The organism is Pseudomonas sp. G1002 (genome assembly GCF_013385455.1).
Lineage (GTDB): Bacteria > Pseudomonadota > Gammaproteobacteria > Pseudomonadales > Pseudomonadaceae > Aquipseudomonas.
Genome location: NZ_JACAPY010000019.1, coordinates 1 through 55,328, shown reverse-complemented (window position 1 = coordinate 55,328; position 55,328 = coordinate 1). Strand labels below are relative to the sequence as shown.

Annotated in this window: 58 protein-coding genes, 2 tRNA genes and 1 pseudogene (1 of these 61 running past the window's edge); 24 read left to right on the top strand and 37 right to left on the bottom strand. The window is 59.6% G+C overall.

All coding sequences use genetic code 11. From position 1 onward, the window contains the following. The 11 genes from HX801_RS09450 to HX801_RS09400 form a co-directional block, all read right to left on the bottom strand. On the bottom strand, positions 1–1,365 hold the 5' portion of the coding sequence (locus HX801_RS09450) for a malto-oligosyltrehalose synthase (RefSeq protein ID WP_177021956.1). It extends 1,392 nt beyond the left edge of the window; only the first 1,365 of its 2,757 coding nucleotides appear in the window; it begins with the start codon at positions 1,363–1,365; its stop codon lies beyond the left edge, outside the window. After that, positions 1,362–3,446 (bottom strand): 4-alpha-glucanotransferase, encoded by a 2,085-nt coding sequence (gene malQ / locus HX801_RS09445; RefSeq protein WP_177021955.1) that lies wholly within the window; start codon positions 3,444–3,446, stop codon positions 1,362–1,364. Before malQ ends, HX801_RS09450 begins: the two co-directional genes overlap by 4 nt. Further along, positions 3,443–5,194 (bottom strand): malto-oligosyltrehalose trehalohydrolase, encoded by a 1,752-nt coding sequence (gene treZ, locus HX801_RS09440; protein ID WP_177021954.1) that lies wholly within the window; start codon positions 5,192–5,194, stop codon positions 3,443–3,445. The genes malQ and treZ overlap by 4 nt, the downstream gene beginning before the upstream one ends. A 16-nt stretch (positions 5,195–5,210) precedes the next feature. Next, positions 5,211–6,770, bottom strand: coding sequence for a glycogen synthase GlgA (gene glgA / locus HX801_RS09435; RefSeq protein WP_177020003.1), 1,560 nt, complete (start codon positions 6,768–6,770; stop codon positions 5,211–5,213). Positions 6,771–7,209: 439 nt separating this feature from the next. Further along, on the bottom strand, positions 7,210–8,163 hold the full coding sequence (locus HX801_RS09430; protein ID WP_177021953.1) for a D-2-hydroxyacid dehydrogenase family protein: 954 nt from the start codon (positions 8,161–8,163) through the stop codon (positions 7,210–7,212). A 26-nt stretch (positions 8,164–8,189) separates the two neighbouring features. After that, positions 8,190–9,203: an alpha/beta hydrolase gene (locus tag HX801_RS09425; RefSeq protein ID WP_177008556.1), complete on the bottom strand. Its 1,014-nt coding sequence runs from the start codon at positions 9,201–9,203 to the stop codon at positions 8,190–8,192. Positions 9,204–9,258: 55 nt separating this feature from the next. Beyond that, complete coding sequence (locus tag HX801_RS09420) at positions 9,259–9,690, bottom strand: YqaA family protein (RefSeq protein ID WP_177021952.1); 432 nt, start codon at positions 9,688–9,690, stop codon at positions 9,259–9,261. A gap of 3 nt (positions 9,691–9,693) precedes the next feature. Further along, positions 9,694–10,140 (bottom strand): DUF411 domain-containing protein, encoded by a 447-nt coding sequence (locus HX801_RS09415; protein WP_003207550.1) that lies wholly within the window; start codon positions 10,138–10,140, stop codon positions 9,694–9,696. 154 nt (positions 10,141–10,294) lie between these two features. Next, on the bottom strand, positions 10,295–10,750 hold the full coding sequence (locus HX801_RS09410; RefSeq protein ID WP_003207553.1) for an SRPBCC family protein: 456 nt from the start codon (positions 10,748–10,750) through the stop codon (positions 10,295–10,297). Positions 10,751–10,831: 81 nt separating this feature from the next. Next, the gene (locus tag HX801_RS09405) at positions 10,832–12,826 is read right to left on the bottom strand and encodes a methyl-accepting chemotaxis protein (RefSeq protein ID WP_177021951.1); all 1,995 of its coding nucleotides are present in this window, start codon (positions 12,824–12,826) and stop codon (positions 10,832–10,834) included. Between the two features lie 165 nt (positions 12,827–12,991). Continuing rightward, positions 12,992–13,987, bottom strand: a complete 996-nt coding sequence (locus HX801_RS09400) for an aldo/keto reductase (RefSeq protein WP_177021950.1) — start codon at positions 13,985–13,987, stop codon at positions 12,992–12,994. Positions 13,988–14,105: 118 nt separating this feature from the next. Here HX801_RS09400 and HX801_RS09395 point away from each other — a divergent pair, with 118 nt between their 5' ends. Then, positions 14,106–15,023: a LysR family transcriptional regulator gene (locus tag HX801_RS09395; protein ID WP_003207560.1), complete on the top strand. Its 918-nt coding sequence runs from the start codon at positions 14,106–14,108 to the stop codon at positions 15,021–15,023. Here HX801_RS09395 and HX801_RS09390 read toward each other — a convergent pair. Continuing rightward, complete coding sequence (locus HX801_RS09390) at positions 15,014–15,919, bottom strand: AraC family transcriptional regulator (RefSeq protein WP_087692364.1); 906 nt, start codon at positions 15,917–15,919, stop codon at positions 15,014–15,016. The two genes, HX801_RS09395 and HX801_RS09390, sit on opposite strands and share 10 nt — an antisense overlap. A 102-nt stretch (positions 15,920–16,021) precedes the next feature. Between HX801_RS09390 and HX801_RS09385 the strand changes: the two genes are divergently transcribed. From HX801_RS09385 to HX801_RS09365, 5 genes are read left to right on the top strand one after another with little or no spacing between them, the layout of a single operon-like run. After that, positions 16,022–16,582: a carboxymuconolactone decarboxylase family protein gene (locus tag HX801_RS09385; RefSeq protein ID WP_003207562.1), complete on the top strand. Its 561-nt coding sequence runs from the start codon at positions 16,022–16,024 to the stop codon at positions 16,580–16,582. 52 nt (positions 16,583–16,634) lie between these two features. Next, positions 16,635–17,696, top strand: a complete 1,062-nt coding sequence (locus tag HX801_RS09380; protein WP_003207563.1) for an acyl-CoA dehydrogenase family protein — start codon at positions 16,635–16,637, stop codon at positions 17,694–17,696. Then, on the top strand, positions 17,693–18,496 hold the full coding sequence (locus HX801_RS09375) for an ABC transporter ATP-binding protein (protein WP_177021949.1): 804 nt from the start codon (positions 17,693–17,695) through the stop codon (positions 18,494–18,496). The genes HX801_RS09380 and HX801_RS09375 overlap by 4 nt, the downstream gene beginning before the upstream one ends. Further along, a complete protein-coding gene (locus tag HX801_RS09370) occupies positions 18,483–19,682 on the top strand; it encodes an ABC transporter substrate-binding protein (RefSeq protein ID WP_010171568.1) in 1,200 nt (399 codons plus the stop codon). The genes HX801_RS09375 and HX801_RS09370 overlap by 14 nt, the downstream gene beginning before the upstream one ends. Before the next feature lie 14 nt (positions 19,683–19,696). Continuing rightward, entirely contained in the window at positions 19,697–20,449 is a 753-nt protein-coding gene (locus HX801_RS09365) for an ABC transporter permease (RefSeq protein WP_172834573.1), read from the top strand. 47 nt (positions 20,450–20,496) lie between these two features. On the opposite strand, the gene HX801_RS09360 is transcribed toward HX801_RS09365, so the two are convergent. Further along, a complete protein-coding gene (locus tag HX801_RS09360; RefSeq protein WP_256344236.1) occupies positions 20,497–23,859 on the bottom strand; it encodes a membrane-targeted effector domain-containing toxin in 3,363 nt (1,120 codons plus the stop codon). A gap of 313 nt (positions 23,860–24,172) precedes the next feature. Beyond that, on the bottom strand, positions 24,173–24,310 hold the full coding sequence (locus HX801_RS09355) for a hypothetical protein (protein WP_003207572.1): 138 nt from the start codon (positions 24,308–24,310) through the stop codon (positions 24,173–24,175). A gap of 173 nt (positions 24,311–24,483) precedes the next feature. On the opposite strand from HX801_RS09355, the gene HX801_RS09350 reads away from it, so the two are divergent. After that, entirely contained in the window at positions 24,484–24,678 is a 195-nt protein-coding gene (locus HX801_RS09350; RefSeq protein ID WP_003207574.1) for a hypothetical protein, read from the top strand. Position 24,679: 1 nt separating this feature from the next. Here HX801_RS09350 and HX801_RS09345 read toward each other — a convergent pair whose 3' ends face one another. After that, positions 24,680–25,057: a hypothetical protein gene (locus HX801_RS09345; RefSeq protein WP_032899365.1), complete on the bottom strand. Its 378-nt coding sequence runs from the start codon at positions 25,055–25,057 to the stop codon at positions 24,680–24,682. Between the two features lie 243 nt (positions 25,058–25,300). On the opposite strand from HX801_RS09345, the gene HX801_RS09340 reads away from it, so the two are divergent. The 5 genes from HX801_RS09340 (at position 25,301) to HX801_RS09320 (ending at position 32,032) form a co-directional block, all read left to right on the top strand. After that, complete coding sequence (locus HX801_RS09340) at positions 25,301–27,598, top strand: acylase (RefSeq protein ID WP_177021947.1); 2,298 nt, start codon at positions 25,301–25,303, stop codon at positions 27,596–27,598. 214 nt (positions 27,599–27,812) lie between these two features. Next, positions 27,813–27,886: transfer RNA gene (locus HX801_RS09335), tRNA-Cys, on the top strand. Positions 27,887–28,529: 643 nt separating this feature from the next. Continuing rightward, positions 28,530–30,632 carry a TonB-dependent siderophore receptor gene (locus tag HX801_RS09330; protein ID WP_003207678.1) on the top strand — a complete coding sequence of 701 codons (2,103 nt, stop codon included), beginning with the start codon at positions 28,530–28,532 and terminating at the stop codon, positions 30,630–30,632. A 69-nt stretch (positions 30,633–30,701) separates the two neighbouring features. Then, positions 30,702–31,853, top strand: coding sequence for a PepSY domain-containing protein (locus HX801_RS09325; RefSeq protein WP_177021946.1), 1,152 nt, complete (start codon positions 30,702–30,704; stop codon positions 31,851–31,853). Further along, a complete protein-coding gene (locus tag HX801_RS09320; protein WP_023658797.1) occupies positions 31,850–32,032 on the top strand; it encodes a hypothetical protein in 183 nt (60 codons plus the stop codon). The genes HX801_RS09325 and HX801_RS09320 overlap by 4 nt, the downstream gene beginning before the upstream one ends. Before the next feature lie 67 nt (positions 32,033–32,099). Here the strand turns inward: HX801_RS09320 and HX801_RS09315 are convergent. The 3 genes and pseudogenes from HX801_RS09315 to HX801_RS09305 all read right to left on the bottom strand — a co-directional run. Next, positions 32,100–32,198: pseudogene (locus tag HX801_RS09315) on the bottom strand (DUF159 family protein); the annotation flags it as partial. A gap of 28 nt (positions 32,199–32,226) precedes the next feature. Then, positions 32,227–32,565: a hypothetical protein gene (locus tag HX801_RS09310; protein WP_008435088.1), complete on the bottom strand. Its 339-nt coding sequence runs from the start codon at positions 32,563–32,565 to the stop codon at positions 32,227–32,229. A gap of 121 nt (positions 32,566–32,686) precedes the next feature. Beyond that, on the bottom strand, positions 32,687–33,619 hold the full coding sequence (locus HX801_RS09305; RefSeq protein ID WP_256344235.1) for an alpha/beta fold hydrolase: 933 nt from the start codon (positions 33,617–33,619) through the stop codon (positions 32,687–32,689). Between the two features lie 173 nt (positions 33,620–33,792). On the opposite strand from HX801_RS09305, the gene HX801_RS09300 reads away from it, so the two are divergent. From HX801_RS09300 to HX801_RS09290, 3 genes are all read left to right on the top strand, one after another. Next, positions 33,793–34,749: a GlxA family transcriptional regulator gene (locus tag HX801_RS09300; protein ID WP_177021945.1), complete on the top strand. Its 957-nt coding sequence runs from the start codon at positions 33,793–33,795 to the stop codon at positions 34,747–34,749. 263 nt (positions 34,750–35,012) lie between these two features. After that, positions 35,013–35,549, top strand: a complete 537-nt coding sequence (locus HX801_RS09295) for a spore coat protein U domain-containing protein (RefSeq protein ID WP_177008548.1) — start codon at positions 35,013–35,015, stop codon at positions 35,547–35,549. 421 nt (positions 35,550–35,970) lie between these two features. Continuing rightward, positions 35,971–36,465, top strand: a complete 495-nt coding sequence (locus HX801_RS09290; protein WP_087693941.1) for a hypothetical protein — start codon at positions 35,971–35,973, stop codon at positions 36,463–36,465. 167 nt (positions 36,466–36,632) lie between these two features. Here the strand turns inward: HX801_RS09290 and HX801_RS09285 are convergent, their stop codons facing one another. From HX801_RS09285 to HX801_RS09275, 3 genes are all read right to left on the bottom strand, one after another. Then, the gene (locus HX801_RS09285; RefSeq protein WP_177021944.1) at positions 36,633–37,013 is read right to left on the bottom strand and encodes a DUF1090 family protein; all 381 of its coding nucleotides are present in this window, start codon (positions 37,011–37,013) and stop codon (positions 36,633–36,635) included. A gap of 239 nt (positions 37,014–37,252) precedes the next feature. Continuing rightward, positions 37,253–37,573, bottom strand: a complete 321-nt coding sequence (locus HX801_RS09280; protein WP_177021943.1) for a hypothetical protein — start codon at positions 37,571–37,573, stop codon at positions 37,253–37,255. Between the two features lie 6 nt (positions 37,574–37,579). Next, a complete protein-coding gene (locus HX801_RS09275; protein WP_177021942.1) occupies positions 37,580–38,536 on the bottom strand; it encodes a glycoside hydrolase family 6 protein in 957 nt (318 codons plus the stop codon). A 145-nt stretch (positions 38,537–38,681) separates the two neighbouring features. Between HX801_RS09275 and HX801_RS09270 the strand changes: the two genes are divergently transcribed. Together HX801_RS09270 and HX801_RS09265 are read left to right on the top strand one after the other, a co-directional pair. Continuing rightward, on the top strand, positions 38,682–39,200 hold the full coding sequence (locus HX801_RS09270; RefSeq protein ID WP_177021941.1) for a DUF1993 family protein: 519 nt from the start codon (positions 38,682–38,684) through the stop codon (positions 39,198–39,200). An 80-nt stretch (positions 39,201–39,280) separates the two neighbouring features. Next, positions 39,281–39,604: a helix-turn-helix domain-containing protein gene (locus HX801_RS09265; RefSeq protein ID WP_003207700.1), complete on the top strand. Its 324-nt coding sequence runs from the start codon at positions 39,281–39,283 to the stop codon at positions 39,602–39,604. Positions 39,605–39,638: 34 nt separating this feature from the next. Here HX801_RS09265 and HX801_RS09260 read toward each other — a convergent pair whose 3' ends face one another. Genes HX801_RS09260 through HX801_RS09250 form a run of 3 tightly spaced genes read right to left on the bottom strand, consistent with a single transcriptional unit; the run spans position 39,639 to position 43,343 of the window. Continuing rightward, positions 39,639–41,012 carry a hypothetical protein gene (locus HX801_RS09260; protein ID WP_177021940.1) on the bottom strand — a complete coding sequence of 458 codons (1,374 nt, stop codon included), beginning with the start codon at positions 41,010–41,012 and terminating at the stop codon, positions 39,639–39,641. 4 nt (positions 41,013–41,016) lie between these two features. After that, complete coding sequence (locus HX801_RS09255; protein WP_008435073.1) at positions 41,017–42,204, bottom strand: DUF6384 family protein; 1,188 nt, start codon at positions 42,202–42,204, stop codon at positions 41,017–41,019. Then, entirely contained in the window at positions 42,204–43,343 is a 1,140-nt protein-coding gene (locus tag HX801_RS09250) for a merozoite surface protein 3b (protein WP_177021939.1), read from the bottom strand. The genes HX801_RS09255 and HX801_RS09250 overlap by 1 nt, the downstream gene beginning before the upstream one ends. A gap of 216 nt (positions 43,344–43,559) precedes the next feature. Between HX801_RS09250 and HX801_RS09245 the strand changes: the two genes are divergently transcribed. After that, positions 43,560–44,168 carry a LysE family translocator gene (locus HX801_RS09245; RefSeq protein WP_177021938.1) on the top strand — a complete coding sequence of 203 codons (609 nt, stop codon included), beginning with the start codon at positions 43,560–43,562 and terminating at the stop codon, positions 44,166–44,168. An 822-nt stretch (positions 44,169–44,990) separates the two neighbouring features. Continuing rightward, a tRNA-Leu gene (locus HX801_RS09240) sits at positions 44,991–45,077 on the top strand. An 80-nt stretch (positions 45,078–45,157) separates the two neighbouring features. Here the strand turns inward: HX801_RS09240 and xerC are convergent. From xerC to HX801_RS09210, 6 genes are all read right to left on the bottom strand, one after another. After that, positions 45,158–46,189: a tyrosine recombinase XerC gene (gene xerC / locus HX801_RS09235; RefSeq protein WP_102368912.1), complete on the bottom strand. Its 1,032-nt coding sequence runs from the start codon at positions 46,187–46,189 to the stop codon at positions 45,158–45,160. Then, positions 46,190–46,399 carry a DUF4224 domain-containing protein gene (locus HX801_RS09230; RefSeq protein WP_177021937.1) on the bottom strand — a complete coding sequence of 70 codons (210 nt, stop codon included), beginning with the start codon at positions 46,397–46,399 and terminating at the stop codon, positions 46,190–46,192. It abuts the gene before it with no gap. 2 nt (positions 46,400–46,401) lie between these two features. Then, positions 46,402–46,623: a hypothetical protein gene (locus HX801_RS09225; protein WP_177021936.1), complete on the bottom strand. Its 222-nt coding sequence runs from the start codon at positions 46,621–46,623 to the stop codon at positions 46,402–46,404. 36 nt (positions 46,624–46,659) lie between these two features. Continuing rightward, the gene (locus HX801_RS09220; RefSeq protein ID WP_256344234.1) at positions 46,660–47,202 is read right to left on the bottom strand and encodes a hypothetical protein; all 543 of its coding nucleotides are present in this window, start codon (positions 47,200–47,202) and stop codon (positions 46,660–46,662) included. Between the two features lie 415 nt (positions 47,203–47,617). Continuing rightward, a complete protein-coding gene (locus HX801_RS09215; RefSeq protein ID WP_177020023.1) occupies positions 47,618–48,751 on the bottom strand; it encodes a site-specific DNA-methyltransferase in 1,134 nt (377 codons plus the stop codon). 49 nt (positions 48,752–48,800) lie between these two features. Beyond that, complete coding sequence (locus tag HX801_RS09210) at positions 48,801–49,178, bottom strand: ASCH domain-containing protein (protein WP_177021935.1); 378 nt, start codon at positions 49,176–49,178, stop codon at positions 48,801–48,803. 443 nt (positions 49,179–49,621) lie between these two features. Here HX801_RS09210 and HX801_RS09205 point away from each other — a divergent pair, with 443 nt between their 5' ends. Continuing rightward, positions 49,622–50,479, top strand: a complete 858-nt coding sequence (locus tag HX801_RS09205) for a DNA/RNA non-specific endonuclease (RefSeq protein WP_102368918.1) — start codon at positions 49,622–49,624, stop codon at positions 50,477–50,479. 73 nt (positions 50,480–50,552) lie between these two features. On the opposite strand, the gene HX801_RS09200 is transcribed toward HX801_RS09205, so the two are convergent. Genes HX801_RS09200 through HX801_RS09195 form a run of 3 tightly spaced genes read right to left on the bottom strand, consistent with a single transcriptional unit; the run spans position 50,553 to position 51,956 of the window. Continuing rightward, positions 50,553–50,948 (bottom strand): hypothetical protein, encoded by a 396-nt coding sequence (locus HX801_RS09200; RefSeq protein ID WP_371316182.1) that lies wholly within the window; start codon positions 50,946–50,948, stop codon positions 50,553–50,555. Between the two features lie 30 nt (positions 50,949–50,978). Then, positions 50,979–51,131 (bottom strand): hypothetical protein, encoded by a 153-nt coding sequence (locus HX801_RS32260; RefSeq protein WP_371316183.1) that lies wholly within the window; start codon positions 51,129–51,131, stop codon positions 50,979–50,981. Between the two features lie 45 nt (positions 51,132–51,176). Beyond that, the gene (locus HX801_RS09195; protein WP_177021934.1) at positions 51,177–51,956 is read right to left on the bottom strand and encodes a DUF2786 domain-containing protein; all 780 of its coding nucleotides are present in this window, start codon (positions 51,954–51,956) and stop codon (positions 51,177–51,179) included. Between the two features lie 52 nt (positions 51,957–52,008). Between HX801_RS09195 and HX801_RS09190 the strand changes: the two genes are divergently transcribed. Then, the gene (locus HX801_RS09190) at positions 52,009–52,635 is read left to right on the top strand and encodes a hypothetical protein (protein WP_177021933.1); all 627 of its coding nucleotides are present in this window, start codon (positions 52,009–52,011) and stop codon (positions 52,633–52,635) included. 5 nt (positions 52,636–52,640) lie between these two features. Here the strand turns inward: HX801_RS09190 and HX801_RS31990 are convergent, their stop codons facing one another. After that, a complete protein-coding gene (locus HX801_RS31990; protein WP_256344233.1) occupies positions 52,641–52,766 on the bottom strand; it encodes a hypothetical protein in 126 nt (41 codons plus the stop codon). Positions 52,767–52,777: 11 nt separating this feature from the next. Then, the gene (locus HX801_RS09185; RefSeq protein WP_177021932.1) at positions 52,778–53,029 is read right to left on the bottom strand and encodes a hypothetical protein; all 252 of its coding nucleotides are present in this window, start codon (positions 53,027–53,029) and stop codon (positions 52,778–52,780) included. 108 nt (positions 53,030–53,137) lie between these two features. On the opposite strand from HX801_RS09185, the gene HX801_RS09180 reads away from it, so the two are divergent. The 3 genes from HX801_RS09180 (at position 53,138) to HX801_RS09170 (ending at position 54,413) form a co-directional block, all read left to right on the top strand. Then, on the top strand, positions 53,138–53,674 hold the full coding sequence (locus HX801_RS09180) for a hypothetical protein (protein WP_177021931.1): 537 nt from the start codon (positions 53,138–53,140) through the stop codon (positions 53,672–53,674). A 123-nt stretch (positions 53,675–53,797) separates the two neighbouring features. Beyond that, on the top strand, positions 53,798–54,040 hold the full coding sequence (locus HX801_RS09175) for a hypothetical protein (RefSeq protein WP_177021930.1): 243 nt from the start codon (positions 53,798–53,800) through the stop codon (positions 54,038–54,040). A gap of 103 nt (positions 54,041–54,143) precedes the next feature. Next, positions 54,144–54,413: a hypothetical protein gene (locus tag HX801_RS09170; RefSeq protein WP_177021929.1), complete on the top strand. Its 270-nt coding sequence runs from the start codon at positions 54,144–54,146 to the stop codon at positions 54,411–54,413. A gap of 43 nt (positions 54,414–54,456) precedes the next feature. Here the strand turns inward: HX801_RS09170 and HX801_RS09165 are convergent, their stop codons facing one another. Beyond that, positions 54,457–54,768 carry a hypothetical protein gene (locus HX801_RS09165; RefSeq protein ID WP_177021928.1) on the bottom strand — a complete coding sequence of 104 codons (312 nt, stop codon included), beginning with the start codon at positions 54,766–54,768 and terminating at the stop codon, positions 54,457–54,459. A 69-nt stretch (positions 54,769–54,837) separates the two neighbouring features. After that, a partial coding sequence (locus HX801_RS09160) for a hypothetical protein (protein ID WP_177021927.1) occupies positions 54,838–55,328 on the bottom strand: 491 nt, incomplete at its 5' end.

Below are 55,328 nucleotides of genomic sequence, written 5' to 3'. Positions count from 1 at the left end.
CACCGGGAAATGCACGATCAGTTCCTGCAACGCGCGGCGAATTGCACCCAGGGTCAGGTCGCGGCTCATCACATCGTCCCGAGCCACTTGCAGCAGGGCCTGGGCCACACTTTCAAAATCCCCGGCCAGGGAACCGTTGAGGATCTGCTGCCGGGCCAGCCAGGCTTCTTCGATAAATGAAGACGGGCGCTCGGTGTGGCGGGTCCATAACTCGGCCAGGGGTTCGAAGCCCTTCGGGTCATGTTGCAGCAATGACAGCTGGTTCATGAATTCGTAGCCGGTGGTGCCGTCCACGCGCCAGTCTTCACGCAAGGTTTCGCCTTCGCCGAGGATCTTCTCGACGAAGATCGGCAAGTGCCGCCCACTCGCCAGCGAGTCCACCCGGCGGCGCAGCTTGCGGCAGTAACCGCGCGGGTCGGCGAGGCCGTCGATGTGGTCGATGCGCAGGCCGTCGATCAGGCCTTCGTTGATCAGCTGGAAGATCTTGCCGTGGGTCGCTTCGAACACTGCGCTGCGTTCAACCCGCAGGCCGCCCAGCTCGTTGACGTCGAAGAACCGCCGCCAGTTGATATCGTCCGCTGCCGTACGCCAGCTGGCCAGGCGATAGCTTTGTTGTTCCAGCAGGTGGTGCAGGCGGGCGAAACCTTCGGGCTGGCGGGTGTCGTAGAGGTCGAGGTTCGCTTCGATGGCCTTCAGGGTTTCGGGGTCGCGGGCGGCCTCGATCAGTTCCTGTTTCAGCGCGGCGGCCTGGGGATAGGCGTCCGGCTGGTAGGCCAGGCTGCTGAAGCGATCGGCCAGTGACTTGACGGGCACCAGCTCGCCGTATTCCCGCGGGCAGATCGGGAAGCGATGTTCGTAATGCTCGACGTAGAAGCTGCCGTGCTGCGGGTCGAAGCGCAGCGGCAGGGCACCCGACTGCAGGGCTTCGCCGTAGTCGCTGCCCAGGAACGGCATCAGCAGTTGGCCCTTGAGCAGCGGGTCTGGCGAGTGCCATTGAATGTCGAAGAATTCGCTGTAGGGACTCAGGCGACCCCATTCCAGCAAGTCCAGCCACCACAGATTATCGGCACCGCCGACGGCCATGTGGTTGGACACGATATCGAGGATCAGCCCCATGTCATGTTCGCGCAATGCCGCAACCAATCGCCGCAGCGCCGGTTCGCCGCCCAGCTCGGGATTGACGGTGGTGGGATCGACCACGTCATAGCCGTGCATCGAACCGGCGCGGGCGCTCAGCAATGGCGAGGCGTAGAGGTGGCTGATGCCCAGCTCGGCGAAGTACGGCACCAGCGGCACGGCGTCGTCGAGGGTGAAGCCCTTATGAAATTGCAGGCGCTGGGTAGCCCGAAGCGTCAATGCTTTCATCGGTCACGCTCTTGGGCCTGGATGCGCGCCACGGCCAGCAACTCAAGGCGGCGGGCGGCGTTTTCATCATCGAGCAGGGTGGCGGCATCGCCCGGCAGGCGGCGGCGCCAGTTCGGGTGGGTGTCGGTGGTGCCGGGCAGGTTGGATTGTTCCTCGACCCCCAGGGCGTCCTCCAGCGGCAGCAATACCAAGGGTGCGCGGGTGTGGCCCAGGTAGCGCACGCTGGCGTCGATGACGTGGTCGGTTTCGTTGCGCACTTCGTCGATGAAGTTCTGCGGGTCCTGGCTCAAGGCCTGGCGCAGTGCCTGGCGTTCCCGCAGGCGGTGTTCGCTCCATTGCTCGACGGTGGGTGCATCGATCAGGCCCAGCTGGATATTCCAGTCGATATCGCGGCTGTGCCACCAACCGTTGAGGGTCGGCAGGTCGTGGGTGCTGGTGGTGGCCAGCGCGTTGTCCGGCCAATCGAGGATCGGCTTGAACTGGCCGCCGTGGTCTTGTTCGAACAGCAGCACGCGCATCCCAAGGATTGAGCGCGCGATGAGTTTTTCCCGCAGGCCGTCGGGTACGGTGCCGAGGTCTTCACCGAGGACGATCGCCTGGTGGCGGCTCGACTCCAGGGCCAACAGCCGCAGCAGGTCATCCACCGGGTAATACAGGTAGGCGCCGTCTCGTGGCGAGGCGTCCATCGGGATCACCCACAGGCGTTGCAGGCCCATCACATGGTCGATGCGCAAGCCGCCGGCGTGGGCGAAGTTGGCCCGCAGCATTTCGATAAACGCGCGAAAGCCGTTGCGCTTGAGGCCTTCGGGGGAAAACGCGGAAATACCCCAGCCCTGGCCGGCACGGTTGAGGATGTCAGGTGGCGCACCCACGGTCAGTTCCGCCAACAGTTCATCCTGGCGGCTCCAGGCCTGGCTGCCGCCGCCGTCGGCGCCCACTGCGAGGTCGGCGATCAGGCCGACACCCATGCCGCTGCCGCGCGCCGCTTGTTGCGCGCGTTCCAGGCACCGAGCAATCAGCCATTGGCTGAAGGCGTAGAAGCCGATTTCGTCCCGATTGGCTTCGGCAAACTGCACCAGGGCCGGGCTTTGCGGGCTGTGCCAGTCCTCTGGCCAGTGGCGCCAGTCGAGGCTCTCGCCGTTGGCCGCGCGTTCGGCTTGTACGGCTTCGAAGCGGCAGTGGTTTTCCAGGGCTTCACCGCCAGCCTGGCGGAAGCTCAGGAAGTCGGCATGTTGCGGGTGGTCGCCCTGGCGGAAGTCGTCATACAGGGTGCGCAACAGGCGCTGCTTGGCTTTGGCCGCGGCCGGCCAGTCGATCAGGCTTTGTTGCTCAAGGTCATTCAATTCGTCGGCCAGCCCGCTGGCCTCGATGGCAGTTTGCACCGCACGTTCGCCGAGGATGCAGCCGGGGGACGCGTACAAACTGTTGAGGAACAGGCGGCTGGACGGGGAATAGGGGCTGAAGCGCTCGGTGTCGGCGCTGAACATCGCGTGCATCGGGCTGATGGCCAGGGCGTCGGCGCCGCGTTCGGCGGCGGCGCGGGCCAGTTGTTCCAGGGCCTGGGTATCGCCAAAGCCGCCGTCGCCGCTGCGGCGCAGGGAATACAGCTGGGCGCTCAGGCCCCAGGCGCGGGCGGTCTGGGTGTCGACCGCTTCTGCAACGGTGTAGCAATGCGTCGGTGCCACGGCCAGGGTGAAATGCTGGTCGGCAATATGCACTTGTTGGTAGCCGACCGGAATCGAGCCGGGCAACACCGCGTTCTCGTCCAGGCTCAGGTCCAGCACGCTGGAATCTTCGAGGTGAATCTGGCACGGCGTACCGGGGGCGAAGTAGCGCGCCAGGTCCAGGCCGGCGCCGCTGTCGACGGTCATCAGGGGCGGCAGGTGCTTGTCTTGTTGCACGCGTTCGAGGTCCAGCAGGCTGGCTTCGATCTCGGCGTCGCTGTCGGCCGGGTGGCCCAGGCCTTTGAGCACGGCGCGCAGGGCGTCGGGCTTTACATGTTGCGGGCGGCCATTCGCGTCGATCCAATCGACGGCCAGGCCCGCTCGGCTGGCGAGTATTTCCAATTGCGCGTCGCTCAAGGGTGCTCTCCAACAGGGGAATGGGTGAGGCTGACGCGGGCGCTGAGGGGGGCCAATTGTTCGGCCCCGCTGGCCTGCGTCACAAATAGGAGGTGCTCGGCAGCCGGGTAGTTCAGAGAATCGGCGCTCAGGTTGAGGTCGATCTGCAACAGGCTGCCATTGCCCAGGCGCCAGCGCGCCGTGACCGCGCCCTCCGCCAGCACGTGCGCACCCAGGGCCATGCTGCCGGGCAGGTGCGGCACGATATGTTGGTGGCGCAGGCTCAACAGGTGCCGGTAGAGCTGCGAGTCGCCGCAGTCGGCGAGGGCGGGTGCCGAGCGGCGGAAGGTCTGCAGGGAGTTGGGGTCGGGAATGCGTTCGCGGCGTTCGGGGTCGCTGAACGCGGCGAAGTCGGCAAACTCATTGCGCCGGCCTTCACGTACCGCCTCGGCCAGTTCGCCGTGATGGTCGGTGAAGAACAGGAACGGCTCCTCGGCGTTGACTTCATCGCCCATGAACATCAGCGGGATCATCGGCGACATCAGCAGCAAGGTCGTCGCGGCGCTCAGGGCCTGGGGCGAACACAGTTGATGCAGGCGTTCGCCCAGGGCGCGGTTGCCGATCTGGTCGTGGTTCTGCAGGAACAGCACAAAGGCGCTGGGCGGCAGGTGCCCGCTGGGCTCGCCGCGCGTGTGGCCGTGGCGCGTGGTGTGGCCCTGGTAGATAAATCCTTCGCTCAGGCAGCGCGCCAGTTTTCCCGTGGGGTCCTGGGCGAAATCGCTGTAGTAGGCGTCGGTTTCGCCGGTGAGCAGCACGTGCAGGGCGTTGTGGCCGTCATCGTTCCACTGGGCGTCGAAACCGCTTTCCAGCAGGCTGGCCTGGTTGAATTCGTTTTCCAGCACCAGCCACACATGCCGCCCCGTGTCGACTTGCTGGCGTACTTTTTGCGCCAGCTCCTGCAGAAATTCGGGATCGTTGATGGCGTGCACGGCGTCCAGGCGCAGGCCGTCGAAGCGGTATTCCAGCAGCCACATCAGGGCGTTGTCGATGAAGAAATCCCGGACCTCCCGGCGATCAAAGTCGATGCCCGCGCCCCAGGGCGTGTGCACGTCTTCGCGAAAGAAACCCTTGGCGTAGGTGCCGAGGTAGTTGCCGTCGGGGCCGAAGTGGTTGTAGACCACATCGAGGATTACCGCGAGGCCATAGTGGTGCGCACTGTCGATCAGCTGTTTGAGCTGCTCGGGCGAACCGTAGGAGGATTGGGGAGCGTAGGGCAGGACACCGTCGTAACCCCAGTTACGTTCGCCGGGGAATTGCGCGATGGGCATCAGCTCAATGGCGGTGACCCCCAGTTCGGCGAGGCGCGGCAGTTGTTTCTCGACCTCGGCGTAGCCCCCCAGTACGCCCACGTGCATCTCGTAGATCACCGCTTCGTGCCACGGCCGGCCTTGCCAGTGGCTTTGGCGCCACTGATAGGCCAGGGGGTCGACCACCACGCTGAAGCCGTGAACGTCCGTGGCCTGTGCCCGGGAAGCCGGGTCGGGAACGTCCTGTTCGCCGTCGATGTTGTAGCGGTAGCGGGTGCCCGGCGGGCATTGCAGCTGCACCACAAACCAGCCATCGGCCTGGGGCAGCATCGCTACCGATTTTCCTTCCTCAAATTCAACGCTGACATAAAACGCGTCTGGCGCCCATAACGCGAAGCGGGTGTGTTCCGCATCCAGCATGATCGCGCCGTGGGGCCAGGTTTCCAGAGTCCGTGACGGCATCTATGAAGACCTCTTTTTACTGTTTCCCCGATCTTCCCAGCGCTTTCGCTACCAGTTGCTCATAAAGTTCGGCATAGGGTTCCACTGCCTGGCACCAGTTGAACGGTGCGGCCATAGCCCGGCAACGCATGGCGTTGAGCAAGCCTGGGAAGGCGAAGACCTTGAACGCGCGGCTCAGGGCCGCTTCGTAGCTTTCGACAGTGGATTCGTTGAACAGGAAGCCGGTGACGCCATCCTCGATGGTGTCGGCCAGGCCGCCGGTGTTGCGTGCAACCGGCAACGAGCCGAAGCGCTGGGCATACATCTGGCTCAGGCCGCAGGGTTCGTAACGGGATGGCATCAACAGGAAGTCGCTGCCGGCGAACATGCGGCGCGCGTCGGTCTCGTTGAAGCCGATGCGCACGCCGATCTGGCCGGGAAAGCGCAGGGCCAGGGCACGCATGGCTTGTTCTTCTTCCGGCTCGCCGCGACCGATGATCGCGATCTGGCCGCCATTTTCGACGATGAAACTGGCGACCGCCTCGGTCAGGTCCAGGCCTTTCTGGTAGACCAGGCGCGATACCACGGCGAACAGCGGGCCGGTGGAGTCGTGCAAGCCAAACAGGTTGCGCACATGGGCGGCGTTCAGGGCCTTGCCTTCCCAGTCACCAATGTTGAAAGGGTGGGTCAGGTGCGGGTCGGTGGACGACTCCCAGCTTTCATCAATGCCGTTGGGAATGCCGCTGAGCAAGCCTTGCTGGGTCTTGCTGGCGAGGAAGCCATCCAGACCGCAGCCAAATTCGGGGGTGGTGATTTCCTGGGCGTAGGTGGCGCTGACCGTGGTGATATGGCTGGAATACGCCATGCCGGCCTTGAGGAATGACAGCTTGCCGTAGAACTCCATGCCTTCTTGCTGCAAGGCGTGTTCGGGAATGCCCAGCTCCGGGCACGAGGCCAGGCTGACCACGCCCTGGTAGGCGAGGTTATGAATGGTGAACAGCGTTGGAGTGCGTGACCCACGCCAGTGCATATAGGCTGGCGCCAGGCCTGCTGGCCAGTCATGGGCGTGCACCAGGTCCGGGCACCAGTGGATCTGCGCCAGGTTGGCGGCAATATCGGCGGCGGCCAGGCCCAGGCGGGCGAAGCGGATATGGTTGTCGGGCCAGTCGCGGCCGTTGTTGGCGCCGTAGGGCGTACCTTCGCGCTCGTAAAGCTCGGGGCAGATCAGCACGTAGATAACCAGGCCGTCCTTGAGGTCCATGCGCCCGATCTTGCACGGTGGCAGCGCGGCGTGGCCCCCCAGCTCACCGATGATATGAATAGGGTTGTCGCTGTCCAGCACCTGCGGGTAGCCGGGGATCAGCACGCGCACATCGTGCAGGTGCGCCATGGCGCGGGGCAGTGCGGCGGAAACGTCGCCCAGGCCGCCGGTTTTCACCAGGTCGGCCAGTTCGGAAGTGACAAACAGCACTTTTTTGCGATTGGGATTCACACGTGGGACCGGCCGCACCGTGTTGGGAAGGTCGGCCAATGAGGTCGGCCCGCCAACCGGCTGACTAAAACGCTCTCCCTGAGTATCTACAGCGGCACTGATCATAGTTCTCTCCCGAGTTCTGGTCGGCTGATGGCATATGGCAATCAGCGAAGGTTGACCGCGTCCTGCGGCCAGGCGCACAAGCGCTACACAGACTGGCAAGCCTTATGCCAGTTGTGCTGGAGTCTTAAATAGAGTGGATGGACGGGCGTTCGGTATGAACCGTCAGCACTCGCCTTACCTTAAACCTGACCTGTGGCAGAGTTGGAAAGTTTCGATTTTTTGCGGGGTTTTTGTTTTGGATCGGACCCATCGGTCATGAGTCTAGGACAGATCCCAGAGCCTGTGGGGTCTGTGGGGTATTTTTGTAGGACAAATTTTTTTCATGAGCCCGGTAGCAGCTGTCGAGCGCGCTCCGGTTCAGGATCGGCAGTGCGCCCGACGCAGCCTCGCTGAGGCTCGACAGCTGCTACGGGGGGGAGTGGGAGGTGAAATGTGTGCACTAGCTTAGTGCGCGAACGGGCACTCCTTTGGCCCACGCTTGGATGTCTTCGATCATTTGCTGGTAGAACTGGCGGTAGTTCTGCTCGCTGACGTACCCCACATGAGGGGTGGCCAATACGTTGGGCAACTGGCGGAATGGATGCCCGGCTGGCAGCGGCTCCTGGGCGTACACGTCCAGTGCCGCGCCCGCCAGCCGGCCATTGGCCAGGGCGTCAATCAAGGCGGCCTCATCGACAATCGGCCCGCGTGCCGTGTTCACCAGATGCGCTGTAGGTTTCATCCAGCCCAACGCTTCGGCGTCCACCAGCCCGCGGCTGCGGTCGCTGAGCACCAGGTGAATCGACAACACGTCTGCCTGTTCAAACAACTCGCGCTTGCTGACCCAGGTCACGCCGCTTTCGGCAGCGCGCTCTGGGGTAAGGTTTTCGCTCCAGGCAATTACGTGCATGCCGAAGGCCTGGCCAAATTTGGCGACCTTCTGGCCAATGCTGCCCAGCCCGAGAATCCCCAGGGTCTTGCCGTACAAATCGCCGCCCAGGCCCACTTGCCAACCCCCGGCGCGCAGGGAATTGGCTTCGGCCAGCAGGTTGCGGGTGGACGCCATGATCAGTGCCCAGGTCAGTTCCGGGGCGGCGTGCTTGTAACTGTCAGTGCCGCCTACCTGGATACCCAGGGCCTTGGCCGCAGGAATGTCGATGGCGGCGTTGCGCATGCCGCCGGTCACCAGCAACTTGAGCCTGGGCAAGCCTTGCAACAGAGCCTGGTCGAAGGTGGTGCGTTCGCGCATCACGCAGATCACCTCGAACCCCTGCAAACGCTCGATCAACGTGGCGGTGTCCGCCGGGTAATCGTGGAGGAAGTGCACCTGGCCGACCGACGCCAGGACTGACCAGTCCACCACGCCACTGGCCACATTCTGCCAATCATCAATCACTGCGATCTGTACCGACATTCACGCATGCCTCGAAAAAGGTTGGATTAAAGGGCGTTCAGCCCTTGCAACAGTGCCTTGTGAAACTGTGCCGGCTCTTCCATTTGCGGTGCATGGCCCAGGCCCGGGAACTCCACCAGGGTAGCGTGGGGAATCAACTTGGCCACTTGCTTGCCCAGCACCGCGTAGTTGCCGAGCTTCGCCTTGACCGCCGGTGGCGCCAGGTCTTTGCCAATGGCGGTGTTGTCGGAAGTGCCGATCAGCAGCAGGGTGGGCATCTGCAGGTCCTTGAACTCGTAGTACACCGGCTGGGTGAAGATCATGTCGTAAATCAGCGCCGAGTTCCACGCCACCTGGGTGTGGCCGGGGCCTTTGTTCATGCCGGCGAGCATATCGACCCAGCGGTCGTATTCAGGCTTCCAGCGGCCGACGTAGTAGGTGTCGAGCTCGTATTGGCGGATGCCTTCGGCGGTCAGTTTCAACTCGCGCTCGTACCATTGGTCAACGCTGCGGTAGGGCACGCCGATGGCCTTCCAGTCTTCCAGGCCAATAGGGTTTACCAGTGCAAGTTGTTCGGTTTGCTGCGGATAGAGCAGGGCGTAGCGTGTGGCAAGCATGCCGCCGGTGGAATGGCCGAGCAGGGTAGCCTTCTGAATACCAAGTTTTTCCAGGAGTTGATGGGTGTTGATCGCCAGTTGCTGGAAGCTGTACTGGTAATTGTCCGGCTTGCTGGAGGTGCAGAAACCGATCTGGTCGGGAGCGATCACCCGGTAGCCGGCGTCGCTCAGGGCCTTGATCGATTCATCCCAGGTGGCGCCGCAGAAGTTCTTGCCGTGCATCAGCACGATGCTGCGCCCGTTGGCCTTGCCCTTGGCCGGCACGTCCATGTAGCCCATCTGCAGGGATTTGCCCTGGGACTGGAAGGTGAAGTGCTCTACCGGGTACGGGTATTGGAAGCCTTGCAGCTCGGGGCCGTAGGTCGGACCTTCTTCGGCGGCGAAGGCGGGCAGGGCGCTGCCGAGCAACAGGCTGGCGACGCACAGAGAGCGGATCTTGGACATGGTTAGAGCTCCGGGAACAGTGCCCGGATGCTGTGGCGAGGGGATTAACGGGAGATTAAATCCAGTGCAGGGTGAGCATGGCCAGTCCCCCGTAGCGCGCCCCTTTGGCCAGGGTCACCAGCACCAGGAACCGCCAGAACGGTTCGCGCATGACCCCGGCCACCAGGGTCAGCGGGTCACCAATGATCGGCACCCAACTGAGCAGCAACGACCAATGGCCCCAGCGCTGGTAATGAGTACGGGCCTTTTCCAGGTGCCTGGGGCTGACCGGAAACCAGCGTCGATCCTTGAAGCGCTCGACCGAGCGGCCCAGCAGCCAGTTCACCACCGAGCCCAATACGTTGCCGGCCGTTGCAACCCCGAGCAGCAGCCACACGCTGTAATGCCCGCTGATCATCAGCCCTACCAGCACCGCCTCCGATTGCATCGGCAACAGCGTGGCGGCGCCGAAGGCGGCGAAAAACAGTCCCAGGTAACCGGCAAGCATCAATCAGCGTGCCGGATAGTCAGCCACTACCACGTCTTTGCCATCGCGAGTCAGGCCGATGACCTGATAGGCATCGCTGCTGCCGTCCATCTCCATGCCAGGCGAGCCCATGGGCATGCCTGGCGCCGCAATGCCCAGCAAGTCGTCGCGCTTGCGCAGGGCCAAGACCTGGTCGGCTGGCACATGGCCTTCGACGAACTTGCCGTCGATCACGCCGGTATGGCAAGACGCCAGGCGCGGCGCCACGCCCAGGCGTTGCTTGACCTCGCTCATGTTGCTTTCCACATGGTCGTTGACCTTGAACCCGTTGCTCTCCAGGTGGGCAATCCACTTTTTGCAGCAACCGCAGTTGGCATCACGGTGCACGTCAATCGGGATCAGCTCGGCAGCCTGGGCCAGGGTGCTCATGAGCAGGGCCGACAGTGCGGCCAGTCGCAGGGTGGTTTTCATCGTCATCTCATCGGATAAAGGGCAACAGCGGGGCATTCTCCCTGCTTTTTGGAAAAGGGTTTCCCGGGATTGTTACGAGGTTTTACGAAAAACCGACAGCACCAGAATAACCGCCTGGTGCTGTCGGAAAACTGAGAGGGATATGACGGTTTTGTCAGGCTGGCGGGGATTCCAGGCGCTGCTTGAGCTGATCAAGGGCCTGGTTGGACAGTGCGATCATGCGCTCATGCAGGGTGGTCAGTTGCAGTTCGGTTTCATAGGTCAGGATGCGCTTGAACAGCGTGCCGTTGCCCTGTACTTGCAGCAGATAATGAATACAGCCATCGACCGCCAATGAGGTGAACGCGGTCTTGAACTCCCGCGGTCGCTGCGCAATCTGCACGCGATAGCTCATGGGAACCCGCACACCCAGCAGGTCGATGGTTTCAGTGAAACGATGACCGGCAGGCAATGAGCCGGCGATACCGGTGTCGGCGCCCAGGGATGTCGGATGCCATTCATGCCAGCGATCCGGTTGGGTAACGTAGTCGTAAACATCGTCGATAGAGGCTTGTATATAGCGTTCCTGACTGATCCGCTCCAGACGGATCGGGTGCTCAACTGCGTGCATGACACACCTCCTGTGTGGCGGAGCGAACTGTCAGAATAGTCCGGCTCCCGCGCATTGCACGGGAGCTTTCAGGCTATTTTTTCAACGCACCTTGAAGCGACCCATCAATGCAATAACCCGGCCATTGGCATCCAGCAGGCTCTGGGTGTTGTGCTCGGTGGCGTGGCCGCTTTGCACCAGCTCTTCGACCATGTGGCGGATGTGCACCATGCTGCGGTTGATTTCCTCGGTCACTGCGCTTTGCTGTTCGGCGGCGGTGGCGATCTGGGTGCTGAGGTTGTTGATATGGCTGACGGAGCCGGCCATCTCGTCCAATCCCGTGTTCACCCGGGTCGTGGCGTCAGCCGCAGACTGGCAGCTGGCCTGGGTGGCTTCCATGGCCGTCACCGAGGAACTCACGCCCGTGGTCAGGCGCGCCAGCATCTCATTGATCTGCGAGGTGCTGGCCTGGGTGCGGGCGGCGAGGGCGCGGACTTCGTCGGCCACTACCGCAAAACCCCGGCCTTGTTCGCCGGCCCGGGCGGCTTCGATGGCCGCGTTGAGTGCCAGCAGGTTGGTCTGGCCCGCGATGGCGCCGATCACGCCGAGGGTTTCGGTGATGCGGGCGGCATCCTGGCGCATGTTTTCCACGGTGTGGGTGGCGCTGGAGACCTCGCCGATCAACGCGCTGACGCTGCGGGAAGCTTCGCCGACCACCACCCGCGAACGGTCGGCGTGCTCATTGGCGCGCTGGGTGAACGCAGCCGTTTCGGCAGCGTTCTCGGCCACGGTGTCGGCGGTGGAACTCATCTCGGTGATGGCCGTGACGGTCTGGTCGGTTTCCGAGGCGTGGCGCACCAGGATCTGGTTGGTCTGGGCCGACGTCTGCTGCAATTGCGCCAGGCTCGACGACATGGCGCCGGTGGCCAGGGTCACTTCTCCGATCATGTTTTGCAGGTAGACGATAAAGCGGTTCACCGAATGGCCAATCGCCCCCAGTTCATCCTCGGCGCGAATGGTGATGCGCCGGGTCAGGTCGGCATCGCCGTTGGACAGTGCGTCGATATTGGTCTTCAGCGCGGTCATCCGGTGCACCAGCTGGCGGATGGCGTACACCGCCAACAGCACCAACAGCAGGATCATCGGGATTTGCAGCATCGCCAATGTGCCCAGTACGTCATCACGTTGGGCGGTGATCAGCGAAGTCGGCAGCGCAGTAGCGAGGAACCACGGCGTGCCCTCGATCGGGCGCATGAAGAACGTGCTGGCCACGCCCTGGTTGTCGAACTCGCTGCGTTGCAGGGTTTGATCACGATGAGCCAGGCCGGCGCTGACCTGGGCGGCAAAGGCCGAGGTGCCGGCCAATTCGCTGATGTTCTTCAACACCACGGGGCCGCTGATGCGCGTGCTGTTGCTGATGATCTTGCCGTCGCCTTCGACGATCAGCATTTGCCCGCCGAGGTCTTTTTCCTTGCTGGCCACCAGGTCATTGAAGAAACCCAGGGTCACGTCGATGGTGGCGACGCCATAGGCTGCGCCGTCACGCTGGATCGCCATCGCGCAGTTGGTGCGTGGCTCCTGGCTGGCGTCATCCTTGTAGGCCTCCGCCCAGGCGCACTGGCCGCGGGGCGAAGCGAGGCCGCCCTTGTACCAGCTCTGGTCGTAGTAGTTGGGGGCCGCGTCGCTGTTCCAGAAGGTGTTCACCGCCAGCTTGCCCGAGGCATCGCGGTGCCAGAAGGTGCTGTGCTTGTTGCGCCCCGGCGTGCGCTGGTTGGGCAGGGGCCAGATGCCGCCGCCGAACACTTTCAATTCGCCGTACTGGTCCACCAGGCCTGGCAGCACCTTGTCGATGGCGTCGCTGTCCAGCAGCGGGATGGTTTGGGTGATGCTGCGTTGCTGGGCCTGAACCTTGTTCAGCTCGCCCTGGATCTGCTCGGCCACTTCGGCAATACGATTGAGGGCCACCTGTTCTTCGGTGTGGCGCAGCTTGGGGGCCACCAACTGTCCGATGCCCACCACCGTCAAGACGAATAACAACAGGACGAACAGCACCAGGAACAGGGTGTAGCGGGCTTGGATAGAGCGCAATGAGGGCATGGGGTCGTCCTTACGAAGCGTTTATTGTGCGACGCGGCTTTGTTAGAGCTTCGAAGGGCTATCGGCTTGGGACGGGCGAGCTTGAGGCACTATCGTGCAAGAAAACCCAGGGCAGGGATTCAAGGCGCGGAGCTGGCGAGCCAGCCCCGATCCGGCGTGGCAGGATTATTTGTCCAGCATCTGCATGACCGCTTCCGGGTAGCGCATCCCGGCTGTGGCGTTGGCCGGGAAGATGGCCTCTAGCGCCGCCAGCTCGGTCGGGCTGAGCTTGACCTCCAGTGCCGCGACGTTTTCTTCCAGGTATTTGCGTTGCTTGGTCCCCGGGATCGGGATCAGGTAATCCCCTTGCGCCAGCACCCAGGCCAACGCCAGTTGCCCGGCGGTCACGCCCTTGTCGGCAGCCAGGGCTTGTACCTGTTTCACCAGCAGCAGGTTCTTCGCAAAGTTTTCACCCTGGAAACGCGGGCTGAACCGGCGATAGTCATCCGCCGCAAAGTCATCCGGGCTTTTCAGCGCGCCGGTCAGGAAGCCTCGGCCCAGTGGGCTGTAGGGCACAAATGCGATTCCCAGGCGTTGGCAGGCCGCGAGGCAACCGTTGTCTTCCTGATCGCGGCTCCATAACGAATATTCGCTTTGCAGGGCGCTGATGGGATGCACCTTGTGGGCGCGCTCCAGGGTAGCCGCCGACGCTTCACTCAAGCCCAGGTAACGCACCTTGCCTTGCTTGACCAGTTCGGCCATGGCGCCAACGGTTTCTTCAATCGCCACGTCGGGGTCGATGCGGTGCTGGTAATACAGGTCCAGGGTTTCCACGCCCAGGCGCTTCAACGTGCCGTCGATGGCCTCGCGAATGTATTCCGGGCGGCCGTTGACGCCACGCAGTGCCGGGTTCGCCGGGTCGCGCACGATGCCGAACTTGCTGGCGAGGAACACCTGGTCGCGCCTGCCGGCGATGGCCTTGCCGATCAGCGCTTCGTTGGTGTGGGGGCCGTACATGTCGGCGGTGTCGAGCAGGTTGATCCCCAGCTCCAGGGCGCGGTGCAGGGTGTATATGGCTTCAGTGGTGTCGGTGCCGGTGGTGTAGAAATCGGTCATGCCCATGCAGCCGAGGCCGATGGCGGAAACCTGAGGGCCGTTTTTGCCGAGTTGACGTGTGTGCATGGGTCCAGCTCCTGTGTGGGAAGGGCTCCATTGTTGCCCTCGACAAAAGCGGGATAAACCGGCTAAAACCACTATCACTATTATGAAATTCTAAATAATCCAGGTAGGAAACCAGCCAGTGGACCGTTTCAACGCCATGCGCGTGTTTGTGCGGATTGTCGAGTTGGGCGGCTTTGCCAGGGCGGCCGACAGCCTGCAACTGCCGCGTGCCTCGGTGACCATCCTGATCAAGCAACTGGAGGCGCACCTGGGGGTGCAACTGTTGCAGCGCACCACACGCCAGGTCAGCCCGACCCTGGACGGTGCCGCCTACTACCAGCGTTGCGTGAGCCTGCTGGCGGACCTTGAGGAAACCGAGGCGGTGTTCTCCACCAGCCGGCGCAACCCGCGCGGCACGTTGCGCATTGATATGCCGTCGGGGATCGGGCGCTTCCTGGTAATTCCGGCAATGCCCGAGTTCACCACGCGTTACCCGCAGATCGATCTGGAAATCGGCCTCAATGACCGCCCGGTGGACCTGATCCGCGAAGGCGTTGACTGCGTGTTGCGCGGCGGCCTGGCGCTGGATGAGTCGCTGGTGGCACGGCCGCTGGCGATGATGGATCAGGTGACCTGCGCCAGCCCCGGCTACTTGCAGCGGTTCGGCGTGCCATCGACGCTGGATGAGTTGGCCGGCCATCAAGTGGTGGAGTATTTCTCCAGCACCAGCGGCAAACGCTATGGCCTGGAGTTTCAGATCGGCAGCGACATCCGCTTGGTCGACCTGCCCAAGCAAGTGGCGGTCAACAGTGCCGATGGTTACCTGGCGGCCTGTGAGGCGGGTTACGGCCTGGTACAGACGCCGTACTACCACGCCGTTCGCCAGTTGGAAGCGGGCACGCTGGTGGAGGTGCTGGCGCATCAGCCGCCGCCCAGGTTACCGCTGACGGCGCTGTACCCGCCGCATCGCCAGCTGTCGCAACGGGTGCGGGTGTTTGTCGATTGGCTGGTGGAGTTGTGTGCCCGGCCGGGCAATGGGTTGCAGCGTCAACCTTGAGCCTTGCGGTAGGCGCCGGGCTGGAAGCCGGTGACCTTATGGAAGGCCCGGGTAAATGCTGCCACCGATTGATAACCCACGGCGAGGGACACGTCCGCTACGGTCTGGTCCTGCTTGAACAGTTGGCAGGCGTGGCGCACACGCATCATCAGCAGCACTTGCCCCGGCGACTGCCCGCACAGTTCATTGAAGCGCTTGAAGAACGCCGAGCGCGACAGGCCGGTGCAGGCCGCCATGCTTTCCAGGGTCCAGGGCTCGGCCGGGCGTGCGATCAACTGCTCCAGCAGGTTGGCAAATGCCGGTTGCCGAGCCAGCGCCGCCAGGCCGCCGAGGTCGGTGTTGTCCAGCACCTGTTGGCGCAGCACATACAGGAACAACAGGTGGCACAGGCGCTCCAGCAGGGCGGGCGAGGGCGCCGGCGTGCGCTCGCATTCCTGCAGGATCAGTTCGAACAGGTTGCGCGCGGCGGTCAGCGATGGGTCACCGGCCCGCAGGATGATCCAGGCGGGCAGGGTGTCGACAATCATCGCCGACAGCCCGGACTGGAAGTGAAAGAACCCGCACACCAGGCCCACGCCGTCACTGGCCTGGCTGTCCAGTGGCAGCATCGGTTTGCGCGGGCATTCCTGGGCGCCGGTGGCGGTGCCATCGCTGGACAAGCGGTACGCCAGGTCTCGCAGCAGGAAGACTGCATCGCCGTTGTTCAATGGGTAAGGGGTCGAGTCGCCGTCGATGTGCATCCAGCACTGCCCTTGCACCACCAGATGAAAACTCGCGCTTGCCAGGCCATGGGTGCTGGCGTGCCAGTCGCCGCAGTAACGCCCGACGTGAAACAGGCTGGTGTTGAGTTCAAGGCTATCTAATAACCAATCGACGAGTGAACTGGACGAATTCATCTAACGGAAAGACTCTAGAGCAAGTAATCGCTACTTTAGACTATTGAGCGGATTTTTTATAACTAACAGACTTGGTACACGAATCCATGAGGAGACCACTCCATGTCCCGCGTACCGATGCTAACCCTGGAAACCGCTCCTGAGGCGGCCAAGCCCTTTCTGGAAAATGCCCTGAAGGGTTCCGGGTTCATCCCCAATCTGTTGGCGGTGCTGGCCAATGCCCCGGCAGCCCTGGAAACCTACATTACCGTGTCGGGCCTGAACGCCAAGTCTGACCTGAGCCTGGCCGACCGCGAAGTGGTGCAACTGATTGCCGCCACCAACCACGGTTGCGATTTCTGCGTCGCCGGGCACACTGCCGTAGCGCGCAACAAGGCCAAGCTGCCGGAAGACGTGATCGACGCCCTGCGCCAGCGCGGTGAACTGCCCAACGAGCGTTATGAGACACTGGCCGCGTTCACCCGTGAAGTGATCGCCACCCGCGGTGATGTCAGCGACGCCGGCTACACCGCGTTCCGTGAGGCAGGCTACACCGACGGTCATGCCCTTGAGGTTATTCTGGGTGTGAGCCTGGCCACCCTGTGTAACTTCGCCAACGTGTTTGCCCGTACCCCGTTGAACCCGGAACTGGCGCAATACCGTTGGGAAAAACCGGCTAGCTGAAGGCGCGCAAGCGTTCGCGATGGTAAACATGCTGCAACAAGGAGAAACATGAATGCTTGACCCAATCTTGAGCCGTTGGCTCGATGTTCAAGCGCAGGCCCTGGATGTGGGCAGTTGCGATCCGCAGGAAGTGCTGCCACGGCTGGCAGAGGCCAATGTATTACGTATCGGTGTGCCCAAGGACCTCGGTGGCCTGGGCGGCGATGTCACCGGCGCGGTGGAAGCTATCGCCGATGTGGCGAGCCATTCCCTGGCGTCGGCATTTGTATGCTGGGGCCAACGCTCGTTTATCGAATACCTGCTGCAAAGCCCGAACCAGCGCCTGCGCGAGCAACTGCTGCCGGACCTGCTGAGCGGCAAGCTGGCCGGGGCGACCGGGCTGTCCAACGCGATGAAGTTTTTGTCTGGCATCGAGTCGCTGCAAATCAGCGCCGAGCCGACCGACGACGGCTGGAACCTCAATGGCCGCCTGCACTGGGTGACCAACCTGCGCAAGAACGGGTTTGTGGTGGCCGCCGCCATCGAGCATGCCCAGGGCGGCGCGCCGTTTATCCTGGCGATCCCGGACTCGGTGTCCGGCCTGCAACGTTCCCGCGACCTGGAACTGCTGGGCCTGCAATCGAGCAATACCGCAGCCCTCGGCTTTGAAGCCGTGGAGCTGAGCCGCGACTGGTTGCTGCATGAGGATGCGCGCAAGTTCCTGCCGGCCGTGCGCCCGGCATTTCTGGGCTTGCAATGCGGCATGTCCATCGGCCTGGCGCGGCGCTCGCTGGCGGAGGTGGCCAATCACCTGGGCTCCAGCCGCACCGTATTGCGTGAAGAGCTGGAAGTGTTGCGTACCTCCCTGGAACAGGCGGTCAACGACCTGAAGAAAGGCCTGCTGGCCGGCCGCTTCGGCACTGAGCCGGTACCGTTGTTCCGCCTGCGCATCGCCCTCGCGGAAATCGCTGCCAGCGCTGTGCAACTGGAGCTGCAAGCCAGCGGCGGCAAGGCCTACCTGACGGCCCACGGCAGCGGTTTTGCCCGGCGCTGGCGCGAGTCGGCGTTTGTGCCGATCGTGACCCCGAGCCTGGTGCAGTTGCGCACCGAGTTGAACCGTCAGGCCAATCTATGAGCCAGGCGGTATTGCACGCCCAGGGAATTTGCCTGGGCTATGCGGGCAACCCGGTGCTGGAAGGTTTCGACCTGCAATTGCAGCCCGGCGAAGTGGTGTCGATCCTCGGCCCCAGCGGCGTTGGCAAGTCCAGCCTGCTGCGGGTGCTCGCCGGTTTGCAAGCGCCCCAGGGCGGCAGCATCCGCCTGTTGGGCGAGCCGTTGAATGGCCCGCACCCGCGGGTGGCGGTGGCGTTCCAGGACCCCAGCCTGCTGCCGTGGCTAAGCCTTGAAAAGAACGTCGCCTTCGGCCTGGACTTTGCCCGCCAGCCGCACCTCAGCCCTGAAGAACGTCGCAGCCGGGTCGACCATGCGATCCACGCCGTAGGCCTGGAACACGCCCGCCAGCAATTCCCGGCGGCGCTGTCCGGCGGCATGGCCCAGCGCACGGCGCTGGCCCGTTGCCTGGCACGCCAGCCGCAGGTATTGCTGCTGGACGAGCCCTTCGGTGCCCTGGATGAAGTGACCCGTGCCGACATGCAGCACCTGCTGCTCAAGGTCAATCGCGAGCAAGGTTCGGCGGCGGTGCTGATCACCCACGATATCGACGAAGCGCTGCTGTTGTCCGACCGGATTCTGCTACTGGGTAACCGCCCGGCGCGGACCCTCGGCGAATGGCGCATCGACTTGCCGCAACCGCGGGAAGAACAGGTGGAAGCCATCGGCACCCTGCGCATCGAGATTCTCAAAACCCTACGGCGGGCGAGCCGCACTGACCCCCAACCCCCTGAACTGCTGGAGCCTTGCCATGTGTCTGGATGACCTCACTCACTCGCGCCGTGACTTTCTCAAACTCTCGGCCGTGCTCAGTGCCGCCGGAGCCTTGCCACTGCTGAGCAGCTTGCAGGCCCGGGCGGCCAGTGAGCCGGACGCACCGGTACGCATCGGCTATTTGCCGATCACCGACGCCACGCCGTTGCTGGTGGCCCACAACAATGGCCTGTTCGAGGCCGAAGGCATCAAGGCCGAGCGCCCGGTGCTGCTGCGCAGTTGGGCCCAGGTGATCGAGGCGTTCATTTCCGGGCAGGTCAACGTGATTCACCTGCTGTCGCCGATGACCGTATGGGCGCGGTATGGCAGCAAGGTCCCGGCCAAGGTCGTGGCCTGGAACCATGTGGGTGGCTCGGGCTTGACCGTGTCGCCGGGCATTACCGACGTGAAGCAACTGGGCGGCAAGTCGGTGGCGATTCCGTTCTGGTACTCGATTCACAACGTGGTGGTGCAGCAGTTGTTCCGCGACAACGGCCTGACCCCGGTGGCCCGTGCCGCCGGCAGTGCGATTGCCGCCAACGAGGTCAACCTGATCGTGTTGCCGCCCTCGGACATGCCGCCGGCCCTGGCCAGCAAGCGCATCGACGGCTACATCGTCGCCGAGCCGTTCAACGCCCTGGCGGAAAACCTCAACGTGGGCCGCGTACAGCGCTTTACCGGCGATGTGTGGCGCAACCATGCGTGCTGCGTGGTGTTCATGCACGAGCATGACCTGACCAACCGCCCGGAATGGTCGCAGAAGGTGGTGAATGCAATCGTCAAGGCCCAGGTCTGGACCCGCGACAACCGTGAAGAGGCGGTGAAGCTGCTGTCCAAGGACGGCGAGAACCGCTACACCCCGCATGCCGAACCAGTGCTGCGCAAAGTCCTGGCGCCGGCTGCCAGCGACCGTGCGGCTTACCTGGCTGACGGCGCGATCCAGCACGCCAACTGGGACGAGCACCGCATCGACTTCCAGCCGTATCCATTCCCCAGCTACACCGAGGAACTGGTACGCCGCCTGAAAGACACGCTGATCGAGGGCGACAAGAAATTCCTCGCCGACCTGGACCCGGCGTTTGTCGCCAAGGACCTGGTGGACGACCGCTTCGTGCGCAATGCGATCGCGGCGGTGGGCGGCATGAAGACCTTCGGCTTGCCTGAGGGCTTTGAGCGAAACGAGGAGATTGGCGTTTGAACAACGGCAAAACCTTGGGGTTGCCGGGCTGGTTGCTTGGCTTGAGCGGGTTGGCGGGGTTGTTGTTGCTGTGGTGGCTGGGGGTGAAAGTCTTTGGCAGCGCGGACGGTTTGTCTGCGCGGTTTTCGCTGTCGGCGACCCTCGCCAGCCTGTGGGAGTTGCTGGGCCGCAGCGAGCTGTACCTGAACATAGCCGTGAGCCTCAAGCGGATCTTCGTCGGGCTGTTCCTGGCATTGCTGATTGGTGTACCGCTGGGCTTGCTGGTGGGTAGTTCGCGCAAGCTGGAGGCGGCGACCACGCCGGCGTTCCAGTTTCTGCGGATGATCTCGCCGCTGTCGTGGATGCCCATCGTGGTGATGTTGATGGGCGTGGGCGACCAGCCGATCTACTTCCTGCTGGCGTTCGCAGCGGTGTGGCCGATTCTGCTGAATACGGCGGCGGGTGTGCGTCAGCTCGATCCGCGCTGGTTGCAACTGAGCAAGAGCCTGAGCGCCACGCGCTGGGAAACCTTGCGCCGGGTGATTATTCCCGGGGTGATGGGGCACGTGCTGACCGGCGTGCGCCTGGCCATCGGGATCCTGTGGATCGTGCTGGTGCCGTGCGAGATGCTCGGGGTCAGTGCCGGGCTGGGTTATTACATCCTCGACACTCGCGACCGGCTGGCCTACTCGGAGCTGATGGCGATGGTGCTGCTGATCGGCTTGTTGGGGTTTGCCCTGGATGCGTTTGCGCGCTGGTTGCATCAGCGCTGGGTGCATGGAGGGTGAACACCTCATGCAAAGGCTCGGAGGCTTTCCGGGCCTTTGCGATGTGCTCAGGGTTTCACGTAGATGCGCAGGTCGCCTGGAATATCGTTGGGCTGTAATGGCCGGTTCGGGTCTGGCGCAGGGTTTTTTGCTTTAAGCCCGATGCTGCTGTGGGTCATGTTCCTGTTGTCAAAAACCCCGATGCCGATGCTTTCCGTCAGTTCCGCCAAGCCCGGAACACCTTCGGAGGTGTTCATGTGTGCGCTTCCCACTAACGCGACCCACTTTTCGGTGCCGGAGTTTGCCTGGATGGTTTCCGCGGCGTAGTAGTTGAACTCCTTGAGCCGCTTTTCAGAGTTGACGCCAGTGCGGGTGCGATCACGGGATTTGTCGTGTCTATGTCGCGTCAGGTAATAGTGATCGAGGGGTAAAAGCTCTATTCCATTATCTTCAAATTTTTTCTTGAGTTGCTCCAGTGTTGGATTCGTGCGGCGAGTGTTGCTGTTTCCGAGCATTCCGATTCCATCATCAACGGGGCCACCGATGTAGTCGATATACCCTTCGAAATAGACTTTTTTGACACCCTGGCTTTTTAGCGTATCGACGTTGTCGAACAGCATTTTAAAGCTGGCCATCTGCGAGTGAGACTCTCCAAACACCACGCCGTTTGATGCTTTCAATGCCTCTGTGATCAGATCGGCTGCGGGGATCGGTACGGGGATATCGGGGATTGTAGGGCGCGGCGGAAGGCCTCCATCCTTGATCGCCTCATAATAGTCCTCCATTTCCACCCGAAACTTATCCAGCGTTGCCTGGCGGGTGTCGAGCTTGAAATGGTCGACTTCGAGCCGTCCTTTCAAACTTTCCACGTATTGGCCCTCGGGTAACGGCTTCCTGATTCGAGGTGGGCGGTTGACAGTGTTTATCGGGTTAAACCGGTGAGTGCTCTTGCTCGAAGAGGCATAGGCGTTGGGGGAGGGCTCCAGCGTATCAGCGCTACTGAACGCTTGCAGGGGGCTGCCGTACGGCTGGTGCTTTTGTGCGTCGAAAGCGTACCACTTGCCCTTGATCTGCACCGCGCTGCCCTCGACCGTCTGCTCGCCCATCTGGAATGAGCCGGTAGCGGCTGCGTCATATCGAGTGCCGGCGGCGGCAAGCTCGCTGTTGCTCGCTGTACCCTTGAGCGTTTTCAAGCCCTGGGTGGCTGCGTTTGCGCCGTCGATGGCGAGTTTTCCCGCGCCGACTACCAGGTCGCCAAGTCCGCTCAGCGGATTGAGTTCCGAGAGTGCGGTAACCCCGAAAATCTTGCTCAGCTTGAGGGCTTTGCTGGCCGCGCTGCTGGCAGTGCTCAGGGTTTTACCGACCTTCGCGGCGACGCCTGCACCTGCCGTGAGAAAGCCGAACACATCAAATGCCAGGTCAGAGAACCCATCTTTATAGTTGCCATTACTGAAGTTGACGATGGCCGACCTGAGCGGAACAAGGTCGAGAAAAAAGTTGCCGATGGTGCTGGCGACCGTCCTTCTATGCTCATCCGGCGTACTTCCGGCCGCTTGTTGCCTGAAGGTTTCCAGATCGAGCCCCTCGACGATTGAATCCGCAAGGTACTCCGCCCGGAAATTCCTGAACAGGTTGGGATTGGATCCCTCGAGCGGGTTCTCTTGCTTTATATAGTCGCGCTTGGCATCGAAGGTGGAGAACTCTTCTATTCGGGTTACTTCGTTGGCGATCTTCTGGTCCTGGCGAGTGATAATTGCGTTGCTGACTTTCCTGATGCTGCCTTTTTCGGTATCGAACTCATAGGTGGACGGCTTGTTCTGGTGTTTTGTGGTGACCAGTATTTTTTTGCTTGTATGGAAGAGGGTTTCTCCCGCGAATGGTGTCCAGCTGACTCTGTAGGATTTTTCTTTGTAGAAGTTCAGCTTTCCTAACCGCAAGTTTTCTTTGTCCTCCGGTGGAAGGTTGGCGAGGGCGTTCAAGATGGAATATTTCTTGACGGTTTTATAGTCGCTTATGGTCTGGCTGATGGCTTTGTCAAAGGTGTCGGGGACTTTAAAGCCGGGGCCATGGGTAAAGGTGGCGAAGGCATCAAGGTCGACGCCATGCGTTCCAGGTTTGAGCTCCCAGTCTGATGCCGTTATTTTCTCGCCTTGCATGGTCAGGTCCAGCATGGAATAAGGGCCGCGAGTGGGGATCGTCTTGTTGGCGGTTTTGTTGGGCTTGAGCAACACCTTCTCTTCAAAGGGGACGCCTTCGCCAAATTTTTCCTTGAGCAGGTCCAGCGCCATCTGCTTGCGGCTGGGCATTGGGGTGTCAAGCAAGCCGGAGGCGTGTTTCAGCTTGCCCGATTGATAGTTGAACGCGTCCATGGCGGTATCAATGTCTGGTTTTTCGTAAAGCGTGTCGTCTTTCGCCTCAAGCACCCCATTGACCACGGCCCAGTCCAACAATGCCGCAGTTTGGGCAGCTTCGGGCGCGGGCCCACTTGAGTCGGCGGCGATCATCACTTCGGCAAAACTCATGTTCGCTACGCTGCCAGGGGACCTGGCTTCGATGGCGGCCGCCGCGATGCACAGGTTGGCCCAGGCCAGGCTGCCGTAGACCACGCTGTCGGGAATATCCTTGATCAGCAACTGCGGCGCCGCCCGCATCAACAGCAGATGCGTACCCAGCGAGGCGTTGGCAGGTGAGGTTTTGCCGGTATCACTCAAGTGCTCGCGCAGGCCGGCGACGATCGCCGAGGTGGGTTTGCCCCAATATTGTTTATGTGACAGGCCGAATCCGGCCACTTTGTTGCGATGCGGTTGGGTGATGGATTCCTGATCCAGATCGAGGTTGATGGCCGCCAGTACGTGATCATTCACACTGCTATCAGTCGGAATGCTCTCCAGTTTGGTCTGCAAGGCCTCTCCCAGCGCCTGGCCTCGGGGGGAACGGATGAGGGCTTCCAGCGTTTTGGCCGGATCGCTCGAGGCGTCGCTGGAGAGCGGCAGGTTACCGTTCAGAAACTCCAGGAGCCCCCGCTGCTGGCTTGCTTGCTGAACATCCGGAGGGCCAGCGGCATGTTCTCTGGCGGCGGTGAGCAGTTCGTTCTGCTGAGGTGTGCTCAAGGGCAGGGGCCAGGACAAGGCGCCGCCCAGATTTCCCCATGGATGGGGGTGGGAACGTGTCAGCGATGTGCGCGCCAGGGTCAGCAGCTCATCATGGGTGGTTGGCTCGGGCAGGCCCATAGCCTTGAGAAAGTTTGCAAGACTCACGGCGTTAGCACTATTTGGGGGGTAAGAAGAGTTGGGCGCGAGGTCCATCAGCGTGCTTCCCAGCGCAGATCGCACCACCAGAAACGGCGCGTTCGGTCCTGCCAACGTGGCGACATGAGTGAGCTGCTGCGCCAGTGCCTGCCAGTTTTTTCGGTCAGCCAGCGCGGTCTCCAAGGCTTTCGGGCCATTGGGGGGCGGTGTGTCAGCCGCGGGGTCCGGAATGTCCGTTGCGCTTTGCAATATTTCATCGGGGTATGACGGTATATCGGGGAGTGGTATCGGAGGAGGGGGCGGTGGTGGGTATGCAGTGGAGGAAGGAACCGAGTTGCTGACTATCATCGTGAACACCTTTAGGCACGCTCATTCAGGAATGCGCCTTTCAGGAAAACCTCCCTGCTTCCTGGACGCTCTTGCTGAGTGTCGGAAGCAGGGGGAATGGCTCCGCCTGTAAAGTGTTCAAGATGTCAGAAAATGTACGGATGACCGATCAGCGATGGTAATACCCCGGTCCGCCTTCGCTGTAGCGATGGTCATGCCAACCGCCGCCGCCGTGGGGGAAAATAATGCAGCCGCTCATGCTCAACATGATCAGCAAGGGAATCAGCAGTGTGATTCGACGAAGCATTTCAAAATCCTCTAGGGTGCTCTCAGGTTCAATCAGGCGTTGGGCAAGCCAAAGTTTTTCATCGCCTGTAACATGAGACCCCGCCGACCCCAATCCATCCCCGCTAACAGGTATGTGCTTGGTGTGGTAGTCGATACAAAGTGGACACAATTTTTTAGCTTCAGGAACCTGTCATGACCCAAAAGCAACGTTTGAAATACTCGATTCTGATCTCCCTGCTGGTGCTGGGGACGATGTTTGGCCTGTCCTACTTGCAGAACAACGGGGTCATCAGCGAAAAGACGTTCCAGTACATCGCGATTGCGGTAGCGGTAACCGTGGTGGTGATCAACGGTGTGATGCGTCGCAAGGTCAAGCCTAACCTTTGAGTCAGGCCCGGCCTTCCAGGACTTTGGCAGCCTGCTCGTGCAGGCTGTAGCTCTTGTCGGCGTTCAGGGTGATCACGCCTTCGGTGCACAGGCGCTTGAGCACCTCGCGCACACTGAGAAACGACAACGGGATGCCCAGCTCCAGCAAATGGCTGTGCACGCCGCGCACGCCGAGGGTGCGCTGGTTGTCGGCGGCGGTCAGCAGGGCGTCGATGACCTTCAGCCGGATCAGGCTGGTGCGCAGGCCAAAGCATTTGAGCAAATGACGAATACGCTGGTTGCCATGTTCCGGCGCCTTGCCGAACGCCTGGTTGCCGGTGGCAAAACCTCCGTCATGCATGGGTGAGTGTCCTTCCGTGGGCAGTTGCGAGTTGTACATGCAGAAACTCCTTATCAGAGCCTGATCAGGAAAATGATGGCGCTCTTAGTTAATAAGACGTACGAGCTGCACAAATCATGAAGCGGGGGATGTAGAAATTTTGTCGGTAACATCCTGGAGACATACCGACCTGTCCGAATAAACGCCTGCGGCTGCTAAAATTATTCCCGGTATTTACGTCTTAACTGAGGTGTTGGCGAAGCTGTCCCTCGTCGCGGTGTTTAATTTGGCTGTGGAGTCTGCGTGATTATTTCCAACGGGTTGTTCAGGGTGTGTGTGGCAGGGGCGTTGCTGGGGCTGAGTCTTTCGGCCGCGGCGCGGGTGCAGGAGCAACAGGCCACCGCCGAGATCCGTCGCACCAGCTTTGGTGTCCCGCATATCCGGGCCAACGATGAGCGTGGGCTGGGGTTCGGCATCGGTTATGCCTATGCCCAGGACAACCTGTGCCTGCTGGCCAATGAGGTGGTAACGGTCAATGGCGAGCGTGCCAGGTACTTTGGTCCCGAGCAGGCGACCCTGGAAGGGCGTAACAACCTTGCCAACGACGTGTTCTTCACCTGGCTGAACACCCCCCAGGCCGTTGCGGCATTCTGGAAGGCCCAGCCCCCGGCGATGCAGCAGCGCATTGAAGGGTATGTTGCCGGTTACAACCACTACCTCAAGGAGCGCACTGCCCAGGGTTTGCCGGCGCAGTGCCAGGCGGCCTGGGTACGGCCGATCACGGCCGAAGACCTGGTCAAGCTGACCCGCCGGCTGCTGGTGGAAGGTGGCGTCGGGCAATTTGCCGAGGCCCTGGTGGGGGCCACGCCGCCCAACACCGTCGCCCAGGTGGACAGCAAGGCGTTTGAGGTCGCGGCGGCCAACCAGCAACGTTTCGCCCTGGACCGTGGCAGCAACGCGGTGGCGGTGGGGCGTGACCGTTCGTTCAACGGCCGCGGCATGCTGCTGGCCAACCCGCATTTTCCGTGGGTGGGCGGCATGCGTTTCTACGAGATGCACCTGACCATCCCCGGCCAGCTGGATGTGATGGGCGCTGCGTTGCCGGGCCTGCCGGTGATCAATATCGGCTTCAACCAGCACGTTGCGTGGACGCACACCGTTGATACGTCCAAGCACTTCACCCTGTATCGCCTGACTCTGGACCCCAAGGACCCGACTCGCTATTTGCTGGACGGCAAGTCCGTGCCCATGGATAAAACCACGATCAAGGTAGCGGTAAAAACTGCCGACGGCGGTACCCGGGAACAGTCCCGCACGGTCTACAGCTCGCAGTTCGGCCCCATCGTGCAATGGCCGGGCAAACTCGACTGGGACGCCAAATATGCCTTCAGCCTGCGGGATGCCAACCTGGGCAACGACCGTGTGCTGCAACAGTGGTACGCGATGAACCGCGCGGCGAACCTCAAGGAACTGCAAACCTCGGTACACACCCTGCAAGGTATCCCGTGGGTCAACACGGTGGCAGCGGATGACCAGGGTCAAAGCCTGTACATGAACCTGTCGGTGGTGCCGAACGTCAGCGCGAAAAAGCTCGCACAGTGCAGTGACCCACGGGTCGGGCTGCAATTCATCATGCTCGACGGCTCTCGCAGCGCCTGCGCCTGGGACGTGGACCCGCGTGCCGCCCAGACCGGGATCTTCCCCGCCGAGCAACTGCCGCAACTGGAGCGCACCGACTACGTGCAGCACTCCAATGACTCGGCCTGGCTGGTCAACCCCAAGGCACCCTTGACCGGGTTCTCGCCCGTTATCAGCCAGGACAAGATCGGCTTGGGCCCGCGTGCGCGCTTTGCCTTGCAACGCTTGCAGGAGCTCGACAAGCAACCGATCAAGGTCGCCGACCTGCAGAATATGGTCATGGACAACCAGGTGTATCTTGCCAGCCAGGTGATGCCGGACTTGCTGAAGTTCTGCGCGGGTGCCGACGCCAGCGTGAAATCGGTGTGCGACAGCCTGAAAAACTGGGACCAGCGCGCCAACCTCGACAGCGGCCTGGGCCTGGTGCACTTCATCAACCTGGCGGAGCAACTGGCGCAAGCGCCGGACGCGTGGAAGGTGGGTTTCGATCCGGCACAACCCCTGACCACACCACGTGGGCTGGCGGTCGATCGGGCAAACGTGGCCAAGGCGCTGCATGAAGCGATGCTCGCGTCAGCCGCCGACGTGGCCAAGCGCGGGCTGACGGCGGACAGCCGCTGGGGTGATATTCAGGTCTCGGGCCAGACACCGATCCACGGCGGCCCGCAAGAGCTGGGCGTTTATAACGCCATGCAAAGCGTGCCTCGGGCCGATGGCAAGCGCGAGGTAGTCAGCGGCAGCAGTTACCTGCAGATCGTGACGTTCGACGAGAAGGGGCCCAATGCCGAAGGTGTGCTGGCATTCTCCTTGTCCAGCGACCCCGCGTCGAAATACTTCAAGGACCAGACCCAGGCGTTTTCCGAGAAAAAACTCAGCCCGCTGCCGTTTACCGAACAGCAGATCAAGGCGGACCCGCAGTATCAATTGCAGGTTATCCGTGACAAGGAAGAAGCCGGGCGGTAGGGTAGCCCACCAGGAATGCCTGCCCCTTGAGAGAATATTTTTTGAAATCAAGGGGTTGCAAGCCCTGGCAAATGAGTACATAATTGCGCCCATCGAACGCACTGAAGCATTAAAAACTTCAATGTTTTCAATGAGATAGAGTAGAGGCAAGCTTCACATAGCCCACTCAAGTTTGTATGCGGTGAATGTCGGTTGTAGGGCATTGATCGTTTGAGGCCGAGTAGCAAAATGGTTATGCAGCGGATTGCAAATCCGCCTACGCCGGTTCGATTCCGACCTCGGCCTCCACTCTTAGAAACCCCGTAGATTAACGTCTACGGGGTTTTTTATTGAGCTCGAAAAAAAGAGCCGCCCCCCGGATCTTTTCCATTTTGCCGTTTAGCGATAGCTCCAACGCAGGCATCAATCTTCTTTGCGGTCTTCGGCCGGAGTTCATGAATTGACCCCGGTGATTCCTTCCACGACTACGGTACTAGCGCCCTGGCTCCCCAGCCAATCTCGGTCAGACGCTGTTCCTGAACCTTCTTTCTGAGGCATGTGAATACCCTTGTGCCCATAAAAAAGGAGTGTGCGGATGGGTTCTTACTGGAGTGAGGTTGCTGACAGGCCTTCGCGCTTCATCAGCTTCAGCTCCCGACGAATCTACTGGGTAGTACATGGCTCGATGTGGAGTCGGAGCCACTCGGTGCAGAATCAGTCGCCCTCATTCAATCTCGCGGCCTGAGCCGCGGCCGAAACCTCCTCAAGGGCGAATCTTCAGTGTTCCGCACCTCCTCATTTTGAAACGCCAAAATGTAGCCAAATGTACCCGACGGTAAATGTTTCGAAATGTGAAAAAAATGTCCGACATAACTTGGTAATTGAGTTAGATTCCTATTAGCATTCTCGAAATGTTAACGCGCTTGACCCACTCGTCGTAGGAATCCTCGTTTTGAAACATCACTTTTCTGCCAGTCTGTTGCTTGCTGGCGCTTGCAGCGCTGCGTCCCTCGTTCACGCCACCGAAGACTTGACGTTGCCGACTACCCAGATCGAAGCGAGTAGTGAACCTATTGACGGGCCAACCGTGGGCTACAAAAGCAACCCGTCGTCCAGCACTACCCGTCTGGGCTTGACGGACAAGGAAACCCCGCAGGCCGTGACCACCATCACTCGGCAAGCCCTGGATGACTTCAAGATCACGGGCATCAAGGATGCGCTGCGTGCTGCGCCCTCGGTGACCGTGGAGCAAACCGAAACCGATCGTACGGAATTCACCTCGCGCGGCTTCGATATCAACAACTTTGAATACGATGGCGTGGGCATGCCCTTCGTGGGAACCGTATTGGTCGGTGATCAGGACTTGGCCGAGTTCGAGCAGATCGACATCCTGCATGGCGCCAATGGTTTGATGAGCGGGGCTGGCAACCCGTCGGCCACGGTCAATTTCGTACGCAAACGTCCGACCGAGACCTTCCAGGCGCAAATCGATACCAGCGTCAGCTCATGGGATGGCCGTCGTGTGGACGTGGACGTTTCCGGGCCGTTGACGGATACCGGCAACGTACGCGGCCGCTTCATTTACTCCCACGACAAGGGCAACTCGTGGATGGATCGATACAGCCATGAGCGCAACGTCGCTGCCGGGTTGTTGGCGTTCGATGTGTCCGATGCCGACACCGTAACCGTGGGTTTCTCCCAGCACGACAGCAATTCAAACGGCAGCACCTGGGGTAACTTGCCGTTGGTGGATAACGATGGCAACGCCATTCACTATGGCAGCCGCAGCTCCAGCATCGGCCAGCCATGGACCTATTGGAACCTGCGTACCCAGCGCACATTCGCTGAGCTCAAGCATGATTTTGGCAACGGCTGGAACGCTACGGTCACCGCCACGGGCATCACCGAAAAGCAAGACACCAACATGATGTATGTCGCCGGGGTCAGCGGTGATGACGCCTCAGTGTTTGCCGCCAATACCACCAGCGAGGCTCATCAGTTGCTGGGCGAGGCCAAGGTCTCCGGCCCGTTCAGCCTGTTTGGCCGAGAGCATGAGTTGACCCTCGGTGCCGCCTATGGCCGCACCCATCAGAAGGCCCGGGAATACGATGCGGCTGCAGATGGCTACTACGACGTTTCATTCTCGGATGTGCTGGCGGGCAATCTGGCGCATCCGTCGTTCCTGTTTACCAGCGACGCCAATACGCAGAATTTCACGGACACTCAGAAAAGCGTGTACGCCGGTGCCCGATTCAGTCTGGCCGATGATCTTCACTGGATCGCCGGCGCGCGGATGATCAGCCTGGACGCTTCCGGCGACAGCTATGGTTCCGACTACTACACCCGCGCACATGGCAAGGTGACGCCTTACACCGGCCTGGTCTACGACCTGGACAAGCAGTGGAGCGTGTATGGCAGCTGGACGAAAATCTACAGCGCTCAGTACAACCTGGGCAGGGACGGCAAACTGCTTGCTCCGCTTGAAGGCAAAAGCATGGAAGCCGGTGTGAAGGGCAGCTTGCTGGATGACCGCCTCAACGTCACCGCCGCGGCGTTCAAGACCGAACAGCAGAATGTCGCGGAGTATGTCGGCCTGGTGGGTGGCCGGTCCGTTTACGACCCCATGGATTACAAGAGTCACGGAGTAGAGCTGCAAGCCTCTGGCGAAGCGCTACCCGGCCTGGACGTGCTCGCCGGGTATACCTACGTGCGCATCGACAACGACGATGGCGACAAGGCCCGTAAGTATGTGCCAACTCATAGCGTGCGCGGCATGCTCACCTATCGCTTGCCAAGTTTGCCCCAAGCCAAGATCGGTACACGGGTAAGCTGGCAGAGTGCAGTGGAAAACGACACGAACAGTGCCATCCACCAGAACGCCTACGCGTTGCTCGATTTCATGGCCAGCTATGACATCGACAGCAACTGGAGCACGTCGCTGAACCTGAACAACGTCACCGATCGCAAATACCTGCTATCGCTGTACAACAGTGCCACGACCGCCAGCTACGGCGCCCCGCGTAACCTGGTAGCTTCCGTTACCTGGAAATACTGATACCGCCTGGGGGCTCGCTGTGCCCCGTGACGCGCGGCGAGCCTGGCGCTTTAAGGAAAACCACCGAGCATGACTGCACGCACCTTGCGTATCTGGTTTCTGGTCCACAAATGGACCAGCCTGATCGCTACCGTTTTCCTGTTGTTGCTGTGCCTGACGGGGCTGCCACTGATCTTTCATGAAGAGATTGAGCACTACTTCGAGCCGCCGCCGCCCCTGCGCCCGCTGACCGCCGATACACCACCAATCGACTACGACACCGTCATTGCCAGTGCATTGGTGGCGCAGCCGGGGGAGGTCGTGCGTTTTGTCGGTTTCGATCCGGAAAGTCCGCTCGGTACGGTGTACACGGCAACGAGCATTATGCCGCCACCGATCGAGGGGCATTCGCAGTCGTTCGATACACGCACTGGCGAGTTATTTCCTGCGGTGCCGCCAGACGAAGGGTTCATGAACCTGATGTTGCGCCTGCATACCGATTTATTCATGGGGTTGCCCGGTTATCTGTTCCTCGGTTTCATGGGGCTGCTGTTGGTCGCGGCGCTGGTGTCCGGCGTGGTGGTGTACACACCGTTCATGCGCAAGCTGGACTTCGCCACCGTGCGCAACGGGCGCAGTTCACGCTTGAAGTGGCTGGACCTGCATAACGTGCTCGGCATCGTCACCCTCGCCTGGGTGTTGGTGGTGGGGCTGACAGGCGTGATCAATACGCTGGCATTGCCCATTTTCGACTTTTGGCAGAGTGACCAGTTGGCGCAGATGACCGCGCCCTACAAGGATGCGCCGCCGCTGGCGCGCCTCGGGTCGTTGCAAAAAGCGCTGGATACCGCGCGTAAGGCGGCGCCAGGCATGGAGCCCAGCTTCATCGCCTTTCCCGGTACTCAGTTCAGCAGCCAGCACCATTACGCAGTGTTCATGCGCGGCACCACGCCGCTCACTGCGCGATTGCTCAAGCCGGCCCTGGTGGATGCGAGTACCGGCGAGCTGACCGACATGCGTGAGATGCCGTTGTACGTGAAAACCTTGCTGGTTTCGCAGCCGCTGCATTTTGGTGATTACGGTGGTGTGCCGCTGAAAATCATCTGGACGCTGCTCGATCTCATCAGCATCGTCATCCTCGGCAGTGGGCTCTACCTGTGGCTGAGCCGTCGCAAGGTACCGTTGCAAAAACGCTTGGATGAATTGCATGCCAGCGGGCCGGAAATGGGGGGCCGATCATGAGGCGCGGACTGTGGATGATCTTTCGCTGGCCGCTGTTGCTCTTTGTTTTAAGCCTGTTCGGATTGCTCTCGGCGCTGATTGGTGACGGCGTCTATGACCTGCTTTCATGGCTCAGCCTGGGGGTGCCGTTGGGGCTGGTCGGGGTGGTTTGGCTGCGTTTGCGTTCAGCCAAACGATGATTGGCGCGATCCTCAGCGCCGTCATCAACAGCGTCAGCTTCCACTCGGTTGCAGGTCGATTTTCTCACAGCGGCAACTCACCCACGGAGTTCGCCAGGGCATTGGGCATGCTCAGCGCCGCGACGAAGTCGTGAATGCCGCTGTACTGGGAAAGTCTTCCGCACATGGCCAAGGCCTCAACCTGAAACCTGAGCTTAGACAATGGTTTTCGGGTGAGACATCAGTTCGTTCAGCACACTGCGCAGCCTCTCGGCCTCGCGCGTGCTGAGTCGATCTGAAGTGGTGAGGTTGGCGATCTGCTTCCTCATCGCTGCAGCTTCGGCACCGCGCAGCCTGAGGTATCCGGCAAACTCTTCGTTCTTTGCCTGTGCTTCTGTCAGCATCGCGACCAGGCCGAAGATATCCGCCCGGGCCTTACGCAGTTGCAGGTTCAGTTCCTGGATCTCGTTCTCGAGCAGCCGGGCATGTTGTTTGTGCATTTCGAGAGGCGTGGGGATGCCAAGCCACCCGCAGGTGTCTTCGTCGATATTCATAGGAGGTATTTCGAGTGCTGTATGTGTATACAGTATTCGAGATTGAGTGAAGTGGAATGCTTGAGGCGACGAACTGCAGGGTTACCCGACGATCAGTCGGGCGCGGGCCTCCCACTCTTTACTATTTACCGGCGGTGATACGCGCCATGAACTGACGCGTCAGGCTGGCGATCTGCTCGGTTTTTTCATCGAGCGCGAAATGCCCCGCGTCCAGAATATGAACCTCGGCCCCCGGCACATCATCCTTGTAGCGCATCGCCCCCGGCAGAATGAACGACGGGTCGTATTTCCCCCACATGACCAACATCGGCGGTTGATTGTCTTTCAACCATTGCTGCCATTTTGGGTAAGAGGCCACGTTGTTCTGGTAGTCCAGCAACAACGCCGACTGTATCGCCCGCTGGCCCGGACGGGATAAGGCGGCAAACTCGTCCTCCCAGGCATCAGGGTTGTAACGCTCCGGATGAGGGCTGGTGCCCAGATGGCGCTGCTTCGTGCCCTCGTACCCCGTGAACCCATCGACTTGTTCGGGATGTTCGGCGGGAGCCTTCCAGTACTTGGCGATGTTCGCCCACTTGGCACCCAGGCCTTCGTCATAGGCATTGGCGTTCTGGATGATGATGCCGTGCAGTTTTTGCGGCGCGTTGAGGATCATCCGAAAGCCTACCGGGCCGCCGTAGTCCTGCATAAACAGGGTGTATTCATGGATTTGCAATTGCGTGAGCAGCTTGCTCATGGTGTCGGCCAGATGGTCAAACGTGTAGGTGTAGGTCGCGGGCGAGGGCGCGTCGCTTCTGCCGAACCCGGGGTAGTCGGGTGCGATCACGTGATACCGGTCAGCAAGCAGCGGGATCAGCGAATCCCACATGCGCGAGGACGAAGGGTAGCCATGGAGCAGCACCAGGGTCGGCGCGTCCCTGGGGCCGGCCTCGCGATAGAAAACCCTCACGCCGTCCACACTGGACCAATGATAGCCAGTGGACTCGGTGGTATAGGGGACGGACGGCACCGGTTCGCTGGCGTGTGCCGGTGCGGTCATCGAAAGAGTGGTCATAAGTGCTCCCAGCGTGCAAAAGGTGGCGATGTTCATTGAGGCCCTGAGCTCTGATTTGCGCATTTCCCGGTGAAATGCAGCTGCGATCAGAGTGAACGCATCCGGGAACTCACACCATTGGCCCAATGACCATTTTTCATTAGAATCGGGCCAATCTCGATCAGGCCCGCCCTATGAAAAAAAGTGTGAAAGTTGCAGTCATCGCTTTTAACGGCATCAGCCCCTTTCACCTTTCTGTGCCGTGCCTCGTATTTGGTAAAGATCGCCGAGTGGGGGATTCGCCCTGGTTTGAATTGGTGGTCTGCGCGGGCGAAGAGGGGGCGCTGGTTACCAACGCCGGTTTCGCGATCCACTGTGACCATGGTTTGGACCAGGTTGCAGGAGCTGACATCGTCATCATTCCCAGCTGGCGGGACGTCACCGAAAGGCCGCCGAGCGCACTCCTCGAAACGCTTCAGGCAGCCCATGAACGAGGCGCGCTGGTGGTCGGCCTGTGCCTGGGGGCGTTCGTGCTTGCCCATGCGGGCCTGCTGTGCGACAAGCGGGCAACCACGCACTGGGCGTGGGCGGCGCATCTGGCGCGAGATTTCCCACGCATTGAAGTGGACCCCAAAGTGCTCTATGTCGAGGCGCAGCAAATCCTGACCTCTGCAGGCGTGGCCGCAGGGCTCGATTGCTGTATTCATATCGTCAGGCGGATCTACGGGCGGGGGGTTGCCAACGCGTTGGCGCGTCAACTGCTGGTTTCCCCCCATCGCGACGGAGGCCAGGCCCAGTTCATCAGCCAGCCTGTTCCTCAAGGCGCAAGCGACCAGCGTCTCGGCCAGTTGCTGGACTGGCTTCGGGCAAACCTGGAACAACCGTTGTCAATCGATCAAGTGGCGACGAGGCTGGCGATGAGTCGACGCAGTTTCACTCGGCACTTCAAGCAACTGACCGGCTCGACGTTTGGAAAGTGGCTCACGAATGAGCGAATCAAGGCTGTCCAACTGCAACTTGAAACCACCGATCATAGCGTCGAGTCGATCGCTGACGCTTGCGGGTTTGGTACAAGCCTGTCGTTACGTCAGCACTTTTTCTCGATCGTGGGCGTGAGCCCCACAACCTACCGGAAGGCTTATCATCGATAGGGAGGCACCTGTAATTTCCGGGTTCCGATTCCCGTTCGCTGACGTGTAGCGACGGAGCGAAAACTGGCCAGTGATTCCTGCGGGTACAAGGCCGAAAAGCTCTCCAGGCAACCTCCCGCAAGTGAAAGCGATTGGCCTCGGGCTGGCAGTTTCCTTTTGACTGACTAACCTTCTACGCAACGGCCATCCTTGTACAAGTGTCAAGGGTCTACCTCAGGGACCTGAACCGGCGCGCTGGGTTGGCAAGTCATAAGGAGAGCTTCATGAATGGACTTATCTCAAGAGTCTTACTGGCGTTGACGACACTGGCCTGGGTGTCCGGCTCGCAGGCCGCGACCACCGTCACCGGTCAAATCAGTGCGTCGCTGATATTGATCAACAGTTGCCTGGTCAACGGCGTAGGAGGCACCACAGGCTTGAATTTCGGTGCGTTGAACTTTGGTACCGCCAACACCCTGTATACCGAGGCTGATGGGCAAGTGCTGGGCGGCGGCGGGGCGCCTTTGTCTATTCAATGCTCGGCGGGTACTTCGCCGGTATTGACCATCACGTCCGGCGCCAATGATGGCAAATCCACCGGTGGAACGCGTGCCCTGGCAGACGGTGCCGGCCACTTTGCGCCCTATGACATCTACACCGACGCCGCCCACACGCAAATTCTTGCCAACAACGGCACTATCAATCTCACGGCCAGCACCGGGGTTGCGCAAACCGTGAATATTTACGGCAAATCCCCAGGCAAGGTGGGTTTGCCGGCCGGCACTTATACCGACACGATTGCGGTCACGCTGACGTTTTGAATATGAGGTATATCGCTTGCGGCAATCTTCGGATGCCAAGGGAAATGATTTATTTGCTGTTCCATTTTGAACTCCGTCTTCCATTTTTGAGCGGGAGACGGCATAGATTTATTGATTTTTAAATTGATCTCTACCTGTATCGCATTCACACCCCTAAAGACATCTACGGGATGACAGGAGTTGGATGATCAGGTGCATGCATCATGTTAATATCGCCACCCCTCGTGACCGAGGGGCCTCTGGCGGGCAGGCTGGTCGAGAGAAAATCCACTTGTTTCCTGAGATTTATAGCTTGATGTGCCATTTTTAACGTCCATGGCATGATTTCATGGGCGTTAATCAGCCGATATCCATTTTTCCATTTAAAGCTGCGCTTGCTATGGCAGTAGTTCAGAAACTATACGCCTCAAAAGGAAGAGTCATGGCCGTACCACGCATTATTTTCCCAATAGCCATTGCTGTTGTCGTGCTCGGAGCCGGCACGCTGATCTATCAGGGCCTCAACGGCACAAGCAGCTCGCTGAGCTGCGCAGATGATTTCTCGCAAGCCACGGTTATCGAGGGTGTTAAAGGTACAGTTGCCGGCGACACTACACTAGCCACCAGCCAGGCTGGTGAGTCTGGACATATTCCTTTTGCCAAGCCTTACCATTCGGTCTGGTGCAAATGGACTTCCCCAGAAGATGCAAGCTTCACATTTGATACCACAGGCTCAAAATTCGACACCGTGCTTGCCGTTTATAAAAGCACGAGCCTGAATTCGATGCCGGTGGCCGGCACGAACAATAACCAGTCGGAAAATGATGTAACCAGTGCTGTGACTTTTTCAGCCAAGAAGGGTGAAACCTATTCGATTGCCGTCGATGGGTTTGAAGGTGCTTACGGTAAGTACATCCTCAACTGGGCCAAGAAATAAGCGAACATGGCAGCTGTCGGCGGCCATTGGCTAAGGTGAAGGGGGACGACAATCCTCCACACCAGAAAACCCCGTAGATTAACGTCTACGGGGTTTTTTATTGTCTGCCGGTAAGTACGATGGGCGAAAAAACCGCAATCGCGGGCCTTCTCGCAGGGCAGCCCGACTTACTTGAACAAGCCGCCAATTGCGTTGATCGCATCCGCAGCCTTGTTCACGTTTTGCTGGCGCTGAGGGTTAGTGTCCACTTGTGCCTGAGTGTTGTAGGTACTGTTGCTGCAGCTCTTGTTGGTTTGTGTCAGTGCTGCCTGGAACGCGGTCGCGCGCAACGTATCGCCCTTGGCATTGGCCGCATTGATATTGGTCTGCAGGTCGCGGATCTGTTGCTGGCAGGAGGCACTGTTGGCGTTGACGGTGTTGTTGCTGTTGCCGGCACCCCCCAAGGCAGATGACAGGGCACCGGTGAGGGCAGACAGGTCGGCGGCGTGGGCGGTCAAAGTGAACAGGCTGAACAGGGCGGCGGCTGGGGCGAGTTTGGAAAGACGCATGGCAAACCTCAATGTTTTATTGCCTGCGCATCTCCGGGGGCCCGAGCAGGCGCAGAACAATATCCGTATAGAGGTGAGCGCTCGGGTGGGGCGAAATATATTTGGTCAAATTTTGACCTTCAACCGTGAAACTCCATAAATGTGAGTTGTTTCACGTTGTTTGTCTGGCATTGACGACGTATCAAGGTGCGGGCACGAGCCCGAGTGATTCGCGATGCAAGCTGAAACGCCTGGGTGCTTCACTTGGCGCAACAAATACCCGATAGCTTCACCAGCAGTGTCAGCGCGACGATTGCCCAGCCAAAGTTGAGTGCGACAAACATCCATTCCGGCGGATTTGTACCCAGGGAAATCGTCGAGGTAACCGTCAAGAAAACCATCAAAAGACCAATTGGGAGCCAGAACCAGAGGTGTTTCTGGCGCTGGCACACCTCTATGTGCAGCGGGCTATCTTCATGGAGCGTCATGTGTTGTCGGCCTCGGTAACCTGCTGCTTCCCTGCCGATGTTCAGCTCAAGAGCGCTATCCTGAGCAATGAGTCCAGGTGATGCAAGGTGCATTCGCCGTTAGTGTCCATCAATCAGGCGAAGTGCCAGTTCGGCACTGAAGGTGCCTGCCGCCGGGCCTTCATGACAATCGGTTTTCGTCGAAGACGCACCGTCCGAATTGCCCGGGAGTTTGATCCATAGGGCAACCAACCGTGGCGAAAGCACTTGCGGTGGCATGCCCAGTCTGCGCCCCACCGGGTTGCACCAGTCTCCAGGATTCGCACCATTGCCGTTGCGGCTGGTATCCACCGCCACGGCTTTTGTATAGGCGTATTCGCTTAACAACCTGGCATTGATGGCATCACCATAACTGCGCACCTGGGCGAGGGTGTAGAAGTTGGCGATATTCAGGGCAAACCCCCGAATCTGTTTCACCCCGGCTGCATTCAACGCATCGGCCATGGCGCCTGGGGATTTCCAGCCTGGATTGCCAGCGTCCAGATAAACATCGACATGGCGTGCGCGCTGGTTGAACCCCGATACGGCGTAATTGATTAGCCCCAGCCGCTCGGCGCGCTTGTCCTTGTCCAGGCACTGCAGGTCTGCCAGTGCGTCCGGCTCCAAGATAACCAGCGCCGGCTGGTCTCCAATGCCTTTGATCAGTTGGTCTATCCAGCCCCGGTACTCCGCCGCTGCCGGTGCGCCACCCTTCGAGGCGCCACCGCTGCAGTCGCGGTGGGGCAGGTTATAGGCCACCAAAATCGGTGTTTTATCAGCACTGGCGGCAGCGGTTACATAGCGATTGACGCGCTCGGCCAGCGTTCCTATGGCCTGGCTGGTGCCGGTCAGCCACAGGGCACTGGGCACCTCGGCAATGGTTGAGCGGATGCTTGCAGTGGCAGGCGTATCGGGGTGCTGCTGGACCCACTGTGCGGCGGTGGACTGCGGGTTGACGTAGAACCCATCACTCGCCTGGGCAGCAGGCAGCATCGACAGGCAGATAAAGCCGGCGGCAAGGGTGGCGATCTTTAGCACGCTCTACACCAGTAAGAGGGGCGGGCGGCCAAGGTAAGTCGGCTCGCCGCTGACGTCACGTGAAGCTGCATGAAGCTTGCCGGCTAGCCGCGCAGACCGTGCCCATGGCATGCTCCCACGCTCAGCATCCAGTCAAGGAAGAACGATGTCGACCTATGTAATCACCGTCCCTTGCTTTGCGCAGATGTTGCGCTCGCTCAAGGGGCTTTTGTCCAAAGGCGAGGCGCATGCCGGCGAGTTGGGCTATGACCCGCGAAACCTGCTGAGCGCGCGGCTGGCGCCCGACATGCACACCCTCGCAACGCAAATCCGGTTTGTGTGCACCCAGGCCCAGGAATCGGTCCAGCGTCTCACCCATCAACCGCTGCCGGTTCTGAGCACACCCGCAACCCTGAGCGAGGCGCGTGGGTTGATCGAGCAAACCCTGCAAGCCCTTGCCTCTGCAGATCGCGAACTCATCGACAGCAGAGCGCGCGCTATCTCGATAGAACTTCCCGACGGTACTATTTTCGACATGACTGCCTACGAATACGCGGTCAATTGGGCCATTCCACAGTTCTATTTTCACCTGATGACCGCCTATAACATCCTTCGCCATAACGGTGTGCCGCTCGGCAAGGCCGATTACGTGCCGCATATGTTCGCCTTCGTGCGCACGCAATAGGTAGCCACCCGAATGAATGGACCCCGCTCCTGCGCATAAGCGTATGGTGGGTGTTAAACACGTTTATTGAGGTACCCGCCATGGACGATAAACTCGGCATCCGCCTGAAAGAGGAACGCAAGATCCTGGGGCTCTCCCAACAGGAGTTTGGTGCGATTGGCGGTGTGGGTGCGAATGCTCAGGTGCACTACGAAAGTGGCGCGCGGGCGCCCAAGTCCGATTACCTGATTGCCATCCGGCATAAAGGCGTGGACGTGCTTTACGTGTTGACGGGGGAAAGGGCGGTTATCAACCAGGCCACCCTGAGTGACAAGGAGACGTTGATCATCAACCACTACCGCACGCTGGACGGGCTGGATCAGGATGCGATTGCGCAGATCACTTCCTCGTTGTCTGACAGCTAGCAACGAGGAAGTCCCGGATTTGCTTCGCGCCAGGCTAGAAGCTGTCGGTCGTCCTGAAGCTGCCGCCGCCTGTACTGCCTGACGTCGTAAAGCTGGCCGTGTTGTTATTGCTGCTTTCGACGGTGGCGACGCCAAGGACGACAGGGCTGATCGATGCGCTGACATAGCCTCGCGTCGCCCCTGCCGCTACCTGACTACGGCGCACGATTTTAAGGCCCCGGCTAAGCACATCCACAACCTGGCCAAGGGTTGCACCCTGGGTCATGTAGCTCTCTACCAGACGCTCGAAGTCAGTCGACAGGTCAAAATAAACATCGCGGCCGGTAAACGCATCGTTGCGAACTTTGCGCTCCAGGTCTTTGGCACGCTGGTAGCTGTTCTGGTGTACCACGGCCTCTTCCTGGGTATCCGCCAGTTGCTGTACCACCGCTTTCAAGCGCAGGTTCAGGGTTTGCAGTTGCTCGACGATCAGGTCGTCGGCGTCGTCCGGGGTGTGGCTGGCCAGGTCGATCAATTCGCCGATGCTGCGGGTTTTCAACTGGTCAGTGAGCAACTGGCGTGCGCGCTGGTACTGCGGGTCTTCGTTGCGTGAGTAGCTGCCGAGTTTTTCCTGGATGGCATTGGCCTGGCGCTTGGCGTTGTCGACTACGCGTTGCAGGGTGTCGAGCTCGGGTTGAATTGAGGCCTGTCCCAACTGGTCACGTGCCTGAGCCAGTTGCGCATCGACGCTGGCACTCAAGGTGCTGATCAGGGCGATGCGCTCGGCCTGCAAGGCCTCGTTTCGCTCACCAAGGGCGATCAGGCTCAGCTCGTTCTTGCGGTTGGCGAGGTAGTTCACCTTAGTCGCCAGCCAGTTGTCCATCCAGCGGTTCAGGCGGTTGCGCCGGTATTGGTCGGTGCCGAAGGCGTGTCCGCGCAGGTAGACGTAGACCAGGTTGGTATCAAAGGTCGGACGCTTCAGTGCGCACTCCTGGCGCAAGTCTTCATAACCGCTGACGTGTTCTCGGTGGGCGGCCTGGGCCAGGTCCAGTTGCTCGACCTGGCGGGCGTAGTCGGGGTTTTGTTCCAGGGATTGCCGGGCTTGCTGGTCGAGGGTTTCGGCTCGCGCTTGCAGTTTTTCCTTGCCCGCCAGCGCCTGGGCCACGGTCTGCTCAGCGTCGCGCAGTTGCTGGTGGAGCAGATCCTGGGACTGTTGGCGCAGGTTCAGGGCGGCGGCGACTTGCTCGTTCTGCGTGTTGCCCTGGTCCAGGTGCAGGGCCGCGATTTTACCCAGGCGCTGGGTAATGTCCTGCTCCAGCGCCAGTTGCTCGCCGAGCAGTTCAGACAGGTGTTGCTCGGCCGTGCGAATCCTCAGCTCGGCGTTGCGGGAGTTACGTTCGGTGATGCCGATCAGGGTGTCAGGCGTCATGTCTTCACCACTCCAATATCGTTTCGAGCGGGTCGGTGGTCCGTTGGCTCAAGTAGGTGACTTCCATCCTGCCGGCTGGCTTGCGGCCGACTACACGGTTGGTCAGGTGGCCGTCGTCGAGTTTGTCGGCCTTGACCTTCAGGTATTCGGCCTGCGGTACCCGCACAGCGAACTGGCTGGCCCAGGCGCCGGTGCCGGTCTCACTGCTGACGGTAGGCAGTAGAACCGGTCTGTCCGACAGGTCGACGGCTTCGACAACCAAATACCAGCTCTTGCCCTGGGTCGAACCAGGATTGGAATTACACAGCGCCTTGTCGTAGCAGCGCTCGACACCGGACGGCGTGCCTGGCCGGTCGACAACCCGAATGGTCACCTCCTTGGGGATCAGTTCGGTGTTGGCACGCAGGGCCCTGAGTTGGCCGCCGGCTTTTTCGATTTCGAATTTCCCGATGAGGTCTTTGATCATGACCAATTCGGCCTGCATGCCCCGCGTCGCTTTACTGTCGGCGGCGGGCAGGTGAATGTCGGCGACTTTGCGGGTCAACTCGTTGAGCTGGTCGGTCATCGGCTGGACTGCCTTGACCTTGGCTAAAAACGCCTCCAGCACGCCGATCTGCTCACTGGCGTAATCGACCCCGGAGGTATCGACCATGGCCAGGGCATGTTCGGCCTTGGTATTCAGTCGGGGCAAGGCACTGAACAGGTCGCCGCCCTCAATATAGGCCGGGTCCTGTTGCACGGCGCTCAAGCGAGCCTTCAGGTGGGCGATGTCTGATTGTTTTTGTGCCGCGTTCGTCTCGACGGCGATGGCCGCTCTTTGAGCCTCTTGGATCTCGTGTCTGGCGACCATCACCCGGCTGCATTGCACCACCAGCAAGGTGACCGCGATGAGCTGGATGACGAGTATGCCGCGATGCCGCCTGAGCAGTACTTTGCTCCAGAAGCGGTCAAGCGCACTCAGTTCCGGGGCCTCGAACACCAGGCGTTTGGAAAAGAATTCGCGCACGCCCTGATCGATCTGCGCTTCGGTAAATTGAATGCCGTTGTTCTGGTAATACTCGCGGATGCGCGCCGCCACTTCTGCGCGGCGTTGGGGCAGGCTCAAGTCCTTTTCCACCGCCATCTGCTGGTGGCGCAGTTGATCCACCAGCGCCATCGCGCCGAGTTGTTCGGAGAGAAGAATGTCGCTCATCAAGCGGCCTTGGTCAGCAATGCGGCGAACTTGCGTTTGGCCTCTTCGACGGCTTCGGCGATGTCACGGGACGCCTTGCTGGATTCAGCGCGGTAGGTTTGCGTCAGGCCGTGCATGTCAGTCTGGAAGCTCAGGGTGGCGTCGGCCAAGGCGCGCACCGAGTCGACCTTGATGGTGGAGCCATAGCTGGCCTTGACCGCCGCTTCCAATTGGGTGTTGCCGGTGCTGCCCAGGGCTTCAAGGCCCTTGCTGATGCCCTCGGTGGTGGCGTTCAGCGTGTTGGTGGCTTCGGCCAGTCCACTGTTGCTGGTGAACGACACCGCGAGGCCGGTCAACACCACTTCGTTGGTAGAGAAGAACGAGACCATGCGCTGGTACTGGCGCTCCTTGATCACATGCACCTGGTTGATCCGGGCGAAGACCATTTCGGCCGTGTTGTAGCCGACCTTGAGGTCATCGGCGATGTCCTTGACGATCTGGTAGCGCTTGTCTTCGTCCTGCAGCGCGCGTACGGCTTCGTCACGGCGCAATTCCAAGGCCGCGCGTTCGGCCGGCGCCAGGGTTTCGGCAGCCGTTACTTGGGCGTTGGCCTCGTTTAACGCCTGGGTACGCTGCTCCAGGACCTGGCCGGCCAGGGCGAGCACTTGTTGGGCATCGACCTCGGCCGCTTTCATGGCCATGCGGAAGTCCAGGTAAGCTTCCAGAATCACCGTTTCCCGGGAGATCTGGTCATTGGCCGACTTGCACACCTGCAAGTAGTTTTCACGGATCTCGTTGAAGCGGCTGGGGATCGAGCCACGACGCAGGTTCATCCAGCTCAGCTTGAGCTTCTCCAGCGTATCCAGGCGCCCATCATCCATCCAGCCCGCCATGGCCGCAGCGTCTTCGCGAATCGAGGTGAAGCTCTGGGTGATGTCCATGAAGCGCGTGGAGATATCCATGCCGGCGATCTGCTCGCGAACCACGCTGTTAAAGGTGGTCGACTGTTGCAGCACGGCAGCGATAGCGGTGACTTTGGCGGTGTCGTACTGGGCCACGCGGTCCAGCAATACCAGTACCGGTGCATCTGGAACCGGCTGCAGAAGATTGATGCCCAGGGTCCGCAGGCCCGTCAGCGCGCGGTCGAGGTAGTTGCTCATCGAGTGTCCTTTCAGGATGTGTTCAGCACAGTGTGCAGTGCAGAGAAGGGCGCAAGTATACCGATCAATGAAGGCAAACCAATGGCAGTTTGGTTGGAGGGCGCTTGTTGGCAGGCCTGGCGAAGTGTATGACCGTATCTACCCGTAGCTGTACGGGGCGCAGGCTGGCGCAACGTTCTACTGTCACGGCCACAGTACTCGTTCGGATGTCGCGCCATGCTCATGTCTTCAAGCCTGCTTTCAGCCTTCGCGCTGTTCGCCTTTGTGTCCTCAATCACCCCAGGTCCCAATAACACCATGTTGCTGGCGTCCGGGGTGAACTTCGGTTTTATTCGCTCGATCCCCCATGCACTGGGGATCAGCATTGGCTTCATGTTGTTGGTGATCGCCGTGGGCCTGGGCCTGGGAGAAGTGTTCAAGGCGTTGCCGTGGGCCTACACCGTATTGCGTTATGTGGGGGCGGCGTATTTGCTGTACCTCGCCTGGAAAATCGCAACGTCCAGCGCGATGTCCGATGACACCGATAACAAGCGCAAACCCATGACGTTTCTCGGCGCGGCGGCCTTCCAGTGGGTCAACCCCAAGGCCTGGGTCATGGCGCTGGGCGCGATCACCACCTACACGCCTGCCGAGGGTTATGTCACCAACGTGCTGTTGATTGCCGCCGTGTTTGCCCTGGTGAACTTGCCCAGTGTTTGCGTATGGGCCGGCTGTGGCAGCGGCTTGCGCAATGTACTGCGCGAGCCACGCTGGTTGCGGATGTTCAACTGGTCGATGGCGGGGCTGTTGGTGCTGTCGTTGTATCCGATGTTTTTTGCCGGCTGACACGCCCTCTGACCTCCAGCGGGTTGCGTCAGCAGGCCATGGATCCTAGACCGGTGAGATGGTGGCCAGCAGACCAATTGCGATGGTCAGCGCAAGAAAACCGAACAGGAAAAATGCCATCTTAGCCATAAGGCCTCCGAAATGAACGGGCCGGCAGGACGGTTCCTGCCGGGCTCCACGGGCGTGTCGGGAGTGGGAGTATTGTCAGGGCAGGGCGGTTTTCGATACAGGGGCAGATGCAGAAGAAAAAAGCGTATCAGATGGGCCGGGGCGCTGCAGGAGCAGGAAAGCCGGGGATGATCATTTTGAGGTATCAGGGAATAAACAGCGGCTCAGTAACGTGTGGGCGGGACTGCTGAAGGAACTAACCTTTTGCGTGGAGTATCGTATCCACGATTTTCGTGGGAGGTTGAAGGCGAACTGCGTCGTGCGTGGCTATTCTCAAGCGGCGCTGGGAGGGTTCCTTGAAGTGATTTCATCGGGGCGAGTAGGCAAATGGGCAAGACATTGGCTGCGCTGTCGTTTTTGATGACCCTGGTTTGGGTTTCAGTGGTTATTGCGGTAATGACTTATTTTTCCTGATGCACGTGGGGCACGGGTGCGGCACCTGGTGAAGCGGTCGGTATCGCCATTGCCCACTCCCGCCTGCAAAATCTGTAGATGACTGATCTGGCGAGCTTTTTTGTTTGCCAGGGCGCCGCTTGATTGTTTGAAAAAGCCCGCACCCGACCTTGCATCGAGGGGGCTTGATCTATATATTCCCTAGCCTGCTGCAACGCTCAAGGGCTTTTAACGCTGCTTGGCCTGCTGCATAGCGCTACCGCCCGAATGGCGAAACTGGTAGACGCATGGGACTTAAAATCCCCCGCTCGTAAGGGCGTGCCGGTTCGATTCCGGCTTCGGGCACCATCATATTCAAGGGTTTGCTGGGTTTTAGGGCTTGGCTGGCTCTTAGTTTTTTTCCGCAATATTCTTCTCCTTTCCGCAATTCACTTCGTCGGCGTAACTTTTTTGCCGATGCGTTTGCGGATGTAGTTCTCTGTCATCACCACGGTTGTGTGCCCAAGCTGATCTCTGGCTTGCAGAATATCTCCGCTTGATTCCGCCTTATCGGTACCAGCCTTTGCGCGCAGGTCCCGCATCTGAAAGTCTGCCTTTTTTACGCCAGCAGCTTCTCTCGCAGCATCAAATCTCCCCCGTAACATACTGCTGGTCATGGGCTGCCCGTTGTCCATTACGATGAGTTTGCTGGACCGGATTTTATGGCTGTCTTTCCTGGCCAGTATTCGGTCGATCACAACCTTCAACTCCCCAACGATTTCAATTCGTCGCTTGGCCTTGGTTTTTCCCTGCTGCACAGCAAGGCGATCTTCCCTGATATCGCGCTCATCCATTTTGAGGGTGTCAGCGATACGCTGACCTGTCAGGTAGAACAGATCAAGCGCGTCTTTCAGCGGCTGGTCTGCGTGCAAATACACCATCGCGAGCATTTCATCTTCGACGTAGATGTCACGTCCGCTTTCCTTATTGCCTTTAACACCGGCGCAGGGATTGGCCAAGGACGTGTAGCCGCTGGTCCTGGCGAAGTTCCAGATCGAGCTGAGCAACGCTTTCTCGCGATTTGCACGAACAGGTGCGGTCTTTCCTCGATGTCTCAAGTACTGGGCAACGTGCTGAGGCTCAATAGCTTCCAGCGGAGCGGGTGGGTCATTGAAAAAGGCAAGTAGCTGCTTCAGCTCTCTGGCGTTGTCTTTCTGCGTCGCCGGCGCTTTAGTTGGAACAACTTCCAACATGTATTTTTCAGCGACATAGGCGAAAGTCAGTACATCCTGCGCCATGGCCTGGGATACACGGCTTTTTTCGAGCTTTGCATACTCCAAAATTGCCAGCCCGTAGTCCTTGCCCAATGGTATTTCTTTGCGTGGCGTCCCGCCTGTGTCGTAAAGGTAATACGTCGTGTCGCCACGCTTCCTTTCGCGTAACCGGGGAATGCTCCCAGGCCGGGTTGGTTTTCGTCCCATCTACCCCACCAGCCGCGGTTGCCATTTCGGTTTTTCCATCACGCCGGCAGCCTCGCCAGTGAGTGCAGATGCGATGACGCAAGGCCACCCGCTGCGTTTGATGGTGTGGCGAATGCCGTTTCTTTTGAGAACTTGCACCTGGCCTGCTTTCGTTTTCGCGCCGGTAAGCGTGCAAACCTCTTCATGCGACAGGAAGTGAATACCGTCCATAACTACCTCCCACCGGCCGCCGTGGGCCGGGCTGTCTTGATGATGTGAATGACCAGGCTGAAGGTGATCAGCATCCAGCCGCAGGTGCCGGCGAAGGCGTAGAGGATGTCGGCCGTTTCGCCGTCGGCCAGAAGGCGTGGGCCGAGCCAAAAGAACCAGCAGCCGCTGCCGACCAGGTACAGCAAAGCGCCCAGCAGGATCAGGGTGAGTTTCATTGCGAACATGTGGTGTCCTTGCCGCGCTGGGCGGCAGAAGGTGGGTTAGGTGGTGGCTTTCTTGATTGCGGCCCGGGCGTCGAACATGGCGTAGTACAGGCGGTGGAAGATCGCGCAGCTCGGGTCATCGTGGTCGTCGCCGCCGTGTTCGAAGATTCCGTCGATGGTGCCGCTGTAGTTGCTGGCGATCTGCTCGCATTCGCCCGCTATCTGGGTGAGCGCCATGAGAGCTTTCAGCAGTTGCTCGCTGCTGGCGCGTTCCTCCCGGCCGATATCCCAGAAGCGCTGGCCCCAGTGTCCGGCAGGTGGCGGGTTGGAGTTTTGCGCGCCAGTGGCCAGGGCACCGACAACGCAGTCCAGCAGGTCACGCTTGTAGGCGTTATCACCGTCGATGCTCAGGCCGTTCCGGCGCAGCGCATCCAGCGCGTTGTTCAAGTTCGATTCGGGCGAAGGCAGCACCAGGTCAAAGTCTTTCTTGCCTGGGCGGCAGGCCACCACCAGCAGTTCGCAATCGAGCGGCATGTGCTGCGCCATATCCGAGATCGCTTCGATAGCGGCTTCGCGGAATGCATTCTTTTCTTCGGACATAGGGATACCTCGCCCGCCGCTCACCGGCAGGCATGTAGGGGAATGGAGTAATGGCTTTTTGCTCAGGTTTCTCAACCCTTTGGATGGGTGTACAACAGGTGTTCGATTCGTTGCGCCTGTGGGAGGACGCGTGTCACATAATCTGGATGTGCCGATTGCTCATGAGTACCGAGGTCACACGGTATTCCTGAAGTTCGTCTGGGAAAGGCCGAACGACCCGGTGCCGGCATCAGCGACAATCATCGAACCCGTGGACATACACGGAATGGGTGAAGTCGCAGCTGAGCTTTCAGGGCCGTGGGCCGATTACCCAGCCGCATTGGACGAAGCAATGTCAGCGGCAGAGCGTTGGGTTGATAGTCAGCTTCCGTGATCCCACCAGCCTCTCACCGGCAAGTATGTAGGGGGATTGGGGTTAGGCTGCTGGGTGTTGCGCTGTGTCGCGGAAGACATCCATCTGCGCCGCGCCGTCGAGCCAGGCTGCTGCGATACGCCGCTCAGCCATTGCGGCATATTCCGGGTTCAGTTCGCACAGGATTGATCTGCGGCCTTCCTGCATGGCGACCACCGCCGTCGTACCGGCACCGCCGAAAGGGTCAAGCACGATGCCGCCGAGTGGCGCGCCGGCCAGGACGCATGGGCGAATCAGGTCAGGCGGGAAGGTGGCGAAGTGTGCGCCCTTGAAACTGTGCGTCGGCACAGTCCATACGCTGCGTTTATTTCGCTCGGTGGGCATAACGGCGAGGGCTGAGTTCATCGAATCGTTGTCCTTGATTCGCCCCCGCGCTCTTTCTTCACTGTCGGTACCGTGACCCCAGCCCACGCCGTTTGACTTCCTGGCCACCGCCTTCATGTTACCGTTGCTCTTGGCCCCGCCGTTGGCGCGCTCACTCCCGATCTGCGAGAGAACGTCTTGTGAGAGGCGGTTGTGGGTGTTGGGTGAGCATGGTTCAAGGATTGGCGCCTGGTCGTAGTAGTACTTCGCCGACTTGCTCAGCAAAAAAATGTACTCGTGAGCCTTAGTGCAGCGGTCGCGGACACTCTCCGGCATTGGATTTGGCTTATGCCAAATGATGTCTTGGCGCAGATACCAGCCATCGTCCTGCAGGGCAAAGGCCAAGCGCCAGGGCATTCCCATCATGTCCTTGGGCTTGAACCCAGGTACGGCGTAGTCACTGCGCGGAACGCTTTCATTATCCCTACGGCGGGAGGCAACGGTGCGGCGGGCCTTGGCAGCTGTAACGCTTTCATCGCGCCCGACGCCGGTAATTGACTGACTGTTGCCACCGCAGCGGGAGCCGGCATAGCTATCACCCATATTCACCCAGGCCGTACCATCGTCGCGGAGTACTCGGCGCACCTCGCGGAACACTTCGACCAGGCGCCCGATGAACTCGGCCGGCGTTTCCTCCAGGCCTATCTGGCCCTCCACGCCGTAATCCCGCAGGCCGTAGTAGGGCGGGCTGGTCACGCACATCTGAACTGACTTGTCTGGCAGCGTCCGCATCGACTCAATGCAGTCACCGATCAATACGCGATGCTGTTTCATGGCCTCGGCCCCTTGTAGATGAAGACGTAGGCGAGCCAGGGGGTGGCGATCATGGCGTCACCCGATCTTCGGGTACTTCAAAAAAACCGAGCTTGCCTTTGTATGGCACAAACTGAATCGGATCTGCCGAGTCGACAACGAAGCCGTATTTTCCAAAAAACCACGGAGATTCGGCCTGGTCTACGCAATCGTAGAGGTGAGCTACTCCAACCAGGCCGCCTCGCTCCAGTTCGTTGAAGGCCGGGATTTCGACGCCCATTGAGTTCGCGAAGTCCTTGGTGTCGTCGTACTCCTGCCGCGTCATGCCCTTCGACGCGTGGATCAGAAACCTGCCGCGAAACCTTGTCGGCCAGTCGCGGTTTTCGATGTGCTTGTGTCCGTTTGCGATAAGCCAGGCCCAAGGCTGGCGAATGGAAAGAGCTTTCATCGGCAACACTTTTCCTTGCCGCTATAGCGGCTGACTTTGAAGGGGGAGGGGGTTATTTAAAATCGGCCTAGACGAGACCGTGGGATGTGCTAGAAATGACATGTCGCGCATGCATTTCAGATATTCGTTGTTGGGGTGCTGCGCGGCAGACGCTCTATTACTCCGTTGGAGCGGGCCCTCCAGCTGTGGGCATTGATCGGTAGGCTGTCGCATTTAGCCGCGAGTTAAACAACTCCCTTCCTCTGGGCTACTAACTCAACGCCTTGGCCTGCCGGTCATCTCTTCTGATTCACTTCAAGCGGCCGCTGTTACCCGGTCATGGGTATTCACGAGCGCCAAAATGAAACGTTCATATGTTTCAATGTTCCCGTCAGCTCGCGGAGGAACCGCAGGGCTGATTTTCCATTTCCCGATGTAATCGTTTCACCCAAAGGAGCTACACCATGCAAGGAAGTATTAAGTTGAGAAATTTCGCGTTTCTGCTGATCCCGTTCGTTGCGGCCTGTACCACAACTGACCGAACCCGAGAGGGTGGGGCCCAGATTGAAAGCGCACCGCGCGTTCAGGCTGTTCAAGCAGTCCAATTCGATAACTGTTCAGTGGGGTGCCCAACAGGTGGCAGTCCGATGACGCTGAATCGCCAGTCGTACACGCTGAACAACAACGGTTCGACCAAGTTTGCGAACTGGGTCTCCTACAAAATCACGAAGGAAACTCCGGCAAGCGGGCGCCCGCGCAACTGGAAGACCGATCCGGATATTCCCGCCGGTGAAACGCTCGATCCGGTGGACTACAACGGTGCCAACGTTGCGCTCAAAGTTGACCGTGGCCACCAGGCCAACCTGGCTTCGATGGCAGGCGTTCCTGACTGGCAAACCCTCAACTATCTGTCGAACATCACCCCGCAAAAGGCTGACCTCAACCAGGGGCCCTGGGCGCGACTTGAGGACCAAGAGCGCAACCTCAGCAAAGAGGCGGGCGTTGATCAGGTGTTCGTCGCTACCGGGCCGCTCTATGAGCATTTCGTCGGCACGCTGCCAGGCACAAACAAGGTGCACACGATCCCTAGCGGGTACTGGAAAATCATCTTCGTCGGCAGCTCGCCAGAGGGTGGTGTCTATGCCTCGTTCGTGATGAACCAGGAGACACCAAAGGGCGCCAATTTCTGCGACTACCAAGTGACCGTGAATCAGATTGAGGAGCGATCAGGCCTCACGTTCTGGAGCAATTTGCCTCAGGCCGTCCAGACAGCTTTGAAGTCGAAGCAAGGGCAATTGCCGGCGCGGATTGGCTGTAAGTAAACACTGCAATCAAGCACACGAGGCTGCCGGATTCGGCGGCCTTTTTTTTGTACTAGGATTTTGTAGATCCGCTTCATGCGGCCATCTGCTGCTGTTCTTGGCGTAGCGCCTGCTGGACCGCTTGGATGATCCGTTCAAGGTAGGTGTAATCGGGGATTGGCTCAGTAGCATCGTTGGTCAAGTGCCACCACTCATGCCCGAAAAGCTTGGTCATCAGTTCGCTGTGCGCTCCGTGGAGATGGTCGATTGATGGCGATTCGCGCAGATCTTCTGCCTCATCGAACCGCTCGCGGGTCTCGTCGGCGCCATAACAAAACTGGCGGCGCTCTTTCAGGACGAGGCGCTGCGCTTCCCTTGCAAGCGCTTCACCACTGAACTGCCGTGGCCTCATCGCCTGGTCGAAGTAGCCGATGATGTAGCCGGTGCTCAGCTTGCAGAAGAACTGCCTGATGCTCAGACCATCCCACATGCCGCCCCAGTAGGCCGTCCAGCTCTTGCCCTAGCAACTGACGGTGATCTTTCCCTTGCATGGGGCCAGGTCCTCAAGGAAGACGGTGATCGGGTCAAGGTTCGGCGCGCCGGTGATAACTAGCTTGGTGACTGTTGATCGCTCTACCTGCAGCGGCGCGACGACTTTGTTTTCTGTGGGCATGGGGAGTCCTTGCCGGGCCATGCCCGGGCGGTGGAGTGGGGGGAGTTATGCGCTTGCGGACAAGGCGAGGGTTTCGTTGCCGCCGCGCGCGAGGCCGGCGTGCAGCTCCACTTTTCGCCCGGCGAGCATTCCGGCGATTTGGGCGTTCATATCCATTTCCACGGACTTTCCTTTCCTCGATTTCCCGATTTCCTGGGTGGCGAGATATTCGCCAATCAGCGCCTTGTCCTGAGCCTGAATCGCGAAGAGGTCTTGGCCGGTTGCTGGATGCCCGAGGGAATCGTCATCGCCCTGAGGCACAAGCGCTTTCAGCTTCGACTGAACTTCCCAGACCCACGCCAGCGCAAAGTGGTCACCGGCAGTTTCTGCTGAATACTGACTGCGGTGGATGCCAGATCTAACTCCTGAGCAGTAGGTCTTGCGGGCCTGGGTGAGTTTGGTGTGCAGTGCCTCATACGCGTACAGAGCTATGTTCTGGGCCGGAGAAACGCCGACGAATGTTGCACACTCAATGAGTTGGCCTTTCGCGGAGCACCACATCCGGCGCCGCAGGGTGGTGCAGCTGAATGCGTCTGCCACAGCAATGCTCAGTTGCTGATCCCATGCTGGTCGACGCTTGGCACGGAACAGGGACGACTCGACCTCACCCACGTCGCTCAACTTCACGTCCATCTCAGTCAGCCGGTACTCGCGCATCAATGCCTGGGCCTGCCGGAGTGCGGTCGCAGCTTCGTTCTCGTTGGCGCTCTGAGCCAGTGCCAGGCAGTGCTTGATCTTGCGGATCGCGCGCTCAAGCTTCTTTTCGTCGATCTGTTGTGCGGACATGGGAGGCCTCGCCGGGTATATTTACCGGTCAAACGTCAGGTGGGGATGTGGAATGCTGAACGATTATGGAAAGGAGCTGTTCAAGCCCTGGCTTTCTGTTTCAAATGCCGTGTCTGTTATGGCATTGATATTTGTAATTGCTCTTTTCAAGCTTACAAGCAGCGAACTTGCCAGCTGGGTTCAAGCGGTAGGATCAATAGCCGCGATTTGGGGGGCTGTTTACGTGAGTCGTAGCGAGCAAAAAGCTCGGGAAGATATTGAGCTGAAAGAAAAACGAGAACGTATCGAACAGATCCGAGAAATATTCAAAAAACTCGCGCGCAGTCAGATCACGCACCTAAACTATCTTTGCAAAGTGCTTATAGAGGCCCGCTCTAGCAATAGCGATCAACCCCTAAAAGAATATTTTTCTCTGGGCCTGAATCTTCACTGGGCTCCGAATTTGGAGGCTCTCAGCCAGTTTTCGATTACCGATTTAGCAACAGCGAAAATCGAAATGATCAATGAGCTAAAGGTAGGGGCAGAGTTCGCTAGAATAGCCTGTGAAAAGTTGCGGAGAACGCCTCTTGATACGGCTTCGCTCATCTCCGTAACAGAGCAACTGCGCCATCACGAATCCATTGCGGTCACCGCGCTCGATATAGCAAAAACGCGAGACAAGAAACAACTCTCGGTCTAGCCCGACTATACCGCCTGGCTTTCAAGCTTGGGCGGCCATTCTGAAAACCCAACCTTTGGCACCTTCGTCTTCGGGTTGATGATCGGCTTGCCCTTAGCGTCTACCAGCACGGCCTTGGCCCTGATCTGCATGTCTCGGCACCTCAGGGTCGTGCGAGCCAACTCAATGAACTGCTCGGCGTACTGCGGCGCGTCGAACAGCGGCGAGAGCTGGCGGACCGTACCCCCCCCCAGATCTTTTGGGCGCGCTTTGCGACCAGCTCAAGCCATTCCGCTTCCGGGATCGGCTCGACGCCGCCAGGCGCCTTCGGGTTTTTCCGGGTGCCGGCCGTTTTCTTGCGGGCCTCGGTCTTGGCGACATCGAGGGTCATTCCAAACACTGCAAAGGTGCTCATGGGTTATCTCCAAGCGTGCGCCTGCCTCGCCGGCTGGCGTGATTTGTTGATATGGGGTATTAAGGTAGTAAAATTACCTAATCTTGATCTGGACAGTGGGGTTTATTAATGCTTAAAGGTATTTCTGAGTTTCTTACAAAGAACCCGATTGTTATTGTGGTTATGTTTATTTTTACTTTCCTATCAACCGTTGCAGGTCTCATGGTGAGCTGGAATGACTTGTATCGTGACTATCTTTCAAAAACAGTAACAATACCAATTTGGCTTGCTTTGTTTTTTGTTCTATCAATTTTTTTTGGTTGGATTATTTATAGCAGTCGAGCAAGATCTAATAGGGAGAAGCCTATTGAACTAATTTCCGGTATGAAATTTGGTGTTGAGCGGGTTTTTGCTTCGGGAAAAAGATTTGTCTCTTGTAGTTTTGATGGGAGTGAAGTTGTTATTGACGGCGAAAGGTCGTTTCAGATGGATACATGTGAATTTAACGCCTCTAGATTTACCTTTTCAGGCAGCGCTCAAAACACTTTGGAAGTATTAACGGTCTTCTATCAATCTGATGCCTTCAGGCCTATCGTTGAAAGTACTTTGGAAAATATTAAATCTGGTCGGCATCCAATATCCACCTACTCTAAAAAAATCGGGTGACTAATTTTTTTGGGTTTTAATACGAATTTGTATTTCGGCCAGAGCAAATCAGTGGTGCCAGTCGTCATTGTGTCGCTGTCGGTTTATGGATGACCGGCATGGAGCCGGATCAAGGAGAAAGCTGTGACTGCAAAAAATGGGAAATCAAAAACTGTTCGAGTCGGTCAAATCGAGGTGAATATCACCCTCGATGATTACGTCGACGGAAAACCAACCTCGGCAGTGTTTGTAACCACGACGGGCGCCCCTGGCGTTGCCGGAGTGTTTAAACACGCATCAGAGAACTGGGAATCTGAGGCGCAGGCATTCACCGAAGTTGAGCCAATGGCTTTGGAGCGAGCCAAGAGCATGAATTCAGCCAGGTAATTTGTTCTGAACGGGAGCTACCTGCTTTGCCCGTAGTGGCAAATTGGTTTCAGTTGGGGTATTACGGGTGACCGGTATAGAGCCGGATCAAGGAGCGATTCGAATGAGCGATCAGAAATTTACTGTTGGCGATTTGCAGTACCAGTTGCGAAACCTAAATCCCGAGGATGAGCTTCAATTCGATGGCGGGGTTACCTTCAACCGCATCAAGCGACGTGGTGATGATCTGCAGGTGCTTGAGTTCTGCGAGCCCCAAGCCTATTTGGACGAGGAGTTCCGCAAGAACAACCCTCACATTCAAGTGGCATTCGTGCGCGCTGTGGCTTTTGATGAAGGTGAGATGGTCCAAGAGGTCGACGTCAGTATTCGCTAACTTTTGACGCGTTCCAGCTACCGGATGCAGAAAGTAGGGTGGGTTATTCGTCGTGGCAGATGCGAAGGGCTTCGCGGTTGTAGGCGAGCTGTAATTTTGCCGACACGTTTTCGGGTATCACGTATTCGTGTCGTGGCGGTGCGAGAAACGGAGCTGATCCCGCCGGGCCCAGGCCGTGCAGGTGGTGAATCATCAAGGTCATGGCCTCGCCCTGTTCCTCGATTCCGTTCCAGGCCATCAGGTCAGCCAAGGCTTGGCGTGTGCCGGCCATGGTGTGGAGTCGCAATTCTTCCTCGCCGCGAGTCTTTCGCCTCGCCGCAGTCTTTGCTGATCGTTCTTTCTGCGCGGCTGCCATGGCCTACCTCTTCTATTCCGCTGGCCGGCAGTGCGAGCCAGGTTTGACGTTTGCGTTGCTGGGTGCGGGCTATGCGGCGCATGAAGTGCTGCCACGTTGCGCTTTGGGGTAGTCGATGCCGTGGGCGGCGATGATCCGCTCGAAGGCCTTGTTGCCGATCGCCAGCTTTCCGCAGCACTGGCGGCGGGTGATGCCCAGCTCAAGGAAGACGCGAATCCGCTCGGCGTACTTCGCGTCGCGGGCCTGGACCTGTTCGCTTCGAACTGCGCCATTGGCACCGCCCCGGGTCGGCTTCTTGAAGGTAATGCCGTACTCCTTCGCGAAGCTGTAGAGGGTGCGCCGGCTCAGGCCCAGGGCTATCGATGCTTCCGTCTGCGTGTGCGTGGTGCCCAGTTCCCGGATGCGCTCAGCGAGTTCGTCGCGTTCCTGCTGGCGAATATCTTTCGAGTGCAGGGGCAGGGGAGTCGCCTCAACTCGCCGCCGAACAAACGGCTTCGGCGCCGGTGGCATCTGGTTGCTGTAGTTGATGGGCTTCGGTTTGTAGCCGATGGGCGCCGCTT

Excerpts from the sequence above, each read along its gene's own strand:
- HX801_RS09165 (WP_177021928.1), bottom strand. The coding sequence starts at position 54,768 with ATGGCAGCCGCGCAGAAAGAACGATCAGCAAAGACTGCGGCGAGGCGA.
- HX801_RS09385 (WP_003207562.1), top strand. The coding sequence starts at position 16,022 with ATGTCCCGCGTACCGATGCTAACCCTGGAAACCGCTCCTGAGGCGGCC.
- HX801_RS09350 (WP_003207574.1), top strand. The coding sequence starts at position 24,484 with ATGACCCAAAAGCAACGTTTGAAATACTCGATTCTGATCTCCCTGCTG.
- HX801_RS09280 (WP_177021943.1), bottom strand. The coding sequence starts at position 37,573 with ATGCACCTTGCATCACCTGGACTCATTGCTCAGGATAGCGCTCTTGAG.
- treZ (WP_177021954.1), bottom strand. The coding sequence starts at position 5,194 with ATGCCGTCACGGACTCTGGAAACCTGGCCCCACGGCGCGATCATGCTG.
- xerC (WP_102368912.1), bottom strand. The coding sequence starts at position 46,189 with ATGGGACGAAAACCAACCCGGCCTGGGAGCATTCCCCGGTTACGCGAA.
- HX801_RS09245 (WP_177021938.1), top strand. The coding sequence starts at position 43,560 with ATGCTCATGTCTTCAAGCCTGCTTTCAGCCTTCGCGCTGTTCGCCTTT.
- HX801_RS09290 (WP_087693941.1), top strand. The coding sequence starts at position 35,971 with ATGGCCGTACCACGCATTATTTTCCCAATAGCCATTGCTGTTGTCGTG.
- HX801_RS09250 (WP_177021939.1), bottom strand. The coding sequence starts at position 43,343 with ATGAGCAACTACCTCGACCGCGCGCTGACGGGCCTGCGGACCCTGGGC.
- HX801_RS09380 (WP_003207563.1), top strand. The coding sequence starts at position 16,635 with ATGCTTGACCCAATCTTGAGCCGTTGGCTCGATGTTCAAGCGCAGGCC.
- HX801_RS09220 (WP_256344234.1), bottom strand. The coding sequence starts at position 47,202 with ATGTCCGAAGAAAAGAATGCATTCCGCGAAGCCGCTATCGAAGCGATC.
- HX801_RS09375 (WP_177021949.1), top strand. The coding sequence starts at position 17,693 with ATGAGCCAGGCGGTATTGCACGCCCAGGGAATTTGCCTGGGCTATGCG.
- HX801_RS09300 (WP_177021945.1), top strand. The coding sequence starts at position 33,793 with ATGAAAAAAAGTGTGAAAGTTGCAGTCATCGCTTTTAACGGCATCAGC.
- HX801_RS09200 (WP_371316182.1), bottom strand. The coding sequence starts at position 50,948 with ATGTGGGATGGTCTGAGCATCAGGCAGTTCTTCTGCAAGCTGAGCACC.
- HX801_RS09195 (WP_177021934.1), bottom strand. The coding sequence starts at position 51,956 with ATGTCCGCACAACAGATCGACGAAAAGAAGCTTGAGCGCGCGATCCGC.
- HX801_RS09285 (WP_177021944.1), bottom strand. The coding sequence starts at position 37,013 with ATGCGTCTTTCCAAACTCGCCCCAGCCGCCGCCCTGTTCAGCCTGTTC.
- HX801_RS09325 (WP_177021946.1), top strand. The coding sequence starts at position 30,702 with ATGACTGCACGCACCTTGCGTATCTGGTTTCTGGTCCACAAATGGACC.
- HX801_RS32260 (WP_371316183.1), bottom strand. The coding sequence starts at position 51,131 with ATGCCCACAGAAAACAAAGTCGTCGCGCCGCTGCAGGTAGAGCGATCA.
- HX801_RS09185 (WP_177021932.1), bottom strand. The coding sequence starts at position 53,029 with ATGAGCACCTTTGCAGTGTTTGGAATGACCCTCGATGTCGCCAAGACC.
- HX801_RS09410 (WP_003207553.1), bottom strand. The coding sequence starts at position 10,750 with ATGCACGCAGTTGAGCACCCGATCCGTCTGGAGCGGATCAGTCAGGAA.
- HX801_RS09270 (WP_177021941.1), top strand. The coding sequence starts at position 38,682 with ATGTCGACCTATGTAATCACCGTCCCTTGCTTTGCGCAGATGTTGCGC.
- HX801_RS09305 (WP_256344235.1), bottom strand. The coding sequence starts at position 33,619 with ATGACCACTCTTTCGATGACCGCACCGGCACACGCCAGCGAACCGGTG.
- HX801_RS09390 (WP_087692364.1), bottom strand. The coding sequence starts at position 15,919 with ATGAATTCGTCCAGTTCACTCGTCGATTGGTTATTAGATAGCCTTGAA.
- HX801_RS09225 (WP_177021936.1), bottom strand. The coding sequence starts at position 46,623 with ATGTTCGCAATGAAACTCACCCTGATCCTGCTGGGCGCTTTGCTGTAC.
- HX801_RS09420 (WP_177021952.1), bottom strand. The coding sequence starts at position 9,690 with ATGCTTGCCGGTTACCTGGGACTGTTTTTCGCCGCCTTCGGCGCCGCC.
- HX801_RS09170 (WP_177021929.1), top strand. The coding sequence starts at position 54,144 with ATGAGCGATCAGAAATTTACTGTTGGCGATTTGCAGTACCAGTTGCGA.
- HX801_RS09180 (WP_177021931.1), top strand. The coding sequence starts at position 53,138 with ATGCTTAAAGGTATTTCTGAGTTTCTTACAAAGAACCCGATTGTTATT.
- HX801_RS09295 (WP_177008548.1), top strand. The coding sequence starts at position 35,013 with ATGAATGGACTTATCTCAAGAGTCTTACTGGCGTTGACGACACTGGCC.
- HX801_RS09425 (WP_177008556.1), bottom strand. The coding sequence starts at position 9,203 with ATGTCCAAGATCCGCTCTCTGTGCGTCGCCAGCCTGTTGCTCGGCAGC.
- HX801_RS09265 (WP_003207700.1), top strand. The coding sequence starts at position 39,281 with ATGGACGATAAACTCGGCATCCGCCTGAAAGAGGAACGCAAGATCCTG.
- HX801_RS09230 (WP_177021937.1), bottom strand. The coding sequence starts at position 46,399 with ATGGACGGTATTCACTTCCTGTCGCATGAAGAGGTTTGCACGCTTACC.
- HX801_RS09355 (WP_003207572.1), bottom strand. The coding sequence starts at position 24,310 with ATGCTTCGTCGAATCACACTGCTGATTCCCTTGCTGATCATGTTGAGC.
- HX801_RS09400 (WP_177021950.1), bottom strand. The coding sequence starts at position 13,987 with ATGCACACACGTCAACTCGGCAAAAACGGCCCTCAGGTTTCCGCCATC.
- HX801_RS09320 (WP_023658797.1), top strand. The coding sequence starts at position 31,850 with ATGAGGCGCGGACTGTGGATGATCTTTCGCTGGCCGCTGTTGCTCTTT.
- HX801_RS09190 (WP_177021933.1), top strand. The coding sequence starts at position 52,009 with ATGCTGAACGATTATGGAAAGGAGCTGTTCAAGCCCTGGCTTTCTGTT.
- HX801_RS09210 (WP_177021935.1), bottom strand. The coding sequence starts at position 49,178 with ATGAAAGCTCTTTCCATTCGCCAGCCTTGGGCCTGGCTTATCGCAAAC.
- HX801_RS09310 (WP_008435088.1), bottom strand. The coding sequence starts at position 32,565 with ATGAATATCGACGAAGACACCTGCGGGTGGCTTGGCATCCCCACGCCT.
- HX801_RS31990 (WP_256344233.1), bottom strand. The coding sequence starts at position 52,766 with ATGCAGATCAGGGCCAAGGCCGTGCTGGTAGACGCTAAGGGCAAGCCG.
- HX801_RS09405 (WP_177021951.1), bottom strand. The coding sequence starts at position 12,826 with ATGCCCTCATTGCGCTCTATCCAAGCCCGCTACACCCTGTTCCTGGTG.
- glgA (WP_177020003.1), bottom strand. The coding sequence starts at position 6,770 with ATGATCAGTGCCGCTGTAGATACTCAGGGAGAGCGTTTTAGTCAGCCG.
- HX801_RS09205 (WP_102368918.1), top strand. The coding sequence starts at position 49,622 with ATGCAAGGAAGTATTAAGTTGAGAAATTTCGCGTTTCTGCTGATCCCG.
- HX801_RS09215 (WP_177020023.1), bottom strand. The coding sequence starts at position 48,751 with ATGAAACAGCATCGCGTATTGATCGGTGACTGCATTGAGTCGATGCGG.
- HX801_RS09415 (WP_003207550.1), bottom strand. The coding sequence starts at position 10,140 with ATGAAAACCACCCTGCGACTGGCCGCACTGTCGGCCCTGCTCATGAGC.
- HX801_RS09345 (WP_032899365.1), bottom strand. The coding sequence starts at position 25,057 with ATGTACAACTCGCAACTGCCCACGGAAGGACACTCACCCATGCATGAC.
- HX801_RS09260 (WP_177021940.1), bottom strand. The coding sequence starts at position 41,012 with ATGACGCCTGACACCCTGATCGGCATCACCGAACGTAACTCCCGCAAC.
- HX801_RS09430 (WP_177021953.1), bottom strand. The coding sequence starts at position 8,163 with ATGTCGGTACAGATCGCAGTGATTGATGATTGGCAGAATGTGGCCAGT.
- HX801_RS09370 (WP_010171568.1), top strand. The coding sequence starts at position 18,483 with ATGTGTCTGGATGACCTCACTCACTCGCGCCGTGACTTTCTCAAACTC.
- HX801_RS09255 (WP_008435073.1), bottom strand. The coding sequence starts at position 42,204 with ATGAGCGACATTCTTCTCTCCGAACAACTCGGCGCGATGGCGCTGGTG.